This is a genomic window from Paenibacillus urinalis (assembly GCF_028747985.1).
GTDB classification, from domain to species: Bacteria; Bacillota; Bacilli; order Paenibacillales; family Paenibacillaceae; genus Paenibacillus; species Paenibacillus urinalis.
The window spans coordinates 3,859,430-3,917,100 of sequence record NZ_CP118108.1 but is presented as its reverse complement, the minus strand read 5'-3'; the positions used below and the strand labels follow the sequence as shown (position 1 = coordinate 3,917,100).

The window sequence follows — 57,671 nt, the reverse complement described above, 5'->3', positions numbered from 1 at the left end:
TAAGCACCCTCTCCTTGACAGCTCTAAGAGTACCTGTTATGTCTACGCCTTTATGTTCATAAAAAGTATCATCCTCGATAGAAGTCACTGCATCAAGCACGATTTGAGGAATGTCCTCCAGTTCCACAATACGCCGGTCTTCTTCTGTCCTAAGTTGACCGATTGCTGAACCGTCTGCAAAATAAGCAAAACCCGTTAGTGCATTCTCACTCACCGCTTGTTCGATTGCAGCTCTGGAGCGGACAGGCTCGTCTTTAACAATGGATGCTATGTAACCTGTAAGTGCACCGCCGACAAACAGGATACCTACGAAAGCAAGAACGACCATCCATTTTACAAAACTACCCAACCTGCTTAAGAATTTTCTTTTGCGGGAAGGCTGCTCATCAGGTTTTTTATCCTTATCATCAACCATCAAATGTCTTCCTCCTTTTAACAGGCATTATTATAGCATAAAATCACTCTTTTGAACCCCCGCAAATGGTGGCAAGGGTCGGAAATTGACATCCCTTCTCGGAATATGTTATATATAAAGTCAAAACTTGATACGGAAAAAAGCTGTGAAGGACTCCAGTAGGAGGCGGATAACACATAGTCAGAGAGCCGGTGGGTGGTGTGAACCGGTATGTGCCGCTTGTCGAATTACCGTCCGGAGCTGTCCAGATGAACAGGAATAGCAGGTTGAAATTACCATGAGCTATTGCAGGATTAGTCTGGTACCGGGTTGAAATCCCGTTATGTCAATGAAGTGGAAGTGCCTATCTTTTTATTTGTAGAGCAGGCACTTTAATTAGGGTGGTAACGCGAGCGCTCCTTCTCGTCCCTTGGGATGAGAAGGAGCTTTTTTGTGTCCAAATAGATCGAGCAGGATCGAACATATTATAGGAGGTACGTTAGGATGAAATGGGAAGAACTCAGCAAGACCCAGCAGGAGGAAGTGAACCGTCAGCTGGATGTGATATCAAGAGGAGTATCCGAAATTGTTCCAGAAGAGGATCTGAAGCAGAAGATCATGAAATCGGTGGTCAGCGGAGTACCGCTTCAAGTGAAGCTTGGCATGGATCCATCCGCACCTGATTTGCATATTGGCCACACTGTAGTTATGCACAAGCTGCGTCAATTCCAGGATCTCGGTCATGAAGTGCAGCTGATCATCGGGGACTTCACAGGCCGGATTGGCGACCCGACAGGGAAATCCGAGACACGGAAGCAATTGAGTGAGGAAGACGTCATACGCAACGCAGAGACATACAAGAAGCAGTTGTTCAAAATATTGGATCCGAACAAAACAAAAGTATACAACAACTCCGATTGGCTTGCGCCGATGAACTTCTCTGAAGTCGTGAATCTGGCTGCCAAGGTAACCGTTGCCCGGATGATGGAGCGCGATGATTTCACAAAACGTTTCCAGAGCGGCCAGCCAATCAGCATTCATGAATTTTTCTACCCGCTTATGCAAGGAACGGATTCTGTCGTTCTCAAGAGTGATATTGAGCTTGGCGGAACGGATCAGAAGTTCAATCTATTGATGGGACGTACATTGCAAAAGGAAAATGGAGACGAAGCACAGGCCACCATCATGCTACCGCTTCTGGAAGGTCTGGACGGGGTTCAGAAGATGAGCAAGAGCCTTGGCAACTACATCGGTATCGATGAGGAGCCAAACGAAATTTACGGTAAATCGATGTCTGTTCCCGATGAGCTTATGATGAAATACTACACGCTGGCTACCGATCTAAGTGCAGAGGATCTGAAGGCACTGGAGCAAGGTATTGAAGACGGCAGTGTTCATCCGCGCGACGCGAAGATGAAGCTCGCTTACACCTTTGTTCGTATGTACCACGGAGAAGAAGCGGCTGAAGCAGCTCAGCAGCACTTTGTGACGGTATTCCAGCAGCGCGCACTTCCGGACGATATTGCGGAAGTCGTGATTCCGGCCGAATCGCTGGAGAATGGAAATATACGTCTGATCAGCCTGCTTACGACACTTGGATTTGCGGCTTCTAACGGAGAAGCTAAGCGCAGCATTCAGCAAGGCGCTGTCAAAATTAATGAAGAGAAGTGGGGAGATCCGAATAGTGAGTACACCCCGCAGGATGGCGATATCGTACAGGTCGGTAAACGCAAGTTTGCCAAAATCAAGCTGTAAAGTATTGAGAGCTTCGTTATAAGCTGAATTAGAAAAAGAGTGCCTTGAGTCAAATGACATGACAGGCACTCTTTTTCTATGTTCACAGGGAAAAGGAACAACTAAAAATCCCTCGAAAGCAAGCTTTCGAGGGATGTGTTCTCCAGTTAAATATTAACGGTTGTAGAACTCGACGATTTGCTTCTCATCGATATCTTGAGAAAGCTCAGCGCGTTCTGGAAGACGGATGAACTTGCCTTCAAGAGCAGCTTCGTTGTACTCAAGGTAAGATGGAAGATGTGTACGGTTTTCCAAAGCTTCTTTAATAGAGGAAAGACCGCGGCTTCTTTCACGAAGACCGATTACATCGCCAATGCTTACTGCATAAGAAGCGATATCTACTTTTTTACCGTTAACAGTCACATGACCGTGAGCTACCAGCTGACGTGCACCTGCACGAGAGTTGGAGAAACCAAGACGGTAAACGAGGTTGTCAAGACGGCTTTCCAGCAGGAACATGAAGTTCTCACCGGCAATACCTTGCATTTTTTGTGCTTTTGCAAACAAAGTACGGAATTGCTTTTCACCCAAGCCGTACATATGACGCAATTTTTGCTTTTCTTGAAGCTGCATACCGTAGTTGCTGATTTTTCTGCGTTGGTTAGGACCATGTTGACCCGGAGGGAAGTTGCGTTTCAGTTCTTTACCAGTTCCGCTCAGGGAAATGCCGAGACGGCGACTCAATTTAAATTTAGGACCAGTGTAACGTGCCATTGTTATAGTAACTCCTTTTATAATAAATTTCATATGATGGGGCTCTATTTGCGCCGCTCATTGTATCGCAAGCCTTATAAGGCAATACATTCTGATCCAGAGAGTTCAGCCGCTGTCCGGGTCAGCTACAATAAGCTGTGAGGGTGACACAACGTTACGCCCAAATTTAAAGACCATATCGGTCTCATTCAACAATATATATTATATTAAATGTACTAGTGAAGTCAAGAAGATGTGGTTATGAAGCTAAGAAAAAGGAGAATCCATATTTTGTCTAAAATTGTCGATAGGACTTATGACCTAAAAAGATAGGACAATTTTCTCTTAAACTCCGTGCAAATTGCGACGAAAGAGGGTAAAATAGATTTGTATCTTAATTTTAAACATTCGTGTACATTAATAAAATGCTGGTTAGCTATTCTTGGTTTGAACTGAAAGGTGCAAAGGAGTGCCGCTTTTATGACAAAACACCTTCATAAATCCGCTTATAAGATGGAAGATCTCTTGCTGGAGGGACCTGAACCGGAGAAATATAACCGCAACTCTAATGAGGACTTCAATGATCACCGTCTAGAACAACACTGGCTGGAATTTTTGGACGTCAACGTATTTGATACGGATCACATCGAACGGATCCTTAAGGATGCTTTTGAGGAATGGCGAATTCAACTGCTTACAATCCCTTCCTTTAATGAAGCCATTTTTTCGATATGGAACGGAAGTGGTACATGTCTTGCTGTCCAAGGTGAAGGGTCTTCTTCTGTAAAGAAAGCGGCTCAGCAGAAGATTCAACATTTCTTGTCCGAGCGAATGGGGCAGTCGGAGCCTATGGAAGTGGTCATCGAGCTTAGCTTGTCAGAAGAAACATTTGCTGAAGATTACAGTCTGTTTCTGCTCCCTCTGTATTCCCGCAGCGAGCAGAAACAGTTAGGGATCTTATGTATTGCCGTCAAGAAGAATAGGGTGACAGAGGGATTTGCAGACTTGCTCTTATCCTCCAAGTATCACTATCAAACTTGCTTTTACCGGCGGTTTGAACATTTATTTCTAGCCGATATGCTTCATATCCACAAGCTGTCTGATAATGAAAACCGGCGCAGATCCATCCTTCTTCAAATTGTGCAGCGGATGCAGGAGAAGATGGATGTGAGCGCAGTGCTTGAAGAGGTGTTCGACAGTGTTGCTTTTCTTTTTCCCGCGGTCCATCTTACGCTATATATGTCCCAGGACGGCGGCATGGATGACCCGAGAGTTAAGCCCTTGTATCTGCATGGAGACAATAGCTCCGTATGTGTTCGTGCCTTTACTGAAGAACGGATTATTACCCAGCCTTCCACTCGGCATCAATATGAGATTGGCATTCCATTCAGAGGTAAACAAGGGACATATGGTGTATTTCATATCGAAGGCAATCAGGAATGGATTGAAGATGTAGATCTGAAGCTGATTACCATGATGGCGGACACGGCGGGCACTGCTTATGAGAACGCCAAGCTGCATGAGCAATCCGGCACGCTCATTCAAGAGCTGCGGATGATTGACGAGCTGACCAAACGTCTGAACCGGAGTTTGCAGCTCACGGATATATATGAGTATGCAGTTCAGCAGCTGATTCGGATATTCAAGGCCCAATCCTGCTGTATACTCAAGCTGGACCCGGAGGATCAGCGATTTCATGTAATGTTCTCCAATGTCCCTGCACTTCGGAACGAGACGTTTTCTTTATCAGGAATCAGCGGGCAAGTTTACAAGAGCGGCGAGCCTTTTATATTGTTTAATTATGAGAGCTATAATGGTCCAAGCTCCTTCTTCATGGAGACAACAGGCTCCATGTCAATGATGGCGGTTCCTTTGAGGATCAGCGGACAGGTAGAAGGCACCGTGCTCGTAGCACATCAGAAGAAGCAATATTTCTCTTATAACAACTTTCGATTTCTGGATATGCTAGCCGTCCATATCGGGCTGGCTGTTACGAACGCAACGCTGCACGCTGAAGTGAAGCGGCTTGCGACTGTCGATGCACTCACCGGACTATACGTCAGACACTATGTAGACCGAATGATTGAGGAACGACAGAGCACAGATTTTTGCGGCTCCCTTCTTATCATTGATATTGATCAATTCAAACAAGTGAACGACAGCTACGGCCATCAGGTGGGAGATGCCGTTCTCAAGCAGGTAGGGAATATTATTCGCGAGTCGGCTGGACCAAATGATCTGTGTGCGCGATGGGGAGGCGAAGAGATCGCGATCTATTTGCCTCAGGTAAGCAGTGAGCAGGCCAGAATGATCGCTGAAACGATCCGGCAGCGGGTTCCTGAATCGACGACTCCTTCCATCACAGTATCGATAGGCATCGGGGAATGGTGCTGGCTTGATGACCAGGTAAGCCTGGAATCCCTCTTTTATCGTGCGGACATGGCGCTCTATGCAGCCAAGAATGGTGGCCGAAATCGAATCGTAGTAGAACATAAAATGATTGACCGATAAAGAACATTCGCTCGAAGCAGTATAACGGCGGATGTTTTTTATTTGCCTGTATTGGATATTGGCGAAGTGCATCGGGAAACCTAACCACCGACGATACTATAGCCTGAAGGGCAGTGACTTACATGCGAGGATTAAGATTACGCACTTTTCTAATATTGATATTGACTTTATCGCTATTTAGCATAAGTGGATGCGGGATGTTCAACAATTCCCTTGATGCGGAGGAGACATTTCATCGGGCTCTTTCTGGTCTTGCCGGGAAGGAAGAAATGACCTTTGAGGGCCATGCAGGAATTAGAACTTCAACTCAGGGCGAGTTTAATCAGCAATTTGAATATAAGGGGACTTTATCTAACCATAACAAGCTGGTCGTAACAAATCAGGAATACAAGGACCGTTTGGAGACGAGCAGCAGCAACGCAGAGACCGACTCTCATCCTGTTAATATGGAGCGCAAGGCCGGCATGTGGAGGATGTCGGATCGTACGGAAGACAGCTCGTATGGCGGCTTGACCCGATTGAACCCGGTCGAACAGCTGGAGAAGATCGGTTATATGAAAGGGAAGACATTCAGCAATGAATCAGGAACTCCTCGCGGAACGCAGATGATTCGAATTGAGCTTGCTGAAGATGAAGCTAGCAAATGGGTAGCCGATCAACTGAAGAAAGAAATGCAGATGCTGCATGATGAGCTGCCAGAGCTAGCAAACCAGGTAGACAGCAGCAAACGCCAGCAGTGCATGAAAGAGCTGGAGAAAATTTGGAAAGAAGAGAATGATGGACTGAACCAAAGATTGAAGAATACAACTGTCAAATCCGTTTATCATCTTACCGTGAATAAGAAATCAAGCTTACCGATCCGACTCTCTTCGGAGAATGAAGTCACCGATAACAATAATAAGGAAGAGAAAGAAATGCTTATTACAGACATTTATTTTAGTAAGTATCACTGAGCAATGGATACCCATCCTGAAAACCAGGTTGGCTGAAGGGGGTCTAGTTCCCTCAAACAGATACCCCAAAACACAAAGGGGTGCTACAATAGACAAGAACCAACTTGAAGGAGGAGCAATACAATGAAAGATCCTAGAATTCAAAAGCTGGCGCAAAATTTGGTGAACTATTCAGTGAATGTACAGCCAGGCGAAAACGTACTAGTTGAAATGATCGGTTCTGAGCGAGATCTCATTAACGCGATTATCGAAGAGGTCGGTAAAGCAGGCGGAAATGCTTTCGTTCAGCTTACAGATAAGACCGTACAACGGGCGATGCTCAAGAATGCTACTGAAGAGATGTTAAAGACCTGGGCAGAGATCGATTTGAAGCGTATGGAGCTGATGGATGGTTACATAGGTATCCGAGCTGGCGAGAACGCGAATGACCTGTCTGACGTACCTGAAGACAAGATGAAAATGTATAACTCTCTCTATTCGCATCCCGTACATAGTGAAGAGCGCGTTAAACGCACCAAGTGGGTTGTCCTGCGCTATCCGAATGCAAGTATGGCTCAGCTGGCCAACACGAGCACAGAAGCTTTTGAAGACTTTTATTTTGATGTATGCAACCTGGATTATGCCAAAATGGATAAAGCTCAAGATCCGCTGGCAGATCTTATGCGCAAGACCGACAAGGTTCGAATTACGGGTCCGGGAACAGACCTCACTTTCTCAATCAAGTCCATTGGTGCAGAGAAATGTGCAGGAGAGAAAAACATCCCTGACGGTGAAGTTTACAGCGCGCCTGTGCGTGATTCTGTAAATGGAACGATCAGCTACAATACACCGACTCTGTATAACGGCATTACTTTTGAGAACATCAAATTCCGATTTGAGAATGGGAAGATTGTGGAAGCAACGAGCAATGATACGAAGCGTCTGAATGAAATCCTAGATTCGGATGAAGGAGCACGTTATATTGGGGAATTTGCAATCGGCTTTAATCCGCATATCCTGCATCCAATGAAAGATATTTTGTTTGATGAAAAAATTGCAGGAAGTCTTCATTTTACACCAGGTCAGGCATATGATGTTACAGACAACGGAAACACCTCATCCATCCATTGGGACCTTGTTCTGATTCAGCGTCCTGAGTATGGCGGCGGGGAAATCTACTTTGATGATGTTCTTATCCGCAAGGACGGATTGTTTGTGATTCCAGAACTGGAAGGATTAAATCCGGAAAATCTCGTTTAATGGATGTAATGGAAAAATCAGTTGCTAAGAAAGCGGATTCAATGTATCATAAAGCTGGTTATATTACATTAGAGATCTGATATTAGACGGAGGGATTCCTATGTCGAGTAACAATGCAGCGGTTGTAGAAATTGCTCAAACTGCGAGTAAGTTCACTTCTTCTATCGTACTTCACTCAGACAGCAAGTACATTGATGTAAAAAGCATTCTTGGATTGTTTACTACGCTAGTGGGCAATAAGACTTATGAACTTCATGTTCATGGACCGGATGCCGATGAAGCGAAACGTGAAATCTCTGAAGTCTTTGCTAAGCATGGTTTGACGGTGGTAATAGCAGCCGAATAACAGCTTATGCAGCAATTGAAAGCACCTTTACCTTGATGGTAAAGGTGCTTTTTTTAGCAGGTTCTTGTCTTGAGCGTGGTTTTCGTCTAATATTAATGATATATTGTCGTACAAGATTCTGGACATAGGGGGGAAGAGTGCATGACTTCATCAAATCTGCAAGAACAACTGAATTCTAAAGCGATGAGTCTTCTTGAAGAAGATGCAGATAAAATAAAAAAGCTTATTCAAGTACAGATGGAGAACCTAGCAACACGTTACTGCCCTCTCTATGAGGAAGTATTAGATACTCAAGTATTTGGATTCTCCAAAGAAGTTGATTTTGCTGTTCGTGCAGGACTTCTTCCAGCGGAAACAGGCAAGCAGCTGGTGAATAACCTTGAACGTAATTTAGCCGTTCTCTATGAAGCGCTGAATAATAAAGGGAATCTGGAGTAAGCGCAAGGTCATTTATAGAAGCATGCATGGAGAGATGCATGCTTTTTTCGTGTGTTTTTTAGACTATAGCGGTCAGCGGTCAGATAAGAAAAAAGGAGACGCCGAGAATACAATATACCGCCATGAGAAGCAGTCCCTCATACCAGTTCGTGGAACCGTCCTGCGTGATGGATTTGGATATGAACACGGCAACTGCAATGGCAGCAAGTTCAATAGTGGTGAAAACGATATCCATTGTATTACCGGAGAAGAAGCTCACAAATACGAGAATGGGAGCAACGAACAAGGCGATCTGCAGGCTGCTGCCAACGGCAATTTCTACAGCTGCGCCTATTTTGTTCTTCATGGCAAGCAGGACAGCAGCACTATGCTCGGCGGCATTTCCGATAATGGCGACAAGAAAGGCTCCTACGAATACTTCACTGAAACCGAATTGAGTCGTAAGCGACTCCAGCGTTCCGACAAGCCATTCACTGACAAAGGCAACCATTACGGTAGCAGCAACAAGATAGATAATCGAACGTGTCTTGGACCATTTGGGCTTTTCACCATGATCGGGCTCAGCCCCGTCCGAGTAATCCGTCAGAAGGTCCTTGTGAGTGACCATGGAGAACAGAATCCAGGCTAGATAGGATACAATCAGGATGCCGGCCACGAGCAAGCTTAAGGTTTTCGTCTGATTTTCTGTAATCGTATGGGTGTTAAGAAAGACGGCTGGGACGAACAAGGCGATAACGGCAACGGTCATGAGAGAGCCGTTCATCCCGGCGAGCGATTCATTAAAGTTCTGTGTTTTGTATTTCAAACCCCCGAGGAATATGCTGAGTCCAAGCACAAGCAGAAGATTCCCGATGATAGAGCCGGTCAAGCTTGCTTTTACCATATCATACAGACCTTCCCGAACGAGGAAAATCGCAATGATGAGCTCTGCAGCATTTCCGAATGTTGCATTGAGAAATCCGCCGAGCCGCTCCCCTGCATAGTGCGCCACGCTTTCGGTTGCTTTTCCTAAAAAAGCAGCTACGAAGATGACGGCAATCGAAGATAGGATAAACTGTATAAGCGGATCAAGGTGCAGATAATGTGCTGCAGCGCTTAAACAGAAGGTAAGGATGAGCAAGACTGAAGTCAATTTGTTCATAAAGATCGCCCCCTGATAGAACAGAAACATACTTGTTATAATATCCCCTCATTCAACTAAAATATGAGCAGGCTTTGCTATGTAAGTGATTAGATATATAGATTTGCTTTTTAGGGGTGAAAGGCTTTAAAATATGGGTAATGAAGCCAAAGGAGGATTCGGCATGGCAGAACAGCTCGAAATCGAAACAGGCAACATACGTATCTCTAATGATGTTGTAGCTAAAATTGCTGGTCTTGCGGCACTCGAAACTCCGGGAATTGCAGCAATGTCCGGAGGGTTGTCCGAAGGCTGGGCCAAGCGCCTCAGCGGTAAGAATGTACAGAAGGGTGTAACCGTGGAGGTTGGATCCACAGAGGCGGCAATTGATCTAAGAATTATCGTCCTGTATGAAACACCAATTCACGAGGTGTCCCGGATGCTTCAGCAGAACGTACGTGTAGCCGTAGAGAGTATGACAGGGCTGCGGGTAGTTGAAGTGAATGTGAAAGTCGAAGGCGTGTCATTCAAGGGAGATGAGCAGTAAGTCTGTTACAGTAATGAAAATGGCAGCTTTCTGATCTTCTGCAATGGAATCGGATAATGACAGAAGAGGACAGTTTGGTCAATGTGACCAAACTGTCCTCTTGTCGTTATTACAACACTTATTTCGATGTTGTTCTCTTCTGAGCTTTGCGATTAACGAGAGCAGGCGAGGTGCGCTGCTCCTCTGTTATGGTGCGAACGGACTTGACCCTTTCCTGCGGCTGATCAAGATTATTCTCTCGGGAGATACTAAGCATAATACCAATGCTGGCCATCGTAATCAGCAGCGACGTACCTCCATAACTGATGAATGGAAGGGTAACTCCAGTTACAGGGATAGTCTGTGTTACCCCGCCGATATTAATGAAGGCCTGGATGGCGATTAGCCCCATAATACCGACGCCGACTAGAGTCCCGAAGGAGTCTTTGCAGCGAAGTGCAATAATAAAGCCGCGCCAGATAAAGTAGACATAAACCCCAAGGAACAATATCGTTCCGATCAGACCTAATTCCTCTCCGATAACGGCAAATATAAAGTCATTAAAGGCATTCGGTAAATAGTGCAGCTTAATCACGCCTTGACCAATGCCAGTCCCCGTCAGCCCGCCTTGTCCAATTGCAGTCAAGGAGTGAAGCAGGTTGTAGGATGAATTCGTAGGATCAGAGAACGGGTTCAGGAATGATGTAAACCGGGCGAGCTGATAACTGCCGGAATTGCCGGATGTACTGCCTGTCATTAAGTCGATAAGATATTTTGCCCCGATGACAATGCCTGCTCCGACAACTAGGAGTCCTATTGAACCCATAATATGCTTCATACTTGCGCCGCCTGCATAGATAATAAGGCCGCAGGTAGCGACTAGAATGAAGGTTGTACCAAAGTCAGGCTGCAGCATGATCAGTCCGGCGACAAAGCCGACAATAATCATGACCGGAATATAACCGGTTCGCAGATCGCGGAACCGCTCCCCCTTCTTGGTGATCAGCGCCGAGAGATACAAAATGAGAGAAATCTTGGCGATTTCAGAAGGCTGAAGATTCATTGGGCCCAGAGAGAACCAACTCTTCGCATTGTTAATTTCCACACCTACAACTAACACAGCTAACAGTAATATGATAGTTAGCAGAAACAATGGTATATATAATTGCTTGTACTTTGCAAAAGGAATGTTCATGGCAACAAACATGCCAATAACTCCGAGGATCGCAAAGACCACTTGTCGCTTGGTGAAATAAAGAGCATCATTGTTGTAATCTTCTGAGACGAGGGCTATGCTTGCGCTCGAGCTGTAAACCATGATCAATCCAAAGCCTACTAATAACAAGGTGAGGATGAGTAACTGAAAGTCAGGCATACCTCTTCGCACTGGCCTTGTTTCTTTGGTCTTCATAGGCTGTTCCTGATTACGCTTCAAGCAGTTCCTTGAGCTGCTTAATCTTCTCGTTAGCAACGTTCATCACAGGCGTAGGAATTTCACTTTCGTATTCCAGTCCGTGAGGAAAAGTTGCCCTTCCGATATATACAGCTTCTACAGATAAAATGGTGTCTGGTTTCTCCAGCTTGCCCTCGATTACACGCGTGTTAATACGTAAGAAATATTCATTTTTTGATTTGCTATCTTCAATTTTGTAGTCGTATGTAGCACGGTAGTATTCCCATTGCCAACGAACAAAGCCAGCCTTTTCCGCGCTTTCATCTAAGTACGCAAGATCGCTTTTGAGACCGTCCAAGCCCGTGTTCTCAAATATCATAGAAGATGAACCCTCCTTATACAATGCTCCTTTGTGTTCACAAATATCATGATAGTATGTTTCCTCAGCATGTGCAAGCTTTCCATAACCTGCCATTTCATATCGTTTAAGCATAATTTCTGTTACAATGATAGGAAAACATTAGAAGGGGTGGAGAGCGTTTTATGAGAGAGCGCAGTTTAGACGAGTGGCTTGACCAAATGATTGTGTGGAGACGTTATCTTCACCAGAATCCAGAGCTTTCCTTTCATGAAGTGAATACGTCAAGATTTATTGCCGAGCAGCTTGAATCCTTTGGTCTTAAGGTTGTGAAAAATGTGGGTGGACACGGTGTAATCGGCATTCTGCACACGAATGAACCAGGGCCTGTCATTATGCTTCGTGCAGATATGGATGCACTCCCTATTCAGGATGAGAAAGAGACTTCTTATAAGTCCCAAGTAGACGGAGCAATGCATGCTTGCGGTCATGATGGACATATGGCAACCCTGCTGGCTACTGCAGGATATATGAGCGAGCACAGAGAGGATTTTATTGGCGAAGTGCGGTTTTTGTTCCAGCCTGCCGAGGAGCTTCTTCCTGGAGGAGCGGCAAAAGTGATAGCGGACGGAGCCTTAACGGATGTCGATGTGATTTACGGTATTCATTTATGGACACCAATTCCACTCGGCCAATATGCCAGCACTCCTGGAGCAATGATGGCCGCGGCGGACGACTTTTATATAGAATTAACAGGTAAAGGCGGGCATGGCGGAATGCCCCATACCAGTATTGACAGCATTGTAGCCGGGGCTTCACTTGTGCTCCAGATGCAAAGTGTTGTCAGTCGATCCGTAGATCCGCTTCAGCCTGCAGTATTAACAATAGGGACAATTAAAGGCGGCTCTGCACAGAATGTAATTGCAGAGAACTTTACAATCAGCGGTACGGTTCGTACTTTTGATGAGGAGACACGTTATGTAATGAAGGAACGTGTTCATCAGCTTACAGGGCAGGTAGCTTCTGCATATGGAGCCGCCTATAACATCAATTATGTGATGGGATACCCGCCTGTCGTTAATGATGACAAGGAAGCGGCCCGTTTTTTTGATACAGCAACGAAGGCATTTGGTGCAGATCGAGTGCGTGTAACGCCAAAACTGATGCCGGCTGAGGATTTTGCTTATTATTTGCAGGAGATTCCGGGCTGCTTCATGTTTGTAGGTGCGGGCAATGATAATACCGGAGCGATCTATCCGCATCACCATCCCAAGTTTGATTTTGACGAGCAGGCCATGCTCGATGCCATGCTATTATTCATACAAATGACAAAAAGCTATGCTGAAGAGTATATTACATCAACTGTGCATGCATAATGTTTAATAAGTGAATCAATTTCATAATACCTTTAGCCTAATCGGGTTAACCTAATGATGAAATGAAAGGCTTAAATTTCATGATTAGGAGGTCTTCGGATGACGAAGAAATTGGTGTCAGAAGTGATGTCTACCGGAGTAGCGACGGTTTCGGCAGATAAACATATTTATGATGTAGCCGTGAGGATGAAGGATCAAGATACAGGCTTTATTCCGATCGTAGAAACGGAGAGCAGCTCTAAGCTGGTTGGTGTCGTAACAGACCGCGATCTTGTGCTCCGAGGGTATGCGGGCAAGCATTCCGGGTCAACCGGTGTTGAAGAGGTCATGACGAAGAAGGTTCATACCGTGACGAAGGATACCACAGCAGATGAAGCAGCTGAGCTGATGGCTAAATACCAGATTCGCAGAGTTCCCGTCATCGAAGGGGATCAGCTGATAGGGATCGTCTCTTTGGGTGATTTGGCGGTCACTCATCTGCTTGCTGATAATGCCGGGGAGGCATTGACGCAAATTTCGGAGCATTTACATTGATCCAGCATCCACTTGCATGAAATGTACCAGAAAAGTTCATTTTCGCCCATGCGAAATTGGACTTTTCTTTCTTTGGAAGGAGAAGAGATATGAACACAGACAAAGCTTGTATTGTGCAGCGGGATTTTACGATATTACTTGAAACAGGCCATCCAAGCTATGAGACCGCTAGAGAACAAATTGCACCCTATGCGGAACTGGTGAAGAGTCCTCCTGCTTTTCATACATATAAAATGACCCCACTCACCCTGTGGAGTGCTGCAGCTATGGGGTACAGTGCTGACGATATTATTGAGAGCCTTGTGATGGTGTCCAGGTGGAATGTTCCTGCGTCACTGATTCAGGATGTTCGCGGAATTGTAGAAAAGTATGGGAAGTTAAAGCTTCAATCGGATGATGAGACTGGAGAATGCATACTTGTAAGCGAAGAGGCCAAATGGATTGACCAAATTCAGTCACATAAGGCGCTATCCTCGTATTCTTTTGAGCGATTAACCGATACGAAGCTTCTAATACCTGCGAAGGATCGCGGGCTAATTAAACAGCAGCTCATTCGTATCGGATATCCTGTTATGGACCAGGCGGGGTATAAGCATGGAAGTCCACTTGCCTTCTCGTGGAAATCAATAGAGCAGGGCAAGGGGACCCAGGAATTTCAACTTCGGGACTATCAGATGGAAGCGGCAAACGCCTTTGAAGGATCAGACGGACTTGGAGGAAGTGGAGTACTCGTACTCCCTTGTGGCGCGGGCAAGACGATTATCGGAATCGCTGTGATGGAACGACTGCAATGTGAGGTGCTCATTCTGACCTCCAACACGACCTCTGTTAGACAGTGGATCAGGGAGATTAATGAGAAGACGACAATTCCGGAAGCCTCTGTAGGCGAATACTCCGGGCAGACGAAGGAAGTAAGGCCCGTTACTGTGGCAACCTATCAAATTATGACTCATCGTAAAAACCAAAAGGATGAATTTACACATATGAAATTGTTCGGAGAGCGCAGCTGGGGGCTCATCATATATGATGAGGTGCATTTACTTCCTGCCCCTGTATTTCGGGCTACAGCTGACATCCAGGCTACGAGAAGACTTGGTCTCACTGCCACTTTGGTCCGTGAGGACGGCTGTGAGCAGGATGTATTTTCACTTATCGGCCCCAAACGTTATGACATGCCCTGGAAAGAGCTGGAGCTGCAAGGCTGGATTGCTGAGGTGGACTGCAGAGAGATTCGTGTACCTATGGAGGAGGAGCTGAAGCAAAAATACTTGTATGCCGAACCAAGGCAGAAATTTAGACTGGCCTCTGAGAATCCTGCTAAGCTCCCAGTAGTGAAGCGATTGCTTGACAGTCATCCGGATCTGCCGGCACTCATTATTGGCCAATACGTAGGCCAGCTGAAGCTGCTTGCTGAAGAATTACAGGTGCCGATTATAACAGGTGCAACCTCTCAGCAGGAAAGAAACCGCCTGTTTGCCGATTTTCGCAAGAAAAAGATTACTACGCTGATTGTCTCGAAGGTCGCTAACTTTGCCGTCGATCTACCTGATGCTGCGCTTGCGATTGAGGTATCGGGAAGCTATGGGTCACGACAGGAAGAAGCACAGCGTCTTGGGAGAATTTTGCGTCCCAAGGAAGGGGCCAATAAAGCTTATTTCTATACCTTGGTATCCAAGGATTCAAGAGAACAGGATTTTGCGTTAAAGAGACAAATGTTTCTTATTGAGCAGGGGTATGAATATCATGTAGCGGCTGAGAAGGAGGCCACCCTATAAAATGGCGAACCCAGAACGAATGGCATTCGAGAAAAGTGTAGAGCAATTAAATCAGCAGGAGAGGCTGCTGTATTTGACAGCCTTTCGGCTGTTCGGCAGCTCGCCGCTGCAGCTGGACTCGCTTCGGGCGGAGCTGTCGGGTCAGCTAAGCGGACTCGAGCTGGATCTTGCGGTTCTTCGGTTAAGAGGTCTTCAACTGTTGAAGACGGTAAAGAAAACGTGGGGAGAACAAATCTATTATATTCCTTCTGCGCATTTAGTATGGCTGACAGAACTAAACTTACTGCCTAAGTTGTCACTGTCAGGTAATCATGATTCCAAGGCGGAGCATGTCCTGCTTGAAGCGAAATCGGATATTACAGGGGAAGTCCTTCATATCCTGTCTTATATTGCGATTCATGGCATGCCTCTGACTGCCAAAGGGACGATACATAAGAAGACATTGGGCAGGCTGGGGGAAATGACCGTTCTCCAGTCTTCCGATTTCGAAGGGCTTGCTCTATCTTACGCTCATCCTGATGTTTATCCGGTGCATATCGCAGTGATCATGGATCTGCTGTTCAGCCTGGGTCTGGTTCGCAAAGAGGAAAGTCTGATCACGATTGTTGAGGATGTATTGAACAGTTGGCTGGACCTGTCAAATGAACAGATGAGGCAGAACATTTATCAGATTGCGGTAGAGAGGTATGGATCATCGAGCCCGGGAGCTCAGCACTTTCGTAGTCTGCTGACCTGCTGTGGAAGAAGAGATGCCGGACGGTCATGGCTCAATCTGGATATGCTCTGCACATGCTTAGTGGATAATGGATTTGCAACACAGATAACATCCACTGAGCTTGCTGATGCTGCCACAGGCTGGGCACGTCTGCTGGCTGCCTTTGGCTATGGAGAATTAGGTTCCTCTACGGACGGAGCTTATTATTTTCGATTTGAGGAGCCTGTTGATGAAGATGCGGATCGGGCCGAGGATCGAGATGAGGATCGATCGGGGATCTTTGTCCAGCCCGACTTTGAAGTCATGGTGCCGCAGAGCGCTTCCAAACGTCTAACATGGATATTGGAGGGCTGTGCAGAGCTTAAGGCTAGGGATCGAATGACGATATACAAATTGACCAAGGAAAGGCTTCATCTTGCGGCTGAGCATGGACTTGAGCCGGATACGGTCATGGAGTGGCTTGATCAATACAGCGAGACCGGTGTACCCGATCAAGTCCGGTTAACACTGAAGCAATGGGGAGCTGAGCTCGGGAAGACGACTTTTGAAGCGGTTATTCTGCTAAGATGCGCCAATCTGAAGGATGCGGATGCGATTGAGGCTCATCCTTCTTATTCGATATGGCGCTCAGATATGGAGCGCATTGGCCCGAACCATTTTATTGTAAACAAGGACAAGCTAAATGAAATACAGAAACACCTGACTGCGATGGGCCTCTCTCCTGCAAAGGGCATTAAAGGTCTTAGTCCTGATACCCGGGTCTATCCGCTGACGAAGGAGCAGGCGGAGCTCCCTGTGAGGTTCTGTGCAGAAACAGGCAGACAAGGCTTCGTATATACCGGAAACAATCTGCACTATTACGAAAAGGTAGAAGATACACCCGACATTTCCAGTCTGCTGCCTGATTTCAAATCGATACCGAAGTCCTGGTATGAGGAATGGCGGGAATATCATCCTTCAACAGCTAAACAAATGGTTCAGCAGGCTATTTCCTGGCGGATTCGGCTCGGCATCGAATGTGCAGGAATACGAAGAGAATTTATCCCGGAGTCGATTGGCAGAGGCGAGCCTTGGTCAGTGAACGGCTATTTTGCGCCGGATAGAGCGGCGTACGTATCCGAGAAGAGTACACTTGTACCTTCAGAATGGACAAAGATGTCCCTTATTTTACCAAAATAAGTTAATTAGCCAGCAAGATGGAGACAAAAACTCTTCTTATGTATAGGCTGATATGTTATGATAGATATAGTCCTTTTCCGAAAAGAATTGGAACTTTGATATAGATCGGGATGAATTTTCATGAGCGTATCTGAGCTAAATACGGTTGATATGGCCCAAGTGCTGTCATACGCCTATGAACTAGGCGATATGATTAACCAATCTACGTTAGTAACAGATTATTTATATTGGAAAGAGCGGGTTCAGCAGAATCCAGAGATTCAAGAATGGGTCCGACGTCTTTCGGACAAGAAGGAGCTATTCGCGGAAACGGAGCGCTTTGGGCATTTCCACCCCAATTATCATAGTGCCAAAGACGAAGTTAAGGCTGTAGAGGATCAGCTTGAAACTTATGAAGAAGTTAGACGTTTTAAGGAAGCTGAGGCACAGTTAGACGATATGCTGCATCAGATGTCTGAGACGATCGCTTTCTCTGTTTCTAGTTCCATTAAAGTTCCTAGCAACGATCCTTCACCAAAAGGCGGCTGCGGCGGGGGCGGAAGCTGCGGTTGCGGCGGCTGATTTGTTCTTCATGAACGCCGATGCCGGTACAAGGAGGATTTTGCAATAGACAGATATAGCAAAATCTGAAGAAGAGGTGAATTTCGTATGTTTGCACAGCGAACAGGATATATCATATGGGTCAGTGATCTAAAAGCTGCTCGCAATCTAGAAAAATATGGCACAGTACATTATATCTCAAGAAGAATGCATTACGTCGTAATGTATGTGAACGCAGAGCGCGCAGAGGATACAATGAAGAATGTCAAAAGACTATCCTATGTTCGCAAGATTGAACGTTCATACCGAAATGAGATTAAAACGGAGTACAGTAAGGACATTACGGACAAAACCAGCTTTTACGGCGGGATTTGACCTGGTGTAAATACATCGGGAAGGAATTTCATATACAATCCGGCGGAGCGGCCCAATAGGCCGCTCTTTATTTTCATAAATTTGAATCCCTCCATCGATCAGATAGGGCTGCCGTCGGATGATTTTTTTGATTAACATACTAACAACTCAAATTTCTTATCACAGGAAGCAATTTTACCTTGAGCTATCGGGACTTATGTTGTAATATATTGGTTAAATATGTAGATAGAAAGACCTATCTTGTGGAGAGTGATATCCCATGCGAGACAAGTTGATGCAGCGCTGGAGCACTTACGAACCTTTTTATGTGGCTCTAGGTGATAAGAGAGTAGCTGATGTTGTCATTACGAACCATGCTAAGCTAAGATATGCGGACCGAGTAAGACAGGATAATAACGATATTGAGAACATTGCAGCATGGCTCTGGGAGTGCCTCAAGCAGAACAGGATTTCACCCTACTATCGGAATGAGCAAGATGTTTATCTCATTGATGGTGATCTGGTCGTGGTTGCTGAATTCTCTGAGTTGCCTGGTGAATATGATATTACAGGGAATCCGCTTCACAAAATGATCATTGTCACTTTCCTTGGACGGATGTCAGAGACGATTGAACTGCGTGATTTGAAGACTTACTATTCCTGGCTGCGGCATTCTAGACGAATGACGCTGGTGAAGAACAGCCGTAAGAGAAAGTAACACTGAGCCTAGCTAGCTTTGTAGCTTTGTTTGAGAAGAGCTTCCCTTGGAATAATCGCTTTGTTCGAAAAGTGTGCATATATGCACACTTTTTTTTGTGGATCGGTTACAATAAGTAAAGTTTAAGGGGGAGTAGACCAAGATGAACTTTCACCAGCTACACATTTTTTATACCGTTGCGGACAAAGGGAGCTTCTCTGCAGCAGCTCAGGCTTTACATATGACACAACCGGCAGTCACGATGCAGATTCAATCACTGGAGGATTACTTCGGAACGAAGCTGATACATCGCTCTACGAAGAGGATCGAGTTATCGGAGGCTGGAGAAGCATTGCTCCCTTATGCCCTGCGCAGCATGGAGCTGTTTCGTGAAACGGACGAAGCGATGTCCTCCTTTACGGACAAGCTTCAGGGGAGACTGCTGATTGGCGCCAGCCTGACCATTGGTGAATATGTCCTGCCCCGTCTGCTTGGACCCTTCGGCAAGAAGCATCCTGATATATCGATTGTCATGAATGTGATGAACACGACTCAAATTATTGAAGGAATTATGAAGCATCAGCTGAATTTTGGAATGATTGAGGCGCCGCTCTCGCATCCGGATTTAATCGTTCAGCCTGCCATGCGGGATGAGCTGAAGCTGATCGTCCCAGGGAATCATCCGCTGACCTATAAAGAAGAGATTGGGCTGCATGATCTGCTTGAGTATCCATTTATTGTGCGTGAGAAGGGATCAGGAACAAGGCAGGTCATGGAGGATGCTATTCGTGAGCATGGGGTGGACCCGGCAAAGCTGAACACAGTGATGGAGCTGGGCAGCACAGGAGCTATTAAATCCGCCGTCGAGGCAGGTGTGGGTATAACAATAATATCTCCTTCCTCAGTGAAGCATGAAGTCACACTCGGTCTTCTCAAGGTACTGGAGCTGAAGGATATTGAGTTCAAACGAGAATTTTATGAGGTGTATTCTAAATCATCGATGCTGCCTATTTCGGCGGTGACCTTCTTGAATTACTTGAAGAAGCAGGCACAGTCTTTAGACGAGAGCTTCGATTAAAATGGCTCTGACAAGTGGAATAACGAAAGGTGTGCTCTAATTATGTCTATGGAAAACGGAATAAACCGCTGTGATTTGCATACGCATACGCTGGCTTCAGACGGTATGCAGTCACCTGCAGACAATGTCCGGCTTGCATCAGCTAGAGGTCTTGTGGCTGTGGCGATTACAGATCATGACACCGTCTCGGGTGTGGAGGAAGCCGTGAAGGCGGGGGAACAATATGGCATCCAGGTCGTTCCAGGTGTCGAGATCAGCACCCGGGCCGGAGGTAAGGATATCCATGTGCTTGGATATTTTGTTGATATACACAACGCTAAATTTCTAGAGCGGCTCGAATCTCTCAGACGTACTCGGGAAGGGCGGAATACGCGTATTCTGGAGAAGCTGCAGGAGCTTGGGCTGTCGGTGACGATGGATGACGTGATCCGTGTCATGAACAGACCTTTGGACAAGGATGAGACGATTGGACGTCCGCACATTGCCGATGCACTTGTTCATAAAGGTTATGTTAAGAACATGCGCGAAGCATTTGATCTCTATCTGGCTGAAGGGAAGCCGGGGTTCGTTAGTGTTCCTCGTGTATCACCTGCTGAAGCGATGGAATGGATTAGAGAGGCCGGCGGTAAGCCCGTTCTGGCGCATCCAGGTCTGTATGGGGACGACGAGCTGGTGAAGGGAATGATTGAGCAGGGCAAGCCCGAGGGTATTGAGGTCTACCATTCCGATCATGGCCCGGCGGAAGAAGCACGGTACAGAGCTATGGCTGAAAAATATAGTCTTGTCATGACAGGTGGATCAGACTTTCACGGGGAGAGACAGGGTGTCGTCTTTCACGGAGATTTGGGCAGTGTGACCGTGGATGCAGAAGTTCTGGAACAGTTAAACGGAAAGTAAACTGCAGCGTAAGATGAAACGGAAGCACCAAAAATACCTGCAGCAGTCTGAGCCATCCCTAATCTAAAAAACACCTTCAAAAGTGCCGCCATCCTGTGAATTGGCTGCATTTTCTGAAGGTGTTTTGTCTATCATTAGTTCTTCACATGATCTGCTCTAGGTCAGGATCCGTTCTTGATCGTACTTGGGAGCTGTTTGATACGCTCCTCATCAGGGGTAACAAATAACGTCTTTTGGTTGTCATAAATAACAAAACCGGGCTTTGCGCCGTTCGGTTTCTTCACATGTCTGACCAGGGTGTAGTCTACAGGGACACTGCTTGATTCCTTGGCTTGGCTGTAATAGGCAGCCAGCTGCGCAGCTTCTTCAAGCGTCTCCTCACCAAAAGAACTCGACCGGATCACAACATGCGAGCCGGGAATATCCTTCGTATGCAGCCAGGTATCTCCTGAGCTTGCAAGACGGTTAGTTAAATATTCGTTTTGCAGATTGTTTTTGCCCACACAGATTTCAATGCCTTCGGATGATGTGAACACATGCAGGGTCGGCAAATTATTTTTCTTCTTTTTCTTCGAGCCTTTTTTGCTGCGATCCCGTAAGTATCCCTGAGACACTAGTTCCTCGCGAATTTCCTCAATATCGCTCATGGAGGCGATGGACAGCTGCTGCAGCAGATTGTCCATATAATCAATCTCTTCACGAGTCTTCTTCAGCTGATCCTCGATGATCTGCAGGCTGTTCTTGTATTTGTTGTACTTCTTGAAGTAGCGCTGTGCGTTGTCCGATGGTGTAAGAAGCGGATCCAGCGGAATTCTTACTTCCTTCTGCTCCTCATCATAGAAGTTGGGAAGCACAGCTTCCTTGTCCCCCTTCTGGATCGCATACAGCGATGCGAATAGAAGCTCTCCGTAGATTCGATATTGATCTGCATCATCAGCTTCGGCAAGATCCTTCTGCAAGTGGTCCAGCTTCTTCACATTTTTGTTGCGCTCGTTCTGCAAAAAGCGGAGCAGGTCGCTTACTTTCTGTTTGACTGCGTCCCGTTCAGCCTTCTCGCCGTAATACGCCTCCATGCATTTGCTGATGGAAGAGAATGGGGTGAGCTCTTCGCTCAGATGTGTAAGAGGAATGGCTGAGAACACCATTTTCCCCTTCGGATTTTGACCGATCACAGGACTGAACTCATCCGAAGATACAAGGCTCATCACCTCATTGAAGGCCTGGATCAACCTCGGCATTGCCTCAGACTTCGGCTCTCCGCTAAGCTGGGCTCGATATACGATTTCCTCAGCAATTAGCGGACTTATACCGCTGAAGGTATCGACGAGCCACTTAGCAGCTGTCCCTTCATAGGCTGTATAGGCTTCAAATACGGATGAGTCGGCCATTAATGGATGATGCTTGTTCTGCTGAGGCGGCTCGGTATAAGAAAATCCGGGCATGATCACCCGATAGCTGCTAATCGCCGGAGTGACGTGATGAATACCATCCATCATGGTACCTGTTGAAGGATCCAGCAAAATAATATTGCTGTGTCGTCCCATCAGCTCGATAATGATCCGTTTTACAGATACATCCCCCAGCTCGTCTCGCTGCCTTACGTCGATGTGAATAATTCTTTCCATACCGACCTGACTGATCTTCTCAATAATCCCGCTCTCACAGTGCTTGCGCAGCAGCATACAGAACATGGGTGCTTCCGTCGGATTAATGAAGGTTTGCTCTGTAAAATGAACCCGCGGATAGGTAGGGCTTGCTGACAGCAGCAGCTTGGCATTCTCCCGGCCTGCTCGAAGGCTGATCACGATATCATGCGTATTAGGTTGATGTATTTTATTGATGCGTCCGCCAACACAGGCTTGCAGCTCGTCTACAATAGCGCGGACGACGATTCCGTCTAGTGCCATAATTTTAGTGTTCTCCCATCTTAAGCTTTGATTCGTAGCCGAGTACGGCTAGATTCACTTCTTACTATCATGCCATAGTTTTGACAAAAACTTAAGAGCTCTTTAGATGTGATAATTCAGTCCTTGTCCGAATACAGTAATGTTAGTAGTTTGTCCGGCAATATTGACGGTGCTTACTGAAGAACCTGAATCCTATTTTGACTTGGGCACGTCATGACACTGGACAGGCACAGGACTATAGACCGGGAGGGGAAACTGCACGTGATGGAGCATAAGAATTGGCATCAGATGAGCATAGAGGATCTTGGGGCCAGCCTGGATGTGGACCCGCAGATAGGTCTGACAGAAGCCGAAGCGGAAGAAAGACAAAAAAAATCAGGAGCTAACGAGCTGTCCGAAGGGAAAGGAATCTCACCGATCACCCTTTTCCTGAATCAATTCAAGGATTTTATGGTGCTTGTCCTGGTTGGGGCCACACTAGTATCCGGGCTGCTGGGCGAATATCTGGATGCGATCACCATTATCGCGATTATTCTGCTGAATGGAATCCTTGGGTTTGTACAGGAGTTTCGTGCCGAACGATCGCTCAGCGCGCTGAAGAAATTGTCTGCTCCGACTTCTAAGGTGCTGCGGGGCGGCAAGGTGCTGCAAATACCGGCCAAAAATTTGGTTCAGGGAGATATTATCATGCTGGAGAGCGGAGATCGCGTTCCGGCCGATATTCGGTTTGTTGCAGCCAGCAACTGTGATGTTGAAGAATCTGCGCTCACGGGAGAATCTGTGCCGGTTAGTAAGCACAGCAGAATCATTCAGCAAGAGGAAATTCCACTCGGTGATCAGAAGAATATCGGGTTCATGGGCACGATGGTGACCAGAGGAACAGCGAAGGGGATCGTAATTCGCATCGGCATGGATACCGAGATGGGTAAAATTGCTGATCTAATTCAGAATACCGAAGCGCAGGAGACACCTTTGCAGCGCAGACTTGAACAGCTAGGGAAAATATTAATTATTGTTGCTCTAGTGTTAACCGTTCTAGTTGTTGTGGCAGGTATTCTGCATGGTCAACCGGCAGTAGGGATGTTCCTGGCAGGGGTGAGTCTTGCCGTAGCGGCAATTCCTGAAGGACTGCCTGCGATTGTAACGATCGCCCTTGCGCTTGGTGTACAGCGGATGATTAAACGGAAGGCCATTGTCCGGAAGCTTCCTTCAGTCGAAACACTTGGCTCGGCTTCGGTTATTTGCTCGGATAAGACGGGAACGCTGACGCAGAACAAAATGACGGTAACAGATGTCTGGCAGGGCGGACGTCATCTGAAGGTGTCCGGGGAAGGCTACAATCCTTCCGGACAAATTACGTATCAAGACCAGCTTGTGGACCTGAAGAGCGATCAATCTCTTCGCAGACTGTTCCAGATCAGTGCACTCTGCAACAATGCGCAGATCGAAGAGGTTCAGGCGGAAGATGTGCGAAGCGGCAAGAAGCTGCTGGAGGAGACGGAGTGGAGACTGAAGGGGGACCCGACAGAAGGCGCACTGGTTACGCTTGCCTCCAAAGCCGGAGTATCACCGCAAAGCCTGTCTGGCTTATATGAGCGTGTGCAGGAGTTTCCATTCGACTCGGAACGGAAGCTGATGTCAGTGATGATGAGGCATCAAGGCGGAAGGCTGATCTTTACTAAAGGTGCGCCGGACGTATTAATCCAAGAATGTACCTACATCATGTGGGAAGGCAAGGTAGTGCCGTTCACCGGAACGCTGAGACAGAGGGTTACAGCAGCGGGAGAGAGAATGGCGAGCTCGGCTTTGAGGGTGCTGGGCATGGCCTATCGTGACGTGAAGGCGGAAGAACATGTAGATAGTGAGCATAAGGCGGAAAGCCAGCTGATCTTTGTTGGTCTAGCCGGGATGATTGATCCTCCACGCAAGGAGGTCCGCGATGCGATTGCAACCTGCAGAAGAGCCGGAATCAAGACAGTCATGATTACAGGTGACCATTCCATGACAGCAGAGGCGATTGCGCATCAGCTTGGCATATTGCCACGGGATGGCAAGGTACTAACAGGTCAGCATCTTGCTGCACTAAGTGATGATGAACTGGACAATGAAGTCGAGCAGACTTATGTTTATGCAAGAGTATCTCCGGAGCATAAGCTGAGGATCGTAAAATCACTTCAGCGCAAAGGCCACGTGGTTGCTATGACAGGAGATGGTGTTAATGACGCGCCTGCGATCAAAGCCGCAGATATCGGGATTGCGATGGGGATCACAGGTACGGATGTAACCAAGGAAGCCTCTGCTCTCATACTAAGTGATGACAATTTCTCTACCATTGTTTCGGCTATTGAGGAAGGGCGAAATATATATGAGAACATAAGAAAGTTTATTCGTTATTTGCTGGCTTCCAATGTCGGAGAGATATTAACGATGTTCTTCGCCATGATGGCAGGTCTACCACTGCCACTGTTGCCGATTCAGATTCTATGGGTCAATCTTGTGACCGACGGGCTGCCAGCGATGGCATTAGGAGTCGACCAGCCGGAGAAAGATCTAATGGAGCATAAACCGCGTTCTGCGAAAGAAAACATTTTTGCAAGAAGACTGGGCTGGAAGATTATTAGCCGTGGTGTGCTGATCGGATTATGTACGCTGGGGGCATTCTGGTTAACGTTACAGGCCGCACCCGATAGTGAAGGGCAGCTTGTTAAAGCCCAGTCCGTAGCTTTTGCAACCCTTGTCATGGCGCAGCTCATCCATGTATTTGACTGCCGAAGCTCAAGATCTATATTCCATCGCAATCCGCTGCAGAATAAATATTTGGTTCTTGCGGTTCTGTCATCTGTCATTCTGATGCTTATCGTAATGTACACGCCTCAACTGCAGCCGATCTTCAAAACTGTACCGCTTGATCTAAGAGAGTGGGCGCTTGTTATCGTTGCTGCCGGAATTCCTACATTCCTTCTTGGAATCGGCAGTGTATGGGGAGGACGCCGTAACCGTAGGAGATTGACAACCGGAGGCTACACACCAAAAAATACAAAGTTTTCAGCATAAAGTAGATTTCCTTCGCTCCTTGAGGTATGCTATCCTGAAAAAGTCAAATGCTTATCATATTTTAGTAGGATACTTGAGATAAACAGCTTGGCTGGAGAGAATGAGCTTATTTATGATAGCTATCATGAATGGTTCTTTCGATCTGGAGTGCCAAAAGGAGCGGAGTTACGTCATGGAATTTACGAAAATGCATGGACTGGGTAACGACTTTGTTGTCGTATATGGAGAACAAGAGCTTCCCGCTAACGCGGCTGAGCTGGCGATAAAATGGTGCGATCGATTCTTTGGGATCGGTGCAGATGGGCTTGTATTTATTTTGCCTTCCGATACTGCGGATTTCCAAATGCGCATCATTAATTCGGATGGTACAGAGGCTGAACAATGCGGTAATGCAATTCGCTGTGTTGCCAAATATGTGTACGATAAAGGACATATTGACCGGGAAGAGATTACGATTCGTACGATTGGGGCAGGCGTACAGCCCGTTCAGCTGACTGTAAAGGACGGCAAAGTGGAGACGGTGCGTGTTGATATGGGAGAACCTCAGCTTGACGGTCTTAAGGTGCCGACGACAATTGATGCAAATCCAGTTGTGAATGAACCTATAGAGGTGGGAGGCAGCGGCTTCCGGTTCACTGCAGTATCTATGGGTAATCCACACTGTGTAATTTATGTTGATGATGCCGTGAGCTTTGATCTGGCCGCATGGGGACCTAAAATGGAAGTGCATCCGTTGTTCCCTAACAAAACGAATGTGGAGTTTGCAACGGTGAAGGATCGCAGGCATGTAGATATGCGGGTGTGGGAACGCGGCGCAGGACCGACGCTCGCCTGTGGAACCGGGGCTTGTGCTACCTTGGTATCCTCTGTTCTGAACGATGTAACGGATCGTGAAGCCTGGATCAGTCTAAAGGGCGGTGACCTGTATATTGAGTGGAGTGAGGAAGATAACCATGTATACATGTCAGGACCTGCCGAGATTGTATATACAGGAACTACGAACTGATGTAATCGGAATACTATTATAAAGTTATAAATCTGAAGGCATCCCCATTAACCATTGTTTTGGTTGATGGGCGTGCTTTTTTTATGGAATCATACGGAATACCGACAAATGGGTAAGGAGTGATTAGTTATGCTGTTAGAGATTATAGCAACGACCGTGGACGACGCCGTTACGGCAGAGAAGTGCGGTGCCAATCGCTTGGAGCTGATTACGGCCATTACTGAAGGCGGATTAACTCCAGGAATCGGTCTTGTCTCCCAAGTGGTGAAGTCTGTTAGCATTCCCGTGCATGTCATGGTGCGTCCACATAGCCGTTCCTTCGTTTATAGTGAGACCGATGTGGAAACGATGGCTGCCGAGATTGAGGCGATCCGGCAGACAGGTGCGGCAGGCGTTGTACTTGGAGCGCTGACAACAGATGGCAAAATCGATGTTAGAACGTTAGAGCTGCTGCTCAAGTCAGCTGGTGATCTGCAGGTGACGTTTCATCGTGCCTTTGATGAGCTGGAGGATCAGCTGGAGGGTCTCAGTACTCTTGCGAAGTATCATGCAGTAACGAGAGTTCTCACCTCCGGTGGTCCGAAGCCGGCCCCCCAGTCGATTCCACAAATTCGCAGACTTGTGGAACAGGCAGCAGGAAGCCACCTTTGTATTCTAGCGGGCAGTGGCTTGAAGAGAGAAATGATCACGAACTTTATTGAGCAAACCGGTGTAACAGAGATCCACTTCGGCTCTGCCGTCCGCTACGATCAGTCCGGTCTACAGCCGATCAATCCGGCCGAGCTGCGTGCCCTCTCTGATTGCATCCATAAATAAAAGGGGCAGGAAAAAGTAAATGCTGACAAGCAGATATTTGTCTATTATCTAAGTAATGGGACAGCAGCAGCCTGCTTTTTTTGCTTAAACAATCCTCCCATTTGTGTTACATTAGTGTGAATAAATTGGAATTGGCGGGAGGAGAACGATGGCGGATTTACGTGAAGTGTTGAAGAATGAAGTCATTATTGGCGATGGCGCTATGGGAACACAGCTCTATCAAATGGGTGTGCCGGTCGGAGTTTCTTACGAGGAATTAAACCTGACATCCCCCGAGATGGTCAAGGATGTTCATCGCAGATACATTGAAGCGGGAGCTAGGCTCATTGAAACAAATACATTTTCTGCGAATTACGTTAACCTATCCAAATATGGACTTGAAGATCAAGTCGAGGCAATCAACCGGGCGGGTGTGAGGGTTGCGCGGGAAGCCATGGGGAATAAAGGGTTTGTGGTTGGCGCAGTCGGAGCCATTCGCGCCGGTAAGAGAGCAGATATTTCCGCTGCCAAGCTGAATCTTTATTTCGAACAGCAGATATCCGCTCTAGTGGGAGAGGGAATTGACGGGGTATTGCTTGAAACCTTCTATGATGTGGAGGAGCTTGTCATTGCTGTTCGACAGGTTAAGAAGTTGACTGATCTGCCGATCATTTGCCAGTTTGCTATTGATGATGTCGGCCGTACGTTCGATGGATTCACAATGCCTGAAGCGTTCTCGATTCTGCATAAAGAAGGCGCGGATGTAATCGGATTTAATTGCCGGACAGGTCCTAATGGTATTATGCGGGCAATGGAATCTGTTCAGAATTTAGGAATTCCGATGTCGGTATTCCCGAATGCGGGTCTGGCGGAATACGTTGACGGGGAATACCGGTATGGTGCTTCTGCTGAATACTTCGGTCAGAGCGCCGTCCGGTTCGCTGATTTGAATGCACGGATTATCGGCGGATGCTGCGGTACGACACCGGAGCATATTAAAGCCATGGTATCAGCTCTTGATACTTATGAGGCAGCTCCATTAACGGTAGTCGATGATGAGCTTCTGCCGGTGCCGGACTCCGTATCCGAGACGCTTGCCGATGGAAGTGCAGCAGGCACGATTCGAACAGATCCTACAATTGTAGACTTGGTTAAAGAACGCCACACCGTCATCGTTGAACTTGACCCTCCGCGTGATCTTGATATTCAGAAATTTCTAACCGGAGCGAAGAGTCTGAAGAAGGCTGGAGTTGATGCGTTGACACTGGCTGATAATTCTCTCGCGGTAACCCGGATGAGCAATATGGCGCTTGGATATTTAGCGAAGGAGCAGACCGGCCTGAGACCGCTGATTCATATCGCCTGCCGGGACCGCAATATGATCGGAACCCAGTCCCATCTCATGGGCTTTGATGCGCTGGGCATTGATCATGTGCTGGCAGTAACCGGGGACCCTGCAAGGTTCGGAGACCTTCCGGATTCAAGCTCTGTCTATGATCTGACATCATTTGAAATCATACGAATGATCAAGCAGCTGAACAGTGGAATAGCGTTCTCCGGTAAACCGCTTAAGCAAAAAGCCGACTTCATTGTAGGTGCCGCATTCAATCCGAATGTGAAATATTTGGAGAAGGCGGTACAGCGTCTCGAGAAGAAGATTGCTGCAGGTGCAGACTATATTATGACCCAGCCAATCTATGATCCTAAGCTGTTTGTACAGCTCAAGGAAGCAACGAGCCATTTGGATATTCCGATATTTGTAGGAATTATGCCGCTCGCAAGTGGTCGAAATGCAGAATATTTGCACAATGAGGTGCCAGGTATTCAATTATCGGACGCAGTCAGAGAAAGAATGGCGGGGCTCGAAGGCGAAGAGGGCCGCAAGGTGGGTACGGCAATAGCGAAGGAGCTGCTGGACGTAGCGATGGAGCATTTTAATGGAATCTATATAATGACTCCGTTCATGTTCTATGGAATGAGTGAAGAGCTGACTCACTATGTGTGGGAGAAATCAGGCCGTGTAATTAAGACCTAAAATCCGGCCAAATAGAGTATCACGAATGAAATCGAAAAAAAGTCCGTGCCTGCTGTGCTGAATACTGCAGGTACGGACTTTTGTGCTGTTGCTCTATACTATGATGGTTAAGTTTAAGCAATTGATTGATCATGAGAAAAGGTTCCGGAGCTGTTCCGGTATCGGTCTGCTTTTTCGAGTGGAAGGGTCGATGGTCACGCTTGTAATGAGCGCGTCTGCGCAGATCTCCTGGGCTTCATTTAATATCGTTTGTCTAAGCACATAACTTGAATTCCGGGCACTGTCCTGTTCTGTTGTGACCGTAAGGAGCTGGCCCTGATAGCATTCCTTGCGATAGTTGATATTGATATTAACGGTGACCGTCTGACAGCCAAGCTCAAGCAGTGTTTTGTATGACAGCCCTCCCGCTTCATACCATTCATCTCGTGCCCATTCCAGATATTCTAGATATTTCGCATTATTTACGTGGCCGTTAACATCAATCTCGGTGGGACGAACAATAAGGTTCAGTTCTGTTTTCATTAAGCAGCTCTCCTGTTTAAGTTTTTATGGGGCGTTACTAGGAAGGCGGTGCCTGAAGTGCAAATAAATAATGTATGCAGATTCTAATAGGAAGCCCTGAATTAGGCAATAATGGTATGAATTAATGGCAAATCCCCCATGATTATCGTACTTGTTTAAGCCTGTATTATCCGATACAATAGTATAATGGATGTGATGCCGATGTCATTCAGTATGACCGGATACGGTCAATATTTGCTCAGCTATGGCGGGTATAAGGTACAACTTGAAGTTAAATCTGTCAACCATAGATACTGTGAAGTTGTCTTTAGGATGCCAAGGGAATGGAGTCGTTTCGAAGACGGGCTTCGCAGAATGGTACAGCGTAAACTTGCACGAGGCAGAATTGATGTTTTCATTACGAGAGAATTGGATGACAGCAGCAGAGGTACTGTGCTGAACAAGCAGATGGCTGCTTCCTATCTTGAGGCTTCAAGGGAGCTTGAGTCCAGCTTCGGGATGAAGGGGAACCTGACCATTTCAGAGATGCTGCAGCTGCCTGGTGTGTTAGTGAGTTCTGAGGAGATGAGCAATCTTACAGTCTTTGAGGACGAGAACTGGGAGACTGCGCTGCAGGAAGGACTAGCACTTGCACTTGATGAGCTGCTTGATATGCGCTCTCGTGAAGGAAGTCATCTTGCCGCTGATTTGAAGTCGCGAATATTGAGTCTGCAGGCTCATCATGCAGCGATGGTTCAGTTAGCGCCTGCTGTAGTGACGGAGTACCGAAGCAAGCTGAGACAGCGATTAACCGAAATTTCTGATGCACCATTCGATGAACATAGATTTGGTATGGAGATCGCGATTTTTGCCGACCGATCCAACATAGATGAGGAACTGACTCGTCTCTCTAGTCATATGGCTCAGTGCGAAGAGCTGCTCACCGTGCGTGAGCCTATAGGGCGCAAGCTTGATTTCTTGATCCAGGAGATGAATCGTGAAGTCAACACCATCGGCACTAAAGCTCACCACCTGGGGCTGGTTAATCTGGTAGTCGAGATGAAGGCCGAGCTGGAGAAGATCAGAGAACAAGCTGCGAATTTAGAATAGGCAATGAACACTAAGTTGAATCAATTTCATAATACCTTTAGCTGCTTTTTTAATGATTTTTATGAAATTGATTCAGTTTTGCAAAGATTACACCAGTAATAGGGGGACGAACCTGAATATGGCAATTAAACTCATAAATATAGGATTCGGCAATATCGTTTCGGCGAATCGCATCATTTCTATTGTTAGTCCTGAATCCGCCCCAATCAAAAGAATTATACAGGAAGCACGGGATCGTCACATGTTGATTGACGCTACATATGGACGCAGAACTCGTGCGGTAATAATTACAGACAGTGATCATGTGATCCTGTCTGCAGTGCAGCCGGAGACGGTTGCCCATCGTTTATCTTCTAAAGACGATGACAACGACGAATAAAATGGAGTGTAATATGTCTAAGGGATTACTAATTGTATTATCAGGACCGTCCGGTGTAGGAAAAGGAACCGTGTGCACTGCTCTAAGAAAACGAGTTCCTGAACTCATCTATTCAGTGTCAGCGACAACTCGTCAGCCAAGACTTGGTGAAGAGAACGGAGTCAATTATTTTTTCAAGAGTCGAGAGCAGTTTCTTGATATGATTGAGAAGGATCAGCTTCTGGAGCATGCGGAGTATGTAGGCAACTATTATGGAACCCCGCGTGATTTCGTAGAGGAGACTCTTAATTCCGGTAAAGATATCATTTTGGAGATTGAAGTCCAAGGAGCTCTCAAAGTTAAAGAGAAGTTTCCAGAAGGAATTTTCGTATTTCTGCTGCCTCCGTCTCTTGATGAATTGAAGGATCGAATTCAAGGCAGAGGCACCGAGAATCAGGCGACCATTGATCACCGCATGTCTGTAGCCGAGCAGGAGATCAGTTTGCTGCAGCAATATGATTATGCAGTCGTCAACGACGAAATTGATTTGGCTTGCAAACGAATAGAATCGATCATCATCGCCGAACATTGTAAAATAAATAGTAAATCGAAATGAGGAGTGCTCCATGCTATATCCATCTATTGATGAAATGATGAACAAGGTAGACAGTAAATACTCTCTGGTGGTTGCAGCTTCGAGACGCGCCAGACAGCTGCGTGAAGGTGAGAAATCCGAACTCAGAAACCCGAAATCCCATAAGCAAGTCGGTATTGCACTTGAAGAGATCTATGGTGATTTTGTGCGTGTGGAGAAAGGTCATGACGAAGAGGAAGCAGAACAACAAGACAGCCAGTCATAATCTATACGCGAAATACGAATAAGGTACAGCCCTGATAAAAGTGACAACCGCAAGGTTGTTATTTTTTTCTTTAGACGCGTAATTCGCATAAGTCCCAAATCTTAATCAGAACAGGGGGAGCGCATATGCTGAACGGTAAAAAAATTGTGCTCGGTGTTTCAGGAGGGATTGCAGCTTATAAGGCCGCTGCGCTGACAAGTAAGCTCGTCCAGAAGGGAGCAGAGGTACACGTCATCATGACGGCATCCGCCAAGGAGTTCATTACAGAGCTGACCCTTCAGTCATTATCACGAAATCCGGTATATACAGATACCTTTGATGAACGTGATGCATCCGTTGTCTCACATATAAACCTAGCGGATACAGCAGATCTGGTCCTTGTTGCACCCGCAACAGCGAATGTGATTGCCAAGATGGCTCATGGACTTGCAGATGATATGCTGACAACGACATTGCTGGCAACGACAGCGCCGGTAATGGTCGCGCCTGCCATGAATGTACACATGTATGAGCATCCTGCCGTGATCCATAACATGAATACGTTATATTCACGTGGTGTGCATTTTATCGAGCCGGGTGTAGGACAGCTTGCCTGTGGGTATGTCGGAAAAGGACGGCTCGAAGAGCCTGAGACCATTGTGGATGTAATCGAGCGTTTTTTTGGTGAGGAAGAAGCAGGCAAGCCCCTCTTAGGCAAAAAAATGGTAGTTACTGCAGGCGGTACCATTGAACGAATTGACCCAGTTAGATACATTACCAATGATTCCTCGGGTAAGATGGGAGTTGCTTTTGCCAAAACAGCTAAGGACATGGGCGCAGAGGTCACGTTAATTGCAGCTAATATACAGGTCAAGTACCCAGAAGGAATAACCGTCGTTCCAGTTCAGTCTGCAGATGATATGCATCAGGCAGTATTTGAGCGTTTGGAACAGAGCGATATCGTTGTTAAGGCAGCTGCGGTTGCTGACTATCGTCCGATGGAGGCGGCGAAGCAGAAGATTAAGAAGAGCGGCGAGACGCTCACACTGGAGCTCGTCAAGACGGTTGACATTCTTGAAGCACTGGGAAAAGCCAAAACACATCAATTCTTAATCGGGTTTGCGGCGGAAACCAATGACCTGGAGCTGCATGCAGCATCTAAGCTCGAACGTAAAAATGCGGATCTGATCGTTGCTAATGATGTCACTCAAGAGGGTGTTGGATTCGGGACAGATACGAATGCAGTTAAGATTTTTGACAAGCAGGGCTTGGTCAAGGAAATACCTGTGACGGCCAAAGAAGAAGTAGCACGGCAAGTACTGCTGATTGCAGCCTCCCGAATGGATGGGAGGAAGTGAGCTTGTGAATATAGCAAAAGTGATAGTAGACGTGCCTGCCAAAGACGTGGACCGCACTTTTGATTACTTGATTCCGGAATCGCTTAAGGGCTGGGTAGAGGTAGGAAGTCGTGTCGGGGTGCCTTTTGGACATCGAACGGTTCAGGGCTTTGTCGTCGGGCTGGAAGAGGCAGTAAACACAGATTTTAAGCTGAAGCCAATTGCCGAACTCTTGGACCTGGTTTCACCCCTGTCGCCAGATCTGGTGGAGCTTGGAAGATGGATGAGCAGGCATTACGCCTGCAGTGCGATAATGGCCTTACAGGTCATGATTCCGACTGCGCTGAAGGGCAAATCCAAGCGTTATGTTTCTGTTTCGGAAGGGTTTGAATCATTAGAGGAGCAGACCGTGCAAGAATCTCAGGCTTCGAGCGACGGCCCTGTATTATTTGCTATGCCGGATTCACCGGAGAATGTGTCCATCCAGGATGAAATCATCCGATATGTACGGAGCAAGGAACAAGTGACACTTGATCATCTAAGTGATCGGTATCCGGATCATTCTAAGGAAATCAAGCGTTTAATTCGCAGCGGCATTCTGCATGAGGAACAGATGATCAAGGACAAGCTGCAGAAGAAGATGCTGAAGGCGGTCCATCTTGCTGTAAGTGAGCAAGAGGCTGAAGATGCGCTAGCTGACTTCCCGGCTAAAGGGAAACGGCAGAAAGAGGTTTTGTCTTTTTTGCTCGAAGCAAAGGAGCTTCTTCCCATGCCGCTTAAAGACGTGCTGTCTGCACTTCAAGTATCTGCCGCCACAGTGAAAGGGCTTGAAGACAAGGGCTTAATCTCGATCTCTGAAGTGGAAGTGTTCCGCGATCCATACCGTGGACGTGATTTCAAGCCAACTGAGCCGCTTCCTCTCACATTGGAACAGCAGGCCGTCTATGACCGGATTGCAAGACAGTTAGATGAACGTGAGCAGGGTGTATTTCTGCTGCATGGTGTAACAGGCAGCGGTAAGACGGAAGTATATCTGCAAGCCATTCAGCGCTGTATTAAGCAGAATCGCCAGGCGATTGTACTGGTTCCTGAGATTTCACTTACACCGCAGATGGTTGAAAGATTCAAGGGGCGTTTTGGTGACCAGGTTGCCGTCATGCACAGCAGGTTATCGGGCGGAGAGCGATATGATGAATGGCGCAAAATCCGTGAGGGTAAGGTCAAGGTGGCGATCGGTGCCCGATCTGCTGTGTTTGCTCCCTTCGATCAGCTGGGACTGATCATCATTGATGAAGAGCATGAGACCTCCTATAAGCAGGAGGAGACGCCGAAATATCATGCAAGAGATGTAGCGGTGGAACGCTCCAAGCAGCATGGAGCAGCCGTTATTTTAGGCTCGGCCACGCCCTCGCTTGAGAGCTACTATGCTGCCAGGTCTCAAGCTAGTGATGAATTTGCTCCGGTTCTCATGGAGATGAACTATCGTGCCTTGGGCAATGAGCTTCCAAAGGTACGGATCATTGACATGAGGGAGGAGCTGAAAGACGGGAATCGGTCGATGTTCAGCAGAGCTCTGCACCAAGGAATTGCCGAGCGGATTGAACGCGGAGAGCAGACGGTGCTTCTCTTGAATCGCCGGGGTTACTCAACCTTTGTGATGTGCCGCAGCTGCGGCTATGTGGCGAGCTGTCCAGAGTGCGATATTTCTCTTACGTATCACCAGCGAAGCAACAATTTGAGATGTCACTACTGCGGTTATGCGGAAACGGCTCCCCAGATTTGTCCGGATTGCGGCAGCGAGCATATCCGATATTTTGGCACGGGGACTCAGCGCGTAGAGGAAGAGCTGGCGAAGCTGTTTCCTGGCGTGAGGGTCATTCGGATGGATGTGGACACCACGACTGAAAAAGGCTCCCACGAGAAGCTGCTCAAAGCTTTTCGCGAGAAGAAGGCAGATATATTGCTTGGAACACAGATGGTGGCCAAAGGGCTTGATTTTCCGGATGTGACGCTGGTGGGTGTGATCACCGCAGATTCAGCGCTGAATCTGCCTGACTTTAGAGCGGCTGAGAAAACATTTCAGCTGCTGACTCAGGTTGCAGGCCGTGCGGGCCGTCATCAGCTGCCAGGAGAGGTGTTCGTACAATCCTACACACCGGATCATTATTCCATAGTGCATGCAGGAAGCCATGATTATCTCTCATTTATCAAGGATGAACTGGGTCACAGGCGTGCTCTGCAGTATCCGCCGTACTGCCGGCTGATCCTGGTGACGTTCTCTCATGAGCAGCTTCCTGTTCTTGTAAGGGCAGCGGAGAATTACACGAGACTTCTCAAGGAGCAGGCGCAGAAGATGGGGCTGCTCGGCAGTCTGGATCGGTTTAGTTCTGATGCATTTGATGTGCTGGGTCCGGTTGCCTCGCCCATGCCGCGATTAAAAAATAGATACAGGTTTCAATGTATGATAAAATGGCGTGGGGAAATTGATGCCATCGGCCTTGTGAAAAATATGGCGAGGAAGATGGAACAGGATTTTCAGGGTAAGGATTTGCTTATAAGCCTTGATGTCGATCCACAGATGCTGATGTAGTGATGTAGTTCAGGATCGGGATTTTAGACCATATAATTTAACATGACGCAGGATGATTCAATCCTGAAATGATTACGTTCATAGGAAGGTGTTTAGCAGCATGTCAATTCGATTGATTGTAAAAGAACCGGATGAGGTATTGCACAAGGTAGCCAAGGAAGTAACGAAGATCACACCTAATGTCCAAAAATTGCTCGATGATATGGCGGAGACAATGTATGATGCGGATGGTGTAGGTCTTGCTGCACCGCAGGTCGGCATCTTGAAGCGGCTGATCGTAGTCGATGTTGGCGATGATCACGGTTTGATCAAAATGATCAACCCTGAGATTGTAAGCTCGGAAGGAGAGCAATTTGGACCGGAGGGCTGTCTGAGCATTCCAGGCTACAACGGAGATGTCCGCAGAGCTGAAACGGTAACAGTAAAGGGTCTTGACCGCGATGGCAAAGAATTTACGGTTACGGGCAGTGGTTTGTTCGCGAGAGCGTTCCAGCATGAGATCGATCATCTCAATGGTGTTTTGTTTACAGATCTCGCAGAAAAAGTGTATGAAATCGGAGCTGAACCGAATCGCGGTAAATAAGGAGGTATGGAAATGAACATCGTTTTTATGGGAACACCGGCCTTTGCTGTGCCTTCACTTGAGAGATTGCTTGAGGAAGGATACAACATCAGCCTTGTAGTGACTCAGCCGGATAAACCTCAAGGACGAAAAAAGGTTCTGACACCGCCTCCGGTCAAAGAAGCTGCGCTGAAGCACGGTATTCCCGTGTTTCAGCCGGCAAGGCTTCGTAATGAAGAATCTGTAGCAGAGCTTGCCAAATGGAAGCCGGATCTCATTGTTACTGCTGCCTTTGGACAAATCTTGCCGAAATCCGTGCTCGATATGCCTCAGTACGGATGTGTTAACGTTCATGGATCGTTACTGCCGAAATATCGGGGAGGTGCACCGATCCAGCGTTCGATCATGAATGGTGAGAAGGTTACGGGAGTAACGCTGATGTACATGGCTGAAGGTCTAGATACCGGTGATATGATCTCTAGGGTAGAGGTCGCAATTGAGGATGAGGATACTTCAGGTACGATGTTTGAGAAGCTCAGCCTTGCTGGAGCAGAGCTGCTGATGCGCGAGATGCCCAATCTGACTAAGGGAAAAGTGCAGGCCACTCCTCAGAAGGAGGATGAGGCAACTTATGCGAAGAACCTATCCCGAGAGGATGAGAAGATCGACTGGTCTCGTCAATCACGTCAAATTTATGACCAGGTACGGGGGCTTACTCCATACTCTGGAGGATTTACATTATGGGACGAGCAGGTATTCAAAGTCTGGGGCACTATCAATCCTTCCAAGCTACCAGAGCCTTACCTTCAAGCATCAAATGCCAGCAAGAATGCAGAGCCCGGAACGGTGCTTGGGATGTCCAAGCTTGGCATTGAAGTGAAGACAGGCGACGGCTCTCTGTGGCTGTCAGAGGTGCAGCCTGCCGGGAAGAAGGCGATGGCTGCCGGTGATTTTGCCCGCGGCGGATCGCTCACAGCAGGGACGGTGCTGAAGTGAAGTCAGGAGACAACAATAATCCGCGTCTTGGCAATACATCCAATAAGGGTAGAGGGAAGAGCGGTGCTCAGTCGGCAGCTTCTAGTAAGCGCAAGGTATCCAGCAGAGAAGCGGCGCTTCAAGTCTTGGCTGCGGTTGAACAGGAAGGAGCCTACAGCAATCTGCTTCTGAATCAAGTGCTGAAACAGGCAAATCTCACCCCTGCTGATACGGGACTAGCCACGGAGCTGGTATATGGCACCATTGCTCGTCAAAAGACATTGGATTACTATCTTGAATCCTATGTAGCCAAAGGACTTGCCAAGCTTCAGCCCTGGGTTCGCAGTCTGCTTCGGCTGAGTCTGTATCAAATTCTATATTTGGACCGCGTGCCGGATCATGCGGCGGTAAGTGAAGCGGTAAATATCGCCAAGCGCAAAGGCCATCAGGGTATATCCGGAATGGTGAACGGTGTGCTGCGCAACATTCTGAGAAACCGGGACAAGCTGACGATTCCAGAAGATCTTCCTGCCGCAGAACGCATCGCACTGATGCACTCCCATCCTGAATGGCTTGTGCAGCGCTGGATTGAACAATACGGAGAGCAGGAAGCTGAAGCGATGTGCAGGGCTAACAACGAGGCACCTCCGGTCAGTGTAAGGGTGAATACGACCATGATCTCGAGAAATAAGCTAATTCAAGAGATGCAGGAGGAAGGACTTGTCGTGGAGCCTTCTCTTCTCAGTGATGATGGGATTATCGTCAAGAGTGGGGGGAATATGGCTCTTACCGACTGGTATAAGGAAGGGATGCTCTCTGTACAGGATGAGAGCTCCATGCTTGTGGCCGGAGCGGTGGATCCGAAGCCAGGCATGACCGTTCTGGACTGCTGCGCTGCACCCGGAGGCAAGACCTCGCATATGGGTGAGAAGATGGAAGATCAAGGCCGTATTATTGCTAATGACATTCATCCTCACAAAGTAGAGCTTATTCATAGACAAGCGGAAAGGCTGGGGCTCGCCAGTATTGAGACCGTCTGCCATGATGCGCTTGATCTGGCTTCCAACTACAAGGAAGCTTCGTTTGACCGCATATTGCTCGATGCACCTTGCTCTGGATTTGGGGTTATTCGCAGAAAGCCGGACCTTAGGTGGACCAAATCCCCAGAGGATGTTGAAGCCATCAGTGCGCTGCAATATGAGCTGCTAAGCCGTGTATCCAAGCTGTTGAAGCCTGGAGGAACGCTTGTGTACAGTACTTGTACGACAGAGCATGCTGAGAATGGCGGTGTCGTAGAACGATTCTTGAAGGAGAACGATCAATTTGCCCCTGCAGGTCATCTGTCGCTGAGAGAAGAGCTGCGGCACTCTGCCATATTGGATGAGTACGGAATTCAAATTCTGCCTCACCAGTTTCATAGCGACGGATTTTACATTGCAAGATTGACAAGGGTAGAAACATCGTAAAAAAGTGGATCAATAACAAGACTGCCGCCAGTAACCGTCAGGTATTGGCGGCTTTTTGCAGTTGCCGGCATAAAGACCTGCATAGATGAATACTGAATTATGTGCTAAAATGGGTAGAATGAGAAATAATATGTCTATAGATCAATTGGAAAGAACAGGTGTGAATGAAATGACAAAGCCTTTTATATATGATTACACGCTCGAAGAGTTAGAGCAGTGGGCAGTCGAGAATGGGGAGCCGAAGTTTCGTGCTGCTCAAATCTACGATTGGGTTTATGTAAAGAGAGTGAATGATTTTTCAGAAATGACAAATCTCTCGAAAGCTTTACGCGAGAAGCTTGATGATCAGTTTCAATTCGTGACGCTTTCGGAAATTACGAAGTTTGAGTCCAAGGACGGTACTGTAAAGTTTCTGTTCGGACTGCATGATGACCACGCAATTGAGACGGTCATTATGAAGCATAACTATGGCAACAGTGTATGTGTGACGACACAGGTCGGCTGCAGAGTCGGCTGTACTTTTTGCGCCTCTACACTGGGCGGTTTGAAGCGGAACCTGACTGCTGGTGAGATTATTGCTCAAGTCGTGCGCTCCCAGCAAATACTGGATGAACGCAATGAACGTGTGAGCAGTATCGTAATTATGGGTACGGGTGAGCCATTTGAGAACTACGATGAGACGATGAAGTTCCTTAGAACGATGATTCACGAGAAAGGTCTGAATATTGGTCAGCGTCATATCACAGTGTCGACAAGCGGTATTGTTCCAAATATTTATAAATTTGCTGATGAGGACACCCAGATTAACCTGGCTATCTCCATCCATGCACCGAATGATAAGCTGCGTTCGAAGCTGATGCCTGTTAACCGCCGGTTCCCATTTGATGATGTAATGGAGTCCCTTCGCTATTACCAAGGCAAAACAGGACGACGTATTACATTCGAATATGCCTTGATCGGCGGCGTTAACGATCAGCCGGAGCATGCCGAAGAGCTTGCGGGTGTTCTGAAGGACATGCTGTGCCATGTCAATCTGATCCCGGTAAACTATGTGCCGGAGCGTAAATATATCAGAACGGCTCGCAAGGATATATTCCAGTTCCAGCGTATCCTCGCTGATCATGGAGTTAATGTAACAATCCGCAGAGAGCAGGGTCATGATATCGCAGCCGCTTGTGGTCAGCTGCGTGCGAAGCATATGGAGAAGCACAAGGAAGCTTGAGGTGAGGATATGACTGTGATGAATACAGTGCATGTGAGTCACGTAGGACGAGTTCGTTCGGTAAATGAAGATTCCGCCTGGATAAGGCATCTGGATCAGGGATATATATTAGGTATTGTCGCAGACGGTATGGGCGGACATCTTGCCGGGGATACAGCAAGCAGACTGGCTGTAGAAACGGTATCCGATGACCTCTCGGTGCTTGAGCCCGGTTTGTCAGAGGCATCGCTGAGTGCTGCGCTGAGCGATGCCATTCTGCACGCGAATGAAGTCATCTATCGTACAGCGGCTGGGGATGAGAAGCTGCACAACATGGGAACAACCGTCGTTGCGCTCCTTATGAGTAATGCTTCCGGCATTATTGGCCATATTGGCGACAGCCGTGCTTACAAAATAACAGGCGATAAGGTCGTCCAATTGACAGATGATCATACATTAGTTAATGAGCTGTACAAGAATGGTCAGATCAGTGAAGAAGAGACGCATGTACATCCGCTCAAAAATGTCGTTACCCGAGCGCTTGGAACGGATGAGGATGTGTCTGTGGATCTGTACCCTGTCATTCTGGAAGCCGGGGATGTAATTATGCTCTGCAGTGATGGCTTAAGCAACCTGGTCAGCAGTGTGCAGATGGCAACCGTGATCGGGCAATCGGATCTGCCTTTGTCTGAACGGGCAGACAGGCTGCTGCAGCTCGCACTCCTGGCCGGAGGGGACGATAATATTACGGTTGCTTTATTTGAAATGCCAGCGGGCCCTTTAAGTGTTGTTGAAGAGGGGGTTGAATCATGATCGGACATCAGCTGAGCGGACGTTATGAAGTGATTGAGCGCGTCGGCGGAGGCGGAATGGCCCTGGTATACAAAGCGCACGATATTTTGCTCGGACGTAATGTTGCTATCAAGGTGCTTCGTCAGCAATTCGTTCATGATGACGAGTTTATTCGTCGGTTTAGACGAGAAGCCCAATCGGCTGCATCCTTGTCTCATCCGAATGTAGTTAGTATCTATGATGTAGGTCAGGAAGAAGACATCCATTACATAGTGATGGAGTATATCGAAGGTCAGAACCTGAATGAAATTATAAAAGAACGTGCACCGCTTCAAGTCGATGAAGCTGTCAGAATTGCTGCACAGATTGCGGATGCACTGGATCATGCCCATCATAATCAAATTATTCACCGCGATATCAAGCCGCATAATATTTTGATTGGCAAAAATGGAAGGGTCAAAGTTACAGATTTCGGAATCGCTCGTGCAGTGACCTCGACGACGATTACGCAGACCGGCTCAGTCGTCGGCTCAGTGCATTATTTTTCTCCCGAGCACGCCAAGGGTGTTGTAACAGGTGAGAAATCCGACTTGTACTCACTTGGTATTGTTATCTATCAAATGCTGACCGGACAGCTTCCGTTTCTTGGAGAGAGTCCGATCAGTGTAGCGCTGAAGCATCTGCAGGAGGAATTCGAGGAGCCGAGTGCTGTTAATCCGCTGATTCCACAGAGTGTTGAGAATATTATTCTTAAATCAATGCGCAAAAATCCGAATGAGCGTTATCAGTCAGCGCTTGAAATGTTGACCGATCTGGAGACCTGTTTGCTGCCGGATCGCCTGAATGAGGAGAAGCTTGTATTCGATGATGAGTTCGATACAGATCAGACCCGTATCATTCCTGCGATCAAGCCGGAACCACGCGGGCCATCCTATACGGATGCACCTGAAATGGCTCCAGACGAAGCAGTGACAGACGGCAAATCCAAGAAGAAAAAATCCAAGAAGCGGGCAGCGTTTTGGGTCTCGTTGACACTGTTCATCCTGATTGCACTAGCCGGTGTTGTCTGGTATGTCGAGAGTGCGCTTGTTGTGCCTGAAGTAACCGTGCCCAGCGTTATTGATAAGACCGAGGAAGAAGCCAGAGCCTTGCTTGCTGAGCAAGGGATAGAGGTTAATCAGGTTCTCCAGGAATATAAAGAAGGTGTCGATCCGGGAATTGTCTACGAGCAGAGCAGGCCTGAAGGAGCTGTCGTGAAGAAAGGTTCGCTAATTGACCTTACTGTAAGTGTGGAGAAGCCGAAGGAAACCATGCCTGGGCTTACAGGTCGAAATTATGAAGATGCAGTTCAGGAATTGCTGGCACTTGGCATGAGTGAAGATCGAATCAAGAAAACGGAGGAATTCAGTGAAGAGTCCGTTAATGAAGTGATTGGACAATCGGTTACCGAAGGCCAGCCTTTTGACCCGGAGGTAGATACCATCACCCTGAGGGTAAGTAAAGGCCAGGAAATGGTCGAAATGCCTGATCTGATCAATAAAACTCGCGCAGAGGCAGAAGAGTTGATTCGAAAGAATAAACTGACTGTTGCACCGGTTAAAGAAGAGCCAAGCTTTGAAGTGGAGAAAGGCAGGGTTACCCAGCAATGGCCTTATGATGCTGGGGCTGCAGTTGTTCCGGGTGAAGAAATTACGATCTATGTAAGCACGGGGTATTCACCAGAGACGATCGAGTACAATTATCATATTTCGGTAGCTCCTCATGAAGAAGGCAAGAACAGCAAGATCCGTATCACGTTCACCGATGCCAGAGGAGAGAACCAAGAGCATGGTACGGAGACGATCAAGAAGACAGAAACGCTGACCGTACCGCTAGTTCTGGCTCCGAACAAGGATGGAGTGGTATCCGTTTATCGTGATGGACAGCTGATGGATACATTTGAAGTGAGATATTTTGATGCGAAGAACGGAACGGTTACCACACCGGAGATTGGACCAGCTGTTACTCCTGACAACAATTCGGGAGATGGTGAAGAAGGGTCGGGTCCGGATGAAGAGCCGAACCCAGAGGATCCGGGTAACGAGAGCAATGAAGGTAATAATGGCAATAATGGTAATGGTAATGATGAGGGCAATGAAAACAACGATAACAACGGCAATAACAGCAATGGCCGTGGAGACAATCAGAATGAAGATGAAGACGGTGAAGAGTGACCTGGCTACTGAAATTCAGCTGCATTCCTCATTCTAGGCGCCTTAGGGGCGCCTGTTCTTCATTAAGAATCAGAATTCAATTTTTTTCAAACCTAAAAGGGCGGTGAATTATGCTGGAGGGAGTTATTATCAAAGCGTTAAGCGGATATTATTACGTTAAACCTGCTCCAGGTCGCGGAACACCGGATACGAATGTATCTGCTGTTCAATGCAGAGCTAGAGGCGTTTTTAAGAAAAGAGGGATTACTCCTCTTGTAGGTGACTATGTAAAATATACGCTTACCGAAAACGGGGAAGGAACGGTTGAAGAAATTCTGCCGAGAGATACCGAGCTGATCCGCCCTCCTGTGGCCAATGCGCATCTCGCCGTATTGGTATTCTCGCTCAAGGAACCGGATATGAATGTTCAGCTGCTGGACAAGTTCCTGGTTCATATTGAACAGGCGGGTCTTCAAGCAGTGATCTGCCTTACAAAAATGGACCTTGCTGACGAATCTGATGATCGTTATGCGCAGCTTGTCCGTCTGTACGAGTCTATAGGGTATGAAGTCATCATTACCAGCTCTCGTCAAGGCACAGGAATGGATCGCTTGAAGCAGCGGCTGGCTGGAGAGATCAGCGTCTTCTCAGGTCAATCAGGTGTGGGCAAGTCCTCGCTTCTGAATGCACTGCTTCCAGGGCTGGAGCTTGAAACAGGTATTATAAGCATGAAGCTGGGCAGAGGTAAGCATACAACCCGGCACGTAGAGCTCATTCCACTGGATAATGGCGGGTTTGTTTCAGATACACCAGGCTTCAGTCAACTGGATTTTCTGGAGATTGGCGTAGAGGAGCTGAGCGATTGCTTCAGAGAATTCCGTGAATATGCCGGCGGCTGCAAATTTCGCGGCTGTACCCATACGCATGAGCCAGGCTGTCAAGTGATCAGAGCCAAGGAAGAAGGCGACATTGCCGAGAGCAGATACACACACTATGTGCAGTTCTTGGAGGAAATGAAAGATAAGAAACGGAGGTACTAAACATGTCAGTATTAATCGCACCATCTATCCTGTCCTCAGATTTCGCCCGTCTGGGCGCAGAAGTAGCCGAAGCAGAGGCTTCCGGCGCAGATTGGATCCATGTTGATGTCATGGATGGGCATTTCGTTCCGAACATTACGCTGGGAGCACCCATCGTACAGTCCCTCAAGCCGCATACCAGCTTGCTGCTGGATGTCCACTTGATGATTGAGAATCCTGAGAACTACATAGCCGACTTCGTTAAGGCAGGCGCAGGAATGATTACAGTTCATGCCGAGGCTTGTGTCCATCTGCACAGAGTCATTCATTTGATCAAAGAGCACGGCATCCTGGCTGGGGTAGCTATTAATCCAGGAACACCTGCCAGCGCGATCAGCGAAGTGCTCGGAGATGTTGATATGGTGCTTGTGATGACAGTCAATCCTGGCTTTGGGGGACAAGCCTTCATTCCGAGAACGATCCAGAAGATCAGACAAATCCGGAATGAGCTTAACGAATTGGGCCGTTCAAACGTTCATATTGAAGTAGATGGAGGCATTACGAAGGAGACAGCGCCTTTAGTCGTGGATGCAGGTGCTGACGTCCTCGTTGCAGGCAGCGCGGTGTTTGGCCGTACAGACCGTGCAGAGGCCATTAGAGAAATCCGGCATAGTATTGGGGGATAACGAACCAATGACACTTAAAGAAGCGCTATGGACTTCGCTTGCCAGTATGGTTACAGGAATACTGCTGGGCTCATTCACACTGCTGCCCTCTCCAATTAATGCAGTGGTATCCTTACTCGGTATTATCCTTGTTATATGGTTCTTTAAAAAGTTTGATAAAAAGTCAGTGAGAATATCATTTATCATATTCACTGTGCTTTATTTCATCCTTTTTATCTTCATTTTATCTGCTTATATTTTTATGACCAATCCTCCAGAAGGATTAAGTTAGTCTTAGTGGTATAGGCTGAACACATGCTGCATAAACATGGTTACATGAGCGCGATTCTCATGTAGCCTTTTTTTCGTTTGCATCGTTGCAGTTAGGGATAAGCGGAGTAGAAGGAAAGGCTTCTGGCACGATAAAAGGTGGAGCGCATGAGGATGATGGGAGGGTGAACTATGAAATTTTACACATTTAAGCTTCCAAAGTTTTTGGGGGGTTTTGTAAAAGCGATCCTTAACACGTTCCAGAAAAGCTAACAGGTTCAAAAAGGGGTTTCCATAGCGTCTAGTAACGTAAAAAAGGCTGCAGTTGAAGGATCGCAGGCGAACATACGGGTATGAAAAAAGCACCTATGTCATATAATGGCAAGGTGCTTTTTGCTTTGTATTCAAAATCAACTATACGCGAGTAACTTTACCGGCTTTCAGAGCACGAGTGCTAACATAAACGCGTTTTGGTTTACCGTCCACCAGAATGCGGACTTTTTGAACGTTTACGCCCCAGGAACGGCGGTTACGGTTGTTAGCGTGAGACACGTGGTTACCGCTACCAGGTTTCTTACCTGTCACATAACATTTGCGAGACATAGATTACACCTCCTATTCTGAAAGTAACCGTTATCCGCAAGGTCAATGGTTGTAATCAATCCAATATACCTGCATAAAACAATACTCAAATATAATATCATATAGGAAAAAGCTTAGTCAATAAAAACAAAAACTTTATTTATTTCTATACTTGATTATAGTACAATGATGTATAGTCCATAATACTGCGGAAGAAAGCCGCTGCCCGTCTGATGACGGGAACAACGGATGTTAAGTGCATGCTTAGTCTTTAGTACTGGTAGTGTACTTATGCATCATGCTAGGAAGGGGAATTCTCACTTGAGTAAACGTTCTTTAAATGGAACAGATTTTAACGCAATGGTGTTGGCCGGTGCGGATCAATTGCAGAAGCATGCTGAACACGTCAATTCCCTTAATGTATTTCCTGTCCCAGACGGTGATACAGGAACGAATATGAATTTGACGATGAGTGCCGGTGTGGCCGAATTAAAAAGAAACAGTGCAAGCTCCATTGGCAGCTGTGCAGGTATTTTATCGAAAGGCCTGCTTATGGGCGCACGCGGAAACTCCGGCGTTATTCTATCGCAGTTGTTCCGGGGCTTTAGCCGTTACGCTGCCCCATATGAGGAGCTGAATACTCTTCAGTTTGCTGCTGCTCTGCAAAGCGGTGTGGATACAGCTTACAAGGCAGTAGTTAAACCCGTAGAAGGTACGATTCTTACTGTCGCAAAGGAAGCTGCGAAGCATGCCGGTTATTATGCGAGACGGACCAATGACATTACGGAACTCATGAGCGAAGTGCTTAAAAAAGCAAACGAAACTCTTGCCTTGACCCCTGAGATGCTGCCTGTACTTAAGCAGGTTGGTGTTGTAGATTCAGGTGGTAAAGGTCTTGTATATATTTATGAAGGCTTTATGGAGTACCTGCTGAACACAGAGGGGAAAACCGTTTCTACACCAGTGAAGGAAGCGACTCCAGCGCCTGTAATGCCGCCTGCTGCACCGAAGACTCCGATTTCTCCTGAAATGCCGATTTCGGCACAAGCAAGACTTGAGACAGAGGATATTGAATTCTTGTATGATATGGAATTTTTTATCAATCGGCAGCTCGGAGATGCAGGCGGAACAAATTTTGATGAGGAAGATTTCAGGAAAGCGCTGTCAGTAAATGGAGATTCGATTATTATCATTTCTGATGATGAAGTCATCAAGGTTCATGTCCATTCGAAGCAGCCTGGAGACGTGCTGAATCTGGCACTTCGCTATGGCGAAATTACCCAGATCCATATTCTGAACATGCGTGAGCAGCATCGTGATCTGCTGACTGCCGGAATGGATATCGCGCCAGCACCTGAATTGTTTGCAGATATTCCGCCTGAACAAGAGGCAGCACCTGAGCCGTCGATTCCTCCAGCGGATGAGCTTGCCCCATTTGGTTTTATCTCGGTTGCATCCGGTGAGGGAATATCTGAAGTGTTCAAGAGTCTCGGGATAGATATTGTATTGTCCGGTGGACAAACGATGAATCCGAGTACAGAGGATTTTGTAAAGGCGATTCATTCCATTGATGCGAAGCACGTCTTTATCCTTCCAAACAACTCGAACATTGTGCTGGCGGCCAAGCAGGCCCGAGATCTGCTGGAAGGCGAGCGTGAGGTAACTGTTGTTCCGAGCAAGACAATTCCGCAAGGGATTTCAGCTGCATTCGCGTTCCAGGAGGATGAAAGTGCAGAAGTAAACGAGTCGAATATGCTTGAAGCCATTGCCCATGTCCGTTCGGGACAAGTGACTTATGCAGTGAGAGATACTACATTTGATGATCTTGAGATTACAGCTGGCCATTTCATCGGGATTCATGACTCCAAGATTGTGGCTACCGAAGAAGGACTTCTGGATACATGCGAGCAACTGCTTCGTAAGATGATTGTAAGCGGTGATGAAGTTATCACAATCCTTGCAGGTGAAGAAGCGAAAGAGACGGAAACGGACCGCCTCGCGTCATGGCTTGCTGCTGAATATCCTAATGCGGAAGTGGAAGTGCATCAGGGAGGACAGCCTGTCTACTCTTATCTGTTCGCTGTAGAAGCCTGAAATTAGATAAGGAGGCCAGCGCTTCATGAGCAAAGTATTTATTGTGACGGATAGTACTGCTGATATTCCAGATCAGGTGGTGGATCAGTACGGAATTAAGATCGTACCCCTGCGTGTCGTGTTTAGTGAACAGGAGTCCTATCTCGACGGAATTGAACTGAGTGCATCCAAGTTCTATGAGAAGCTTGGGGAAGTTAAGGCTCTGCCAACGACTTCCCAGCCATCTCCGATTGAATTTATGAATGTATACAAGGAACTGAATGAGGCCCATCCGGGCTGTCAGATCGTTTCTATACATTTATCTTCAGGAATGAGCGGTACGTACCAGTCCGCTGTGCTTGGCAAATCCATGCTTGAAGACGAGAGTGACGCGGATATTACCGTCATTGACTCGAAGTCGGCCAGCTATGGATACGGGCTGCTTGTGGTGCATGCTGCCCGGCTTGCCTCTGAAGGGAAGAACGCGGCGGAGATAACTGAAGCGGTCCTTACGCTTCATAAGGAACGCAAGCTCTATTTTCTAGTTGATACACTGGAATATTTGCAAAAAGGCGGACGTATTGGCAAAGCCTCTGCGATTCTTGGTACACTGCTGAACATTAAGCCAGTCCTCTCTATTGATGAAGAAGGCGTGATTTATGCCGTTGAGAAGGTAAGAGGGCAGAAGAAGGCAATGGAACGCATCGTCCAAATGTTCGAGAGTGATTTTGCCGGGAAACGAATCAATATAGCTGTCGGTCATACCGGCAATCCGTCATCGGCAGAAACCTTCGTGGAGCTGATGAAGACACGGTTTGAGCTGAACGAGGTGGTGTATCCGAACATCGGCGCGGTCATTGGAAGTCATGTCGGTTTCGGGACTATCGCGATCTTTGTGTGGCCGGCTTAAGATATGAGGGATGCTTTATGTTGTTAGAAGAAACATCGGTGAAGCAGGTCAGCGGCGTGAGTGCTCTTAAGGAAGGAGAGCTTCACGCCTTTGGCATTTATACGATCAAGGATTTGCTTGAATATTTTCCTTTTCGTTATGAGGATTACCGTCTCAAATCACTGACTGAGGTGAAGGACGGGGACCGGGTGACGGTTCAAGCCAAAATTATGGGTGTGCCTGTACTTCAACGATATGGTAAGAAATCAAGATTGACCTGCAGAATGATGGCAGAGGATTTTATGTTTACGGCGACTTGGTTTAACCGGCATTTCTTGAAGGACCAGCTGACGCCGAACCGGGAGATTACGCTTACCGGCAAATGGGATCAAAAGCGGATGCAAATGACGGTATCGGAGTCAGAATTCCCTGATAAGGGGGCCGTGCGCTCGGGCTCCGTTCAGCCTGTCTATTCTGTGGGGGGGAAGATTACGCAGAACTGGATGCGCAAGACGATTAACCAGGCGCTGCTTCAGTATGGAGAGATCGTGCCTGAACTGCTTCCGGAGGAGCTGCTGAGGAAGTACAAGCTGATGCCCCGGAAAAAGGCGATTGCCCTGATTCATCAGCCAGGTGATCCTCAGCTGGGACAAGAAGCTCGTCGTCGCATGGTGTTTGAGGAGCTTTTTTTGTTTCAGTTAAAGATGCAGGCTTTTCGGGCCATCAATCGTGGGAAAACGGACGGAGTCGTACATACCGCTTCCAATGCAACGATCCGCGAGTTTGTGCGCAGCCTGCCTTTTGAGCTGACAGATGCCCAGAAGAGGGTAGAGCTTGAAATTTTGCAGGACATGCGCTCCCCTCACTGTATGAACCGGCTGCTTCAAGGGGATGTGGGCTCAGGCAAAACTGTCATTGCTGCTATTGCACTGTATGCGGCTGTTCGTTCCGGATTCCAGGGTGCCTTGATGGTGCCGACCGAAATTTTGGCAGAGCAGCATATGCGCTCCCTGGAGAAGCTGTTCACTCCATTTGGGATCGAGGTTGCTCTGCTGACAGGTAGTACACCAGGGAAGAAGCGAAAAGAAATTCTGTCTGGACTGCAAATGGGAATGATTGATGTTGTCGTTGGCACCCATGCCTTGATTCAGGAGGATGTGTACTTCAGAAATATCGGACTTGTCGTTACAGATGAGCAGCACCGGTTTGGTGTCAATCAGCGAAGTGTTCTCAGACGTAAAGGCTATAACCCGGATGTGCTGACCATGACGGCAACCCCGATTCCGCGAACGCTGGCTATTACGGCGTTTGGGGATATTGATGTCTCTACCATTTCCGAGCGGCCGAAGGGCCGGATTCCGATCTCGACGTATTGGGTCAAGCATGACATGATGGATCGGGTCATCGGCTTTATTACCCGGGAGCTGGATCTGGGACGCCAGGCATATCTGATCTGCCCGCTTATTGAGGAATCGGACAAGCTGGATGTTCAGAATGCCATAGATTTGCATGTGGCTATGCAGCAGGCGCTTCCCCAATACAGGGTGGGTCTTCTGCACGGCCGGATGACTCCATCCGAGAAAGACGAAGCGATGAAGCTGTTTTATGAAAATGAAACACAGCTGCTGGTATCCACGACGGTTGTGGAAGTTGGCGTCGATGTTCCGAATGCCACATTGATGATCATTATGGATGCAGAGCGCTTCGGCTTATCCCAGCTGCACCAGCTTCGTGGGCGGGTCGGTCGGGGCGCCCATGCCTCCTATTGTATTCTGATTGCCGATCCGAAATCGGAGGTAGGCCAAGAACGAATGAAGGTCATGACCGAGACGGAGGACGGTTTTGAAGTGTCCAGACGTGACCTGGATCTTCGTGGTCCGGGTGACTTTTTCGGTACGAAGCAAAGCGGGCTGCCCGATTTCAAGCTGGCAGATATGGTCAGTGATTTTGAAGTGCTTGAAATGGCCAGAGATGATGCAACCTCGCTTGTTGGTAATGAGGCGTTCTGGACTTCGCCAGCCTATGCACCGCTGCGCGATTATTTACAGCGGGAGCAGATCTTCCAGGGCGAAGTAATGGATTAGCATAAAAAATAAGGTCAAGTGGACGAGCTGCCCCGGCATATAGTAGTGGAGGACTACGATATAGGCGGGGAGGTGCGATGTTCTGTTGAGCTATCAAAAATATGGGATTAGTCCACAGCTGGTGGAACGGGTGAAGACCAAAATGAAGAACCCGGTGATGAAGGAAAAAGTTAAAGTGCTGATTGACGGCGTGACCAAGGCCGATTTGCAAAATAGTGCGAAAGTCAGACGGTTGGTCAAATCATCTGCAGCCATTCTGAATGAAAAATTTACTTCCGCAGATGAAGATAAGCTCGTTAAATTCGTAATTGATCAAAAAATTGATCCGAACAATACCCTGCATCTCATCAAGCTGTGGGGAATGTTTCGTTAAAAGTAAGGGACCTCGCGATGTCTGCGAGGTCCCTTGCTTATTGAGAGTATAACGAAACGAACGATTTTTATTATTAATTACCTGGTTCTATAGTGCTGGTCCTACGCCAAAGGATGTGTTAATTCAACACTGTCATTCGCGACCCGATTCACGGCACGTGATACGGGATAAGCCTCCATCTCTTCCTCCGGATAAGGACGCAGAAGCGGAAGGAGCTCTTCTGGCTGCTGCACGGTGCGATCCAGCCACAGCTGCTCCTTGCCAGGAGAGAGAATGACCGGCATCCGATCATGTATACGGCTCATAAGCGTATTTGGGCTTGTGGTCAGAATCGTACAGGTGCTGACACGCTGCCCTTCAGGATCCATCCATGTATCATACAGCCCGGCAAAGCTGAACAAGCCCGTCCGGGGGATGATGCGATAAGGTGTTTTGGTTCCATCCTCCTCTTTCAGCCACTCGTAAAAGCCATCGGCGGGAATAAGGCATCGCTTGCGAAGAAACGATTCCCGAAATGCAGGCTTATCCAGCACGGTTTCACTGCGCGCATTAATCATTCGGCTCCCTATGCTGAGGTCCTTGGCCCAATGAGGAACGAGTCCCCATCTCAGTGTTCCGGCACGTCGCTGTGATCCATCATGAATGACAGCCATAATTTGCTGTGTCGGCGCAATATTATAATGAGGCCTGTAATCAATATAATCCGGAATCTCCTCCAGCATATAGCGGAGCATCAATTCTTCAAGTGATATTCCAAGCGTAAATCGTCCGCACATTCATGAAGCCCTCCTCTATTTTCAAGCAGCCAGCGCTGTCTATCCATCGTCCCTATCTCCTGGTCAAAGGGTCTTAGGTATCCACTGACTAGGCATCCTGACTAAGGGATTACGAATAAAGTATAACGCATTTAACGGCCAGAGCGAACTTCGATAATATGCCGCATTCGAATGTCATGAAGCGTACCTTCTTCATCCTGAAGGCGGATTGAGCGTGAAGCCTGATCGAATTTGACCACGATGCCGCTCATCAGTATATCTTCCCACTCGTCAAACAGGACAAGGGTTATCTCTGTATACAGCATAAGAGACTCAGCAAGCAAACGCGACATTTCTTCAGCTGCTTGAGAATCCAGCTGAGGGCGAGCCTTGGGTGCGAGTCTTTGCTGATGCGTAACATAGGCCTCCCGGTGCTCAGGAAGCATCATACGTGAGGATTCAAACAATCCATTGCGTTCTAACTTTTTACTCATCGGTAATGACCTCCAATTTTACGAGAACGATCATGTGCCTGCCCGGCCTTTTGCAGAGAGGAAGCACGCATAATAGCGGTGTCTCCAAATCTTCGTTTAATCTCATCAGTTGCCTTCTCCAGCTCCCGCTTCTGTTCACGCTCATCAAACCATGTCAGCTGATATTCTGTATCAGGTACAAGGTCGGTTAGTGATACGCCGATCCGCCGTACAGGCTCACCATCCCAGTGACGCAGGAAGAGCGTCTTGGCTGCTTCATAGACCTCATCGGTAATGTGAGTAGGCTCTTCAATCTTCATCTGGCGGGAGAAGCCGGTCGGTTTATCAAAATCGATGCCCCGGCAGCCTACAGATACAACACTTCCCATGAGACTTTTCTCCCGGGAACGTCTGGCTACAAGCTCACATAGTTCGAGCAGCACAACCTGAATTTCTGACCAGGTCGTATAGTCTCTTGGCAGCGTCATTTGATGTCCGATACCTTTTTGCTGCTGGTGGAAGGTGCTGGGCATGACGGGCGATTGATCCACGCCGTTTGCAATGCGCCACAGCACCTCTCCGTTAACTCCCCAGCGGTCACGGAGTCTCGGCAGCGGGGTTCGGGCTAAATCGCCGATCGTATGAATCCCCATCTTGTAAAAATGGCGTGACATCCGAGAGCCGACCATAAACATGTCCCGAATGGGCATCGGCCACAGCGTATCTGCAATTTGTTCTTTGGGAAGAACATAGATGCCGTTTTTATTTTTTTTGGCAAAAAGATCACAGGCCATCTTGCTCACAACCTTAGTATCGCTGATGCCTAGTCGTACATATACGCCGGTTTCCTGCATGATCTGCTGCTGAATACGGAGAGCAATGTCCTCAGGACTGCCGAACAAGCCGAGGCTGCCGGTAACATCAAGGAACTGCTCATCAATACTATAGGGCTCAACGAGATCGGTATAGGACTGGAGAATATCCGTAATATGGAGAGAGACACGAATATATTCTGACATCCGGGGCCGAACCACCACAACATCCGGACATTTCGCAAGCGCATCGGACAGGCGTTCTGCCGTTGTAATTCCGTAGGACTTCGCAATAGGGCAGGCAGCCAGTATAATGCCGGAACGCCGGGCAGGGTCACCTGCTACGACAAGCGGCCGGTTTGCATACTCGGGATGGGCCGATTTCTCCACGCTCGCATAAAAGGATTGGCAGTCTGCCAGCATAATAACGCGTTTCATTCGTTCCATAACGCAGGCCTCCTCTCCATTTGGGATTAAATTGAACCAAGGAACGTCACGGTTATAGCAGAGTTGAGATTAAACGGAACACATGTTCTTATTTTAATAGGATAACGGAGAAATATACATACAGCAACCGGAATTTTTTTGAAAACGTATGAAAGTTCAAAAGTTTGTCAAAAAGAACAGCGAATTAGGAAAATAGACTTGGATTTTTACATAACATGTCAGTTATTTGAGACCTTTGAGTTATGAAAAGGCATACAAAAATGGGAATGTAAATTAATATTAAATACGACCCAGGCCTATACAGGACTCACGTCCTTTTTTGCTAAAAACGAAAAAAATCGAAAATGCTGTTATATCAAGCTTTTTCGCTATTTTGTTATCGGACTATTGTATCAATTTTGTAATAACTATGGGTAAAAATGTAAAAACATAAGTAACTTTGGGTAGGGATATGCGTTAAACTATAGGAGGACAGCGCAAACCGATTCCTGAAATCACTCTTTTGCAGTAGTGAGATGGAGCCGATCGGCGTAGTAACCACAGGCGTTCAGAGGATTCTTCACTGCGGACAGCAAAGGGGCAGGGCTCATAAATAGGCTGGGACATAGGCTGGGGTGCAGGTAGAGAGGGAAGTACAAGGAGGAAAAGGCAAGGTCTTAGGCAGACAGCAAGCAAAATGGGCAATAGTATCCATCTCCATCTTTCCTTCCATTAGCCTAGTTACAAAAGTGAAACCATGACGATATAGTTATTTATGAACCGTGCAGGTGTCACGGGCTGGATTTAAGAGAAACGCATTCGAGCGCTTATCTTAAAAAGTAAGCAAAAAATTTTAAGGCAGTTGAACGATCAGCATGAGATTCATGTTTTGATACGGAGAAATCAACATTTTAGAGAGATGGAGCGAAACAAAAGCCATGAGCAAACGAAAAAGAAAACGTCTTGCCCTATGGATTTTGGCAGGCGTCCTGCTAATCGGCGGGGGAGGAGGGCTTGGCTATTTTCTGCTTAAACCAGCTCAGCTCACCTATGCTGCTGAAGATGGGACGAGCATGAAATTCCGGACGGAGGGCGATCGTTTCCTGCAGTACACCCAAGAGGGCGTGTGGGAGGAGATGTTCGTCAAGGGAGTTAATCTGGGCTCTACCAAGCCGGGGTACTATCCGGGGGAATTTCCGCTGGACAAAGAGGACTACTTAAAGTGGTTCGAACAGATTGAGGAAATGGGTGCAAACGTCATTCGTGTGTATACCGTTCATCAGCCTGTATTTTATTCCGCACTTGTTGAATACAACAGGGGGAAAGAGCATCCGCTATATTTCATCCAAGGCATTTGGTCACCTGAGGAACAGCTTATCGAGCAGCAGGATGCATTTGCGGAAGGCATTCAGGAGAAGTTCAAGTCAGAGATTGAGAAGGCCGTTGCAGCAGTATACGGTGATGCCGATATCCCTCCAGTACAAGGAGAGTCGAGCGGAAAGTATACGGCCAATGTTGGACAATATTTGATGGCATGGCATTTAGGCACCGAGTGGGACCCGCATATGGTGGATAACACCAATAAGCAGTATAAGGATCATCCTCGTTATGTCGGGAATTATTTTGCCGGTACAGAGGATGCAACGCCGTTTGAGAACTGGCTTGCGGAGCTGCTTGATCATGTAGCGAGCGAAGAACAGCAATATGGCTGGGAGCATCCGATGACCTTTACGAACTGGGTGACAACCGACGTGCTTTCTCATCCAGGTGAGCCGCTGTTCGAAGAGGATCTGGTTAGTGTGGATGCCAGACACATTGAGCCGCTGGATTGGCAGGGTGGATATTTTGCAGCATACCATGTGTACCCGTACTACCCTGATTTCTTCCGTACCGATGAAACACTTCAGACCATTAAGGATGACAATGGGGAGTACAACACCTACAAAGCCTACTTGCAAAAGCTTAAATCCGAGTATACCGATATGCCTGTAATGATTACAGAATACGGTGTTCCGGCTTCCTTGGGAATATCCCACTATGGATTAGGCGGAAAGGATCAGGGAGGACACAATGAGCAGGAGCAGGGCGAGATCAATGTATCCCTCACCAAGGACATATATGACGAAGGATATGCAGGAGCGATCCTCTTCATGTGGCAGGATGAATGGTTTAAGAAAACGTGGAATACGATGCCGCTTGAGATTCCTGCAGATCGAAGATCGTTCTGGCTGAACGTGCTGACAAACGAGAAGATGTTTGGCGTGCTCGCAATGGAAGCCGGGAAGCAGAATCAGTTATTTATGGATGGAAGCCTCGACGATTGGAGCTCACTTGCCGAAGGAGAGGTCAAGCAGTGGCAGGGAAAGGTTGAGGGCATCGAAAGCATGAAGATGACTCATGATGAAGCTTACGTATATATCGGAATTACGCTGGATGAGGCTTTTGATCCGGATAAGACAAAGCTCAGCATTGGAACAGACACATTAGCAGGAGGTAATCAGCCTGCTGAGGAGCTGCCTGGCAAAAAGATGGAAGGCGGAGATCTAGAAACGGTCATTACTGTCGGCAAGGATGAGGAATCAGCGGTTAACATCGCGAAAAGCTATGATTTCAATCAGCGGATGTACGGGCCTGAAGGATATTGGATGCTTGAGGAACAGCCGGCGGACACGCCTTCCTTTGTGCCATGGAAACTAGCCATCAGTCTGATGATGTCACCGCCGGATACCAAATTTGCTCATCCTTACATGGATGAAGTGATAGGTAAACTGAATAGAGGAAGCTCGGACCCTGCGTCCGAGGACTTTGATTCACTTACATTGTGGCAGTATGAAGGCCGAGAAATTGAACTGCGCATTCCGTGGATGCTGCTTGGGTTTGGTGATCCGAGCTCGCATCAGGTGATTGATTACAGTCCGGTAGGCGAGGAGCGTGCCTTCAAGACCGTTACTACAGAAGGAATAAGATTTATCCCTTGGCTTACAGAGAGAGAGACAGGGGCAGTATCCTGGCCGGGAGGCTCAGAGGAGAGTCTTGATCTGACGACGATGACTCCATACACATGGAATTCGTGGGAAGCTGTCCAGTACAGTGAGCGCCTCAAAGAGAGCTACTACTCGATGCAGAAGGCATTCATGGATATTACGGAGCAGGAACGATAAAGGAGGACACATACTCATGTTTTCAAACATAGCCCTAGCGTACGCGTTCTTGTACCTGTGCGCAGGACTGATCGTGGCAGGTATCATCATTTTATTCGCGTTAAAAAATTCACACAATTCAAAGCTTAGAAAAAAAGAACTGTACGCAAAGAAGCATCAGGATTACTTCGTATACGTTCAAGCTAATCTGACAGGCAGCGAACCCATCCGGCTTCCGATTGGCAAGCTTACCAAGCTTGAGAGGGAAGTCATTATGGACAAGTGTATTGCATGGATCGACCAGCTGAAGGGAGAGCATGCAGACAAGCTGCGTGATCTTACGCGGGAGACCGGCTTCGTAGATGAGCAATTGAAGCTGCTGAACAGCTCTTGGACAGGTACGGCTATACAGGCTGCTTACCGGCTGGGCGGTATGCGAAGCACCGAAGCGGCAGAGCCGATTCTAGAGCTGTTAAAAGA

The 57,671-nt window shown here is 47.4% G+C and carries 53 protein-coding genes and 1 other annotated feature (2 of these 54 running past the window's edge); of the genes, 42 read left to right on the top strand and 11 right to left on the bottom strand.

Annotated features, from left to right (window positions below; genetic code table 11):
* Positions 1 to 415 carry the 5' portion of a transglycosylase domain-containing protein gene (locus tag PUW25_RS18110; RefSeq protein WP_047910931.1) on the bottom strand. The gene continues 2,669 nt to the left of window position 1, outside the view, so only the first 415 of its 3,084 coding nucleotides appear in the window; the start codon lies at positions 413 to 415; the stop codon falls past the left edge of the window.
* Between the two features lie 136 nt (positions 416 to 551).
* Positions 552 to 828 (top strand) — a binding site (T-box leader).
* A 70-nt stretch (positions 829 to 898) separates the two neighbouring features.
* Here PUW25_RS18110 and tyrS point away from each other — a divergent pair.
* A complete protein-coding gene (tyrS, locus tag PUW25_RS18105; RefSeq protein WP_047910932.1) occupies positions 899 to 2,149 on the top strand; it encodes a tyrosine--tRNA ligase in 1,251 nt (416 codons plus the stop codon).
* 153 nt (positions 2,150 to 2,302) lie between these two features.
* On the opposite strand, the gene rpsD is transcribed toward tyrS, so the two are convergent.
* The gene (gene rpsD / locus PUW25_RS18100; protein ID WP_047910933.1) at positions 2,303 to 2,902 is read right to left on the bottom strand and encodes a 30S ribosomal protein S4; all 600 of its coding nucleotides are present in this window, start codon (positions 2,900 to 2,902) and stop codon (positions 2,303 to 2,305) included.
* A gap of 459 nt (positions 2,903 to 3,361) precedes the next feature.
* Here rpsD and PUW25_RS18095 point away from each other — a divergent pair, with 459 nt between their 5' ends.
* The 5 genes from PUW25_RS18095 to PUW25_RS18075 all read left to right on the top strand — a co-directional run bounded on the left by PUW25_RS18095 (position 3,362) and on the right by PUW25_RS18075 (position 8,368).
* A complete protein-coding gene (locus tag PUW25_RS18095; protein WP_052511810.1) occupies positions 3,362 to 5,392 on the top strand; it encodes a sensor domain-containing diguanylate cyclase in 2,031 nt (676 codons plus the stop codon).
* A gap of 197 nt (positions 5,393 to 5,589) precedes the next feature.
* A complete protein-coding gene (locus PUW25_RS18090; RefSeq protein WP_047910934.1) occupies positions 5,590 to 6,345 on the top strand; it encodes a hypothetical protein in 756 nt (251 codons plus the stop codon).
* A 123-nt stretch (positions 6,346 to 6,468) separates the two neighbouring features.
* Positions 6,469 to 7,584 carry an aminopeptidase gene (locus PUW25_RS18085; RefSeq protein WP_047910935.1) on the top strand — a complete coding sequence of 372 codons (1,116 nt, stop codon included), beginning with the start codon at positions 6,469 to 6,471 and terminating at the stop codon, positions 7,582 to 7,584.
* A 100-nt stretch (positions 7,585 to 7,684) separates the two neighbouring features.
* The gene (locus PUW25_RS18080) at positions 7,685 to 7,930 is read left to right on the top strand and encodes an HPr family phosphocarrier protein (protein WP_047910936.1); all 246 of its coding nucleotides are present in this window, start codon (positions 7,685 to 7,687) and stop codon (positions 7,928 to 7,930) included.
* A gap of 141 nt (positions 7,931 to 8,071) precedes the next feature.
* The gene (locus tag PUW25_RS18075) at positions 8,072 to 8,368 is read left to right on the top strand and encodes an Fpa/YlaN family protein (RefSeq protein ID WP_047910937.1); all 297 of its coding nucleotides are present in this window, start codon (positions 8,072 to 8,074) and stop codon (positions 8,366 to 8,368) included.
* A 79-nt stretch (positions 8,369 to 8,447) separates the two neighbouring features.
* Here PUW25_RS18075 and cax read toward each other — a convergent pair whose 3' ends face one another.
* On the bottom strand, positions 8,448 to 9,509 hold the full coding sequence (gene cax, locus PUW25_RS18070; protein ID WP_047911226.1) for a calcium/proton exchanger: 1,062 nt from the start codon (positions 9,507 to 9,509) through the stop codon (positions 8,448 to 8,450).
* Between the two features lie 163 nt (positions 9,510 to 9,672).
* Here cax and PUW25_RS18065 point away from each other — a divergent pair, with 163 nt between their 5' ends.
* Positions 9,673 to 10,035 (top strand): Asp23/Gls24 family envelope stress response protein, encoded by a 363-nt coding sequence (locus tag PUW25_RS18065; protein ID WP_047910938.1) that lies wholly within the window; start codon positions 9,673 to 9,675, stop codon positions 10,033 to 10,035.
* A 118-nt stretch (positions 10,036 to 10,153) separates the two neighbouring features.
* Here PUW25_RS18065 and ftsW read toward each other — a convergent pair whose 3' ends face one another.
* Together ftsW and PUW25_RS18055 are read right to left on the bottom strand one after the other, a co-directional pair.
* A complete protein-coding gene (ftsW, locus tag PUW25_RS18060; RefSeq protein WP_047911227.1) occupies positions 10,154 to 11,425 on the bottom strand; it encodes a putative lipid II flippase FtsW in 1,272 nt (423 codons plus the stop codon).
* A gap of 13 nt (positions 11,426 to 11,438) precedes the next feature.
* A complete protein-coding gene (locus PUW25_RS18055) occupies positions 11,439 to 11,786 on the bottom strand; it encodes a YugN family protein (RefSeq protein ID WP_047910939.1) in 348 nt (115 codons plus the stop codon).
* A 164-nt stretch (positions 11,787 to 11,950) separates the two neighbouring features.
* Between PUW25_RS18055 and PUW25_RS18050 the strand changes: the two genes are divergently transcribed.
* From PUW25_RS18050 to PUW25_RS18010, 9 genes are all read left to right on the top strand, one after another.
* Entirely contained in the window at positions 11,951 to 13,141 is a 1,191-nt protein-coding gene (locus PUW25_RS18050; protein WP_047910940.1) for a M20 metallopeptidase family protein, read from the top strand.
* A gap of 99 nt (positions 13,142 to 13,240) precedes the next feature.
* The gene (locus tag PUW25_RS18045; RefSeq protein ID WP_047910941.1) at positions 13,241 to 13,675 is read left to right on the top strand and encodes a CBS domain-containing protein; all 435 of its coding nucleotides are present in this window, start codon (positions 13,241 to 13,243) and stop codon (positions 13,673 to 13,675) included.
* 89 nt (positions 13,676 to 13,764) lie between these two features.
* A complete protein-coding gene (locus PUW25_RS18040) occupies positions 13,765 to 15,450 on the top strand; it encodes a DNA repair helicase XPB (RefSeq protein WP_047910942.1) in 1,686 nt (561 codons plus the stop codon).
* A 1-nt stretch (position 15,451) separates the two neighbouring features.
* A complete protein-coding gene (locus tag PUW25_RS18035; protein WP_274337352.1) occupies positions 15,452 to 17,344 on the top strand; it encodes a helicase-associated domain-containing protein in 1,893 nt (630 codons plus the stop codon).
* A gap of 120 nt (positions 17,345 to 17,464) precedes the next feature.
* On the top strand, positions 17,465 to 17,905 hold the full coding sequence (locus PUW25_RS18030; protein ID WP_047910944.1) for a YlbF/YmcA family competence regulator: 441 nt from the start codon (positions 17,465 to 17,467) through the stop codon (positions 17,903 to 17,905).
* 87 nt (positions 17,906 to 17,992) lie between these two features.
* A complete protein-coding gene (locus tag PUW25_RS18025) occupies positions 17,993 to 18,259 on the top strand; it encodes a YlbG family protein (protein ID WP_274337351.1) in 267 nt (88 codons plus the stop codon).
* A 259-nt stretch (positions 18,260 to 18,518) separates the two neighbouring features.
* Positions 18,519 to 18,956, top strand: a complete 438-nt coding sequence (locus PUW25_RS18020; protein ID WP_047910946.1) for a hypothetical protein — start codon at positions 18,519 to 18,521, stop codon at positions 18,954 to 18,956.
* Positions 18,957 to 19,098: 142 nt separating this feature from the next.
* A complete protein-coding gene (locus PUW25_RS18015; RefSeq protein ID WP_047910947.1) occupies positions 19,099 to 20,013 on the top strand; it encodes a selenium metabolism-associated LysR family transcriptional regulator in 915 nt (304 codons plus the stop codon).
* Positions 20,014 to 20,061: 48 nt separating this feature from the next.
* Positions 20,062 to 20,910, top strand: coding sequence for a PHP domain-containing protein (locus PUW25_RS18010; protein WP_047911228.1), 849 nt, complete (start codon positions 20,062 to 20,064; stop codon positions 20,908 to 20,910).
* 161 nt (positions 20,911 to 21,071) lie between these two features.
* On the opposite strand, the gene PUW25_RS18005 is transcribed toward PUW25_RS18010, so the two are convergent.
* Entirely contained in the window at positions 21,072 to 22,817 is a 1,746-nt protein-coding gene (locus PUW25_RS18005) for an Rqc2 family fibronectin-binding protein (protein WP_205052612.1), read from the bottom strand.
* A gap of 264 nt (positions 22,818 to 23,081) precedes the next feature.
* Here PUW25_RS18005 and PUW25_RS18000 point away from each other — a divergent pair, with 264 nt between their 5' ends.
* From PUW25_RS18000 to PUW25_RS17985, 4 genes are all read left to right on the top strand, one after another.
* On the top strand, positions 23,082 to 25,871 hold the full coding sequence (locus tag PUW25_RS18000; RefSeq protein ID WP_274338627.1) for a calcium-translocating P-type ATPase, SERCA-type: 2,790 nt from the start codon (positions 23,082 to 23,084) through the stop codon (positions 25,869 to 25,871).
* Positions 25,872 to 26,043: 172 nt separating this feature from the next.
* Positions 26,044 to 26,877, top strand: a complete 834-nt coding sequence (gene dapF / locus PUW25_RS17995; protein WP_047910950.1) for a diaminopimelate epimerase — start codon at positions 26,044 to 26,046, stop codon at positions 26,875 to 26,877.
* Positions 26,878 to 27,006: 129 nt separating this feature from the next.
* The gene (locus PUW25_RS17990; protein WP_047910951.1) at positions 27,007 to 27,693 is read left to right on the top strand and encodes a copper homeostasis protein CutC; all 687 of its coding nucleotides are present in this window, start codon (positions 27,007 to 27,009) and stop codon (positions 27,691 to 27,693) included.
* A gap of 148 nt (positions 27,694 to 27,841) precedes the next feature.
* Positions 27,842 to 29,707: a bifunctional homocysteine S-methyltransferase/methylenetetrahydrofolate reductase gene (locus PUW25_RS17985; RefSeq protein WP_047910952.1), complete on the top strand. Its 1,866-nt coding sequence runs from the start codon at positions 27,842 to 27,844 to the stop codon at positions 29,705 to 29,707.
* Positions 29,708 to 29,836: 129 nt separating this feature from the next.
* Here PUW25_RS17985 and PUW25_RS17980 read toward each other — a convergent pair whose 3' ends face one another.
* Positions 29,837 to 30,229, bottom strand: coding sequence for an acyl-CoA thioesterase (locus PUW25_RS17980; RefSeq protein ID WP_047910953.1), 393 nt, complete (start codon positions 30,227 to 30,229; stop codon positions 29,837 to 29,839).
* 201 nt (positions 30,230 to 30,430) lie between these two features.
* Between PUW25_RS17980 and PUW25_RS17975 the strand changes: the two genes are divergently transcribed.
* The 16 genes from PUW25_RS17975 (at position 30,431) to spoVM (ending at position 45,857) form a co-directional block, all read left to right on the top strand.
* The gene (locus tag PUW25_RS17975) at positions 30,431 to 31,318 is read left to right on the top strand and encodes a YicC/YloC family endoribonuclease (protein ID WP_047910954.1); all 888 of its coding nucleotides are present in this window, start codon (positions 30,431 to 30,433) and stop codon (positions 31,316 to 31,318) included.
* A 118-nt stretch (positions 31,319 to 31,436) separates the two neighbouring features.
* Entirely contained in the window at positions 31,437 to 31,697 is a 261-nt protein-coding gene (gene remA, locus PUW25_RS17970; RefSeq protein WP_006209218.1) for an extracellular matrix/biofilm regulator RemA, read from the top strand.
* 13 nt (positions 31,698 to 31,710) lie between these two features.
* Positions 31,711 to 32,292 carry a guanylate kinase gene (gmk, locus tag PUW25_RS17965; protein ID WP_047910955.1) on the top strand — a complete coding sequence of 194 codons (582 nt, stop codon included), beginning with the start codon at positions 31,711 to 31,713 and terminating at the stop codon, positions 32,290 to 32,292.
* A 10-nt stretch (positions 32,293 to 32,302) separates the two neighbouring features.
* Complete coding sequence (rpoZ, locus tag PUW25_RS17960) at positions 32,303 to 32,536, top strand: DNA-directed RNA polymerase subunit omega (protein ID WP_047910956.1); 234 nt, start codon at positions 32,303 to 32,305, stop codon at positions 32,534 to 32,536.
* Between the two features lie 125 nt (positions 32,537 to 32,661).
* Positions 32,662 to 33,873, top strand: coding sequence for a bifunctional phosphopantothenoylcysteine decarboxylase/phosphopantothenate--cysteine ligase CoaBC (gene coaBC, locus PUW25_RS17955; RefSeq protein WP_047910957.1), 1,212 nt, complete (start codon positions 32,662 to 32,664; stop codon positions 33,871 to 33,873).
* A complete protein-coding gene (gene priA, locus PUW25_RS17950) occupies positions 33,860 to 36,442 on the top strand; it encodes a primosomal protein N' (protein WP_274337350.1) in 2,583 nt (860 codons plus the stop codon). The genes coaBC and priA overlap by 14 nt, the downstream gene beginning before the upstream one ends.
* Positions 36,443 to 36,542: 100 nt before the next feature.
* On the top strand, positions 36,543 to 37,025 hold the full coding sequence (gene def, locus PUW25_RS17945; RefSeq protein ID WP_047910959.1) for a peptide deformylase: 483 nt from the start codon (positions 36,543 to 36,545) through the stop codon (positions 37,023 to 37,025).
* 12 nt (positions 37,026 to 37,037) lie between these two features.
* Positions 37,038 to 38,000, top strand: coding sequence for a methionyl-tRNA formyltransferase (gene fmt, locus PUW25_RS17940; protein WP_047910960.1), 963 nt, complete (start codon positions 37,038 to 37,040; stop codon positions 37,998 to 38,000).
* The gene (gene rsmB, locus PUW25_RS17935; protein WP_081872301.1) at positions 37,997 to 39,445 is read left to right on the top strand and encodes a 16S rRNA (cytosine(967)-C(5))-methyltransferase RsmB; all 1,449 of its coding nucleotides are present in this window, start codon (positions 37,997 to 37,999) and stop codon (positions 39,443 to 39,445) included. The genes fmt and rsmB overlap by 4 nt, the downstream gene beginning before the upstream one ends.
* Before the next feature lie 169 nt (positions 39,446 to 39,614).
* Positions 39,615 to 40,667 carry a dual-specificity RNA methyltransferase RlmN gene (gene rlmN, locus PUW25_RS17930; protein WP_047911230.1) on the top strand — a complete coding sequence of 351 codons (1,053 nt, stop codon included), beginning with the start codon at positions 39,615 to 39,617 and terminating at the stop codon, positions 40,665 to 40,667.
* 15 nt (positions 40,668 to 40,682) lie between these two features.
* On the top strand, positions 40,683 to 41,459 hold the full coding sequence (locus PUW25_RS17925; RefSeq protein ID WP_047911231.1) for a Stp1/IreP family PP2C-type Ser/Thr phosphatase: 777 nt from the start codon (positions 40,683 to 40,685) through the stop codon (positions 41,457 to 41,459).
* Positions 41,456 to 43,651: a Stk1 family PASTA domain-containing Ser/Thr kinase gene (gene pknB, locus PUW25_RS17920; RefSeq protein ID WP_047910961.1), complete on the top strand. Its 2,196-nt coding sequence runs from the start codon at positions 41,456 to 41,458 to the stop codon at positions 43,649 to 43,651. The genes PUW25_RS17925 and pknB overlap by 4 nt, the downstream gene beginning before the upstream one ends.
* Before the next feature lie 110 nt (positions 43,652 to 43,761).
* Positions 43,762 to 44,670, top strand: a complete 909-nt coding sequence (rsgA, locus tag PUW25_RS17915) for a ribosome small subunit-dependent GTPase A (RefSeq protein ID WP_047910962.1) — start codon at positions 43,762 to 43,764, stop codon at positions 44,668 to 44,670.
* 2 nt (positions 44,671 to 44,672) lie between these two features.
* Complete coding sequence (gene rpe, locus PUW25_RS17910; protein WP_047910963.1) at positions 44,673 to 45,335, top strand: ribulose-phosphate 3-epimerase; 663 nt, start codon at positions 44,673 to 44,675, stop codon at positions 45,333 to 45,335.
* Between the two features lie 7 nt (positions 45,336 to 45,342).
* Positions 45,343 to 45,606, top strand: a complete 264-nt coding sequence (locus tag PUW25_RS17905) for a hypothetical protein (RefSeq protein WP_047910964.1) — start codon at positions 45,343 to 45,345, stop codon at positions 45,604 to 45,606.
* A 170-nt stretch (positions 45,607 to 45,776) separates the two neighbouring features.
* Positions 45,777 to 45,857 (top strand): stage V sporulation protein SpoVM, encoded by an 81-nt coding sequence (spoVM, locus tag PUW25_RS17900; protein ID WP_006675261.1) that lies wholly within the window; start codon positions 45,777 to 45,779, stop codon positions 45,855 to 45,857.
* A 141-nt stretch (positions 45,858 to 45,998) separates the two neighbouring features.
* Here the strand turns inward: spoVM and rpmB are convergent, their stop codons facing one another.
* Positions 45,999 to 46,187: a 50S ribosomal protein L28 gene (gene rpmB / locus PUW25_RS17895; RefSeq protein WP_047910965.1), complete on the bottom strand. Its 189-nt coding sequence runs from the start codon at positions 46,185 to 46,187 to the stop codon at positions 45,999 to 46,001.
* A 300-nt stretch (positions 46,188 to 46,487) separates the two neighbouring features.
* Between rpmB and PUW25_RS17890 the strand changes: the two genes are divergently transcribed.
* The 4 genes from PUW25_RS17890 to PUW25_RS17875 all read left to right on the top strand — a co-directional run bounded on the left by PUW25_RS17890 (position 46,488) and on the right by PUW25_RS17875 (position 51,585).
* Positions 46,488 to 48,260 (top strand): DAK2 domain-containing protein, encoded by a 1,773-nt coding sequence (locus PUW25_RS17890; RefSeq protein WP_047910966.1) that lies wholly within the window; start codon positions 46,488 to 46,490, stop codon positions 48,258 to 48,260.
* 25 nt (positions 48,261 to 48,285) lie between these two features.
* On the top strand, positions 48,286 to 49,149 hold the full coding sequence (locus PUW25_RS17885) for a DegV family protein (protein ID WP_274338426.1): 864 nt from the start codon (positions 48,286 to 48,288) through the stop codon (positions 49,147 to 49,149).
* Positions 49,150 to 49,166: 17 nt separating this feature from the next.
* On the top strand, positions 49,167 to 51,212 hold the full coding sequence (gene recG, locus PUW25_RS17880) for an ATP-dependent DNA helicase RecG (RefSeq protein ID WP_047910968.1): 2,046 nt from the start codon (positions 49,167 to 49,169) through the stop codon (positions 51,210 to 51,212).
* Positions 51,213 to 51,297: 85 nt separating this feature from the next.
* Complete coding sequence (locus tag PUW25_RS17875; protein ID WP_047910969.1) at positions 51,298 to 51,585, top strand: stage VI sporulation protein F; 288 nt, start codon at positions 51,298 to 51,300, stop codon at positions 51,583 to 51,585.
* Between the two features lie 101 nt (positions 51,586 to 51,686).
* Here PUW25_RS17875 and PUW25_RS17870 read toward each other — a convergent pair whose 3' ends face one another.
* The 3 genes from PUW25_RS17870 to PUW25_RS17860 all read right to left on the bottom strand — a co-directional run bounded on the left by PUW25_RS17870 (position 51,687) and on the right by PUW25_RS17860 (position 54,072).
* Positions 51,687 to 52,361 carry an SOS response-associated peptidase gene (locus PUW25_RS17870; protein ID WP_047910970.1) on the bottom strand — a complete coding sequence of 225 codons (675 nt, stop codon included), beginning with the start codon at positions 52,359 to 52,361 and terminating at the stop codon, positions 51,687 to 51,689.
* Between the two features lie 131 nt (positions 52,362 to 52,492).
* Positions 52,493 to 52,834 carry a YolD-like family protein gene (locus PUW25_RS17865; protein WP_047910971.1) on the bottom strand — a complete coding sequence of 114 codons (342 nt, stop codon included), beginning with the start codon at positions 52,832 to 52,834 and terminating at the stop codon, positions 52,493 to 52,495.
* Entirely contained in the window at positions 52,831 to 54,072 is a 1,242-nt protein-coding gene (locus tag PUW25_RS17860) for a DNA polymerase IV (RefSeq protein ID WP_152557678.1), read from the bottom strand. The genes PUW25_RS17865 and PUW25_RS17860 overlap by 4 nt, the downstream gene beginning before the upstream one ends.
* 917 nt (positions 54,073 to 54,989) lie before the next feature.
* Between PUW25_RS17860 and PUW25_RS17855 the strand changes: the two genes are divergently transcribed.
* Together PUW25_RS17855 and PUW25_RS17850 are read left to right on the top strand one after the other, a co-directional pair.
* Positions 54,990 to 57,212, top strand: a complete 2,223-nt coding sequence (locus PUW25_RS17855; protein WP_047910972.1) for a hypothetical protein — start codon at positions 54,990 to 54,992, stop codon at positions 57,210 to 57,212.
* A gap of 16 nt (positions 57,213 to 57,228) precedes the next feature.
* Positions 57,229 to 57,671: the start of a HEAT repeat domain-containing protein gene (locus PUW25_RS17850; RefSeq protein WP_047910973.1), read on the top strand. It continues 754 nt past the right edge of the window; 443 of the gene's 1,197 nt are visible here — the first part of the coding sequence; the start codon lies at positions 57,229 to 57,231; its stop codon lies beyond the right edge, outside the window.

Excerpts from the sequence above, each read along its gene's own strand:
- tyrS (WP_047910932.1), top strand. The coding sequence starts at position 899 with ATGAAATGGGAAGAACTCAGCAAGACCCAGCAGGAGGAAGTGAACCGT.
- rpsD (WP_047910933.1), bottom strand. The coding sequence starts at position 2,902 with ATGGCACGTTACACTGGTCCTAAATTTAAATTGAGTCGCCGTCTCGGC.
- PUW25_RS18095 (WP_052511810.1), top strand. The coding sequence starts at position 3,362 with ATGACAAAACACCTTCATAAATCCGCTTATAAGATGGAAGATCTCTTG.
- PUW25_RS18090 (WP_047910934.1), top strand. The coding sequence starts at position 5,590 with ATGTTCAACAATTCCCTTGATGCGGAGGAGACATTTCATCGGGCTCTT.
- PUW25_RS18085 (WP_047910935.1), top strand. The coding sequence starts at position 6,469 with ATGAAAGATCCTAGAATTCAAAAGCTGGCGCAAAATTTGGTGAACTAT.
- PUW25_RS18080 (WP_047910936.1), top strand. The coding sequence starts at position 7,685 with ATGTCGAGTAACAATGCAGCGGTTGTAGAAATTGCTCAAACTGCGAGT.
- PUW25_RS18075 (WP_047910937.1), top strand. The coding sequence starts at position 8,072 with ATGACTTCATCAAATCTGCAAGAACAACTGAATTCTAAAGCGATGAGT.
- cax (WP_047911226.1), bottom strand. The coding sequence starts at position 9,509 with ATGAACAAATTGACTTCAGTCTTGCTCATCCTTACCTTCTGTTTAAGC.
- PUW25_RS18065 (WP_047910938.1), top strand. The coding sequence starts at position 9,673 with ATGGCAGAACAGCTCGAAATCGAAACAGGCAACATACGTATCTCTAAT.
- ftsW (WP_047911227.1), bottom strand. The coding sequence starts at position 11,425 with ATGAAGACCAAAGAAACAAGGCCAGTGCGAAGAGGTATGCCTGACTTT.
- PUW25_RS18055 (WP_047910939.1), bottom strand. The coding sequence starts at position 11,786 with ATGATATTTGAGAACACGGGCTTGGACGGTCTCAAAAGCGATCTTGCG.
- PUW25_RS18050 (WP_047910940.1), top strand. The coding sequence starts at position 11,951 with ATGAGAGAGCGCAGTTTAGACGAGTGGCTTGACCAAATGATTGTGTGG.
- PUW25_RS18045 (WP_047910941.1), top strand. The coding sequence starts at position 13,241 with ATGACGAAGAAATTGGTGTCAGAAGTGATGTCTACCGGAGTAGCGACG.
- PUW25_RS18040 (WP_047910942.1), top strand. The coding sequence starts at position 13,765 with ATGAACACAGACAAAGCTTGTATTGTGCAGCGGGATTTTACGATATTA.
- PUW25_RS18035 (WP_274337352.1), top strand. The coding sequence starts at position 15,452 with ATGGCGAACCCAGAACGAATGGCATTCGAGAAAAGTGTAGAGCAATTA.
- PUW25_RS18030 (WP_047910944.1), top strand. The coding sequence starts at position 17,465 with ATGAGCGTATCTGAGCTAAATACGGTTGATATGGCCCAAGTGCTGTCA.
- PUW25_RS18025 (WP_274337351.1), top strand. The coding sequence starts at position 17,993 with ATGTTTGCACAGCGAACAGGATATATCATATGGGTCAGTGATCTAAAA.
- PUW25_RS18020 (WP_047910946.1), top strand. The coding sequence starts at position 18,519 with ATGCGAGACAAGTTGATGCAGCGCTGGAGCACTTACGAACCTTTTTAT.
- PUW25_RS18015 (WP_047910947.1), top strand. The coding sequence starts at position 19,099 with ATGAACTTTCACCAGCTACACATTTTTTATACCGTTGCGGACAAAGGG.
- PUW25_RS18010 (WP_047911228.1), top strand. The coding sequence starts at position 20,062 with ATGGAAAACGGAATAAACCGCTGTGATTTGCATACGCATACGCTGGCT.
- PUW25_RS18005 (WP_205052612.1), bottom strand. The coding sequence starts at position 22,817 with ATGGCACTAGACGGAATCGTCGTCCGCGCTATTGTAGACGAGCTGCAA.
- PUW25_RS18000 (WP_274338627.1), top strand. The coding sequence starts at position 23,082 with ATGGAGCATAAGAATTGGCATCAGATGAGCATAGAGGATCTTGGGGCC.
- dapF (WP_047910950.1), top strand. The coding sequence starts at position 26,044 with ATGGAATTTACGAAAATGCATGGACTGGGTAACGACTTTGTTGTCGTA.
- PUW25_RS17990 (WP_047910951.1), top strand. The coding sequence starts at position 27,007 with ATGCTGTTAGAGATTATAGCAACGACCGTGGACGACGCCGTTACGGCA.
- PUW25_RS17985 (WP_047910952.1), top strand. The coding sequence starts at position 27,842 with ATGGCGGATTTACGTGAAGTGTTGAAGAATGAAGTCATTATTGGCGAT.
- PUW25_RS17980 (WP_047910953.1), bottom strand. The coding sequence starts at position 30,229 with ATGAAAACAGAACTGAACCTTATTGTTCGTCCCACCGAGATTGATGTT.
- PUW25_RS17975 (WP_047910954.1), top strand. The coding sequence starts at position 30,431 with ATGTCATTCAGTATGACCGGATACGGTCAATATTTGCTCAGCTATGGC.
- remA (WP_006209218.1), top strand. The coding sequence starts at position 31,437 with ATGGCAATTAAACTCATAAATATAGGATTCGGCAATATCGTTTCGGCG.
- gmk (WP_047910955.1), top strand. The coding sequence starts at position 31,711 with ATGTCTAAGGGATTACTAATTGTATTATCAGGACCGTCCGGTGTAGGA.
- rpoZ (WP_047910956.1), top strand. The coding sequence starts at position 32,303 with ATGCTATATCCATCTATTGATGAAATGATGAACAAGGTAGACAGTAAA.
- coaBC (WP_047910957.1), top strand. The coding sequence starts at position 32,662 with ATGCTGAACGGTAAAAAAATTGTGCTCGGTGTTTCAGGAGGGATTGCA.
- priA (WP_274337350.1), top strand. The coding sequence starts at position 33,860 with ATGGGAGGAAGTGAGCTTGTGAATATAGCAAAAGTGATAGTAGACGTG.
- def (WP_047910959.1), top strand. The coding sequence starts at position 36,543 with ATGTCAATTCGATTGATTGTAAAAGAACCGGATGAGGTATTGCACAAG.
- fmt (WP_047910960.1), top strand. The coding sequence starts at position 37,038 with ATGAACATCGTTTTTATGGGAACACCGGCCTTTGCTGTGCCTTCACTT.
- rlmN (WP_047911230.1), top strand. The coding sequence starts at position 39,615 with ATGACAAAGCCTTTTATATATGATTACACGCTCGAAGAGTTAGAGCAG.
- pknB (WP_047910961.1), top strand. The coding sequence starts at position 41,456 with ATGATCGGACATCAGCTGAGCGGACGTTATGAAGTGATTGAGCGCGTC.
- rsgA (WP_047910962.1), top strand. The coding sequence starts at position 43,762 with ATGCTGGAGGGAGTTATTATCAAAGCGTTAAGCGGATATTATTACGTT.
- rpe (WP_047910963.1), top strand. The coding sequence starts at position 44,673 with ATGTCAGTATTAATCGCACCATCTATCCTGTCCTCAGATTTCGCCCGT.
- PUW25_RS17905 (WP_047910964.1), top strand. The coding sequence starts at position 45,343 with ATGACACTTAAAGAAGCGCTATGGACTTCGCTTGCCAGTATGGTTACA.
- spoVM (WP_006675261.1), top strand. The coding sequence starts at position 45,777 with ATGAAATTTTACACATTTAAGCTTCCAAAGTTTTTGGGGGGTTTTGTA.
- rpmB (WP_047910965.1), bottom strand. The coding sequence starts at position 46,187 with ATGTCTCGCAAATGTTATGTGACAGGTAAGAAACCTGGTAGCGGTAAC.
- PUW25_RS17885 (WP_274338426.1), top strand. The coding sequence starts at position 48,286 with ATGAGCAAAGTATTTATTGTGACGGATAGTACTGCTGATATTCCAGAT.
- recG (WP_047910968.1), top strand. The coding sequence starts at position 49,167 with ATGTTGTTAGAAGAAACATCGGTGAAGCAGGTCAGCGGCGTGAGTGCT.
- PUW25_RS17870 (WP_047910970.1), bottom strand. The coding sequence starts at position 52,361 with ATGTGCGGACGATTTACGCTTGGAATATCACTTGAAGAATTGATGCTC.
- PUW25_RS17865 (WP_047910971.1), bottom strand. The coding sequence starts at position 52,834 with ATGAGTAAAAAGTTAGAACGCAATGGATTGTTTGAATCCTCACGTATG.
- PUW25_RS17860 (WP_152557678.1), bottom strand. The coding sequence starts at position 54,072 with ATGGAACGAATGAAACGCGTTATTATGCTGGCAGACTGCCAATCCTTT.
- PUW25_RS17855 (WP_047910972.1), top strand. The coding sequence starts at position 54,990 with ATGAGCAAACGAAAAAGAAAACGTCTTGCCCTATGGATTTTGGCAGGC.